Source organism: Maritalea sp. YIW29, from assembly GCF_057219265.1.
This window is the reverse complement of the sequence record NZ_JBXVVF010000001.1, coordinates 57,672-115,342: the sequence shown is the minus strand read 5'-3', so window position 1 is coordinate 115,342 and position 57,671 is coordinate 57,672. Positions and strand designations below refer to the sequence as shown.

52 protein-coding genes (2 of these 52 cut by a window edge) are annotated in these 57,671 nt (G+C 49.6%); 20 read left to right on the top strand and 32 right to left on the bottom strand.

The features are described from left to right. A protein-coding gene (locus tag AC2D8L_RS00535; RefSeq protein WP_484683499.1) for an MFS transporter crosses the window boundary here: on the top strand, positions 1 to 387 show its 3' portion. Its footprint begins 840 nt before the window's first position; only the last 387 of its 1,227 coding nucleotides appear in the window; its start codon lies beyond the left edge, outside the window; the stop codon is at positions 385 to 387. Here AC2D8L_RS00535 and AC2D8L_RS00530 read toward each other — a convergent pair. From AC2D8L_RS00530 to AC2D8L_RS00515, 4 genes are all read right to left on the bottom strand, one after another. Beyond that, positions 384 to 1,157, bottom strand: coding sequence for a pentapeptide repeat-containing protein (locus AC2D8L_RS00530; protein ID WP_484683498.1), 774 nt, complete (start codon positions 1,155 to 1,157; stop codon positions 384 to 386). The genes AC2D8L_RS00535 and AC2D8L_RS00530 overlap by 4 nt on opposite strands. A gap of 78 nt (positions 1,158 to 1,235) precedes the next feature. Then, positions 1,236 to 3,230 carry a vWA domain-containing protein gene (locus AC2D8L_RS00525; RefSeq protein WP_484683497.1) on the bottom strand — a complete coding sequence of 665 codons (1,995 nt, stop codon included), beginning with the start codon at positions 3,228 to 3,230 and terminating at the stop codon, positions 1,236 to 1,238. Positions 3,231 to 3,234: 4 nt separating this feature from the next. After that, positions 3,235 to 3,774, bottom strand: coding sequence for an RNA polymerase sigma factor (locus AC2D8L_RS00520; RefSeq protein ID WP_484683496.1), 540 nt, complete (start codon positions 3,772 to 3,774; stop codon positions 3,235 to 3,237). A gap of 133 nt (positions 3,775 to 3,907) precedes the next feature. Then, entirely contained in the window at positions 3,908 to 4,312 is a 405-nt protein-coding gene (locus tag AC2D8L_RS00515) for a DUF2177 family protein (RefSeq protein WP_484683495.1), read from the bottom strand. A gap of 125 nt (positions 4,313 to 4,437) precedes the next feature. On the opposite strand from AC2D8L_RS00515, the gene AC2D8L_RS00510 reads away from it, so the two are divergent. Both AC2D8L_RS00510 and AC2D8L_RS00505 read left to right on the top strand, forming a co-directional pair. Beyond that, positions 4,438 to 5,766, top strand: coding sequence for an NAD(P)/FAD-dependent oxidoreductase (locus AC2D8L_RS00510; protein WP_484683494.1), 1,329 nt, complete (start codon positions 4,438 to 4,440; stop codon positions 5,764 to 5,766). Next, the gene (locus AC2D8L_RS00505; RefSeq protein ID WP_484683493.1) at positions 5,763 to 6,551 is read left to right on the top strand and encodes a DUF1365 domain-containing protein; all 789 of its coding nucleotides are present in this window, start codon (positions 5,763 to 5,765) and stop codon (positions 6,549 to 6,551) included. The genes AC2D8L_RS00510 and AC2D8L_RS00505 overlap by 4 nt, the downstream gene beginning before the upstream one ends. A 9-nt stretch (positions 6,552 to 6,560) precedes the next feature. Here AC2D8L_RS00505 and AC2D8L_RS00500 read toward each other — a convergent pair whose 3' ends face one another. The 7 genes from AC2D8L_RS00500 to AC2D8L_RS00470 all read right to left on the bottom strand — a co-directional run bounded on the left by AC2D8L_RS00500 (position 6,561) and on the right by AC2D8L_RS00470 (position 12,019). Continuing rightward, positions 6,561 to 7,319, bottom strand: coding sequence for an SDR family NAD(P)-dependent oxidoreductase (locus tag AC2D8L_RS00500; RefSeq protein ID WP_484683492.1), 759 nt, complete (start codon positions 7,317 to 7,319; stop codon positions 6,561 to 6,563). Positions 7,320 to 7,321: 2 nt separating this feature from the next. After that, the gene (locus tag AC2D8L_RS00495) at positions 7,322 to 8,020 is read right to left on the bottom strand and encodes a ChrR family anti-sigma-E factor (protein ID WP_484683491.1); all 699 of its coding nucleotides are present in this window, start codon (positions 8,018 to 8,020) and stop codon (positions 7,322 to 7,324) included. Next, positions 8,017 to 8,616 carry a sigma-70 family RNA polymerase sigma factor gene (locus tag AC2D8L_RS00490; RefSeq protein ID WP_484683490.1) on the bottom strand — a complete coding sequence of 200 codons (600 nt, stop codon included), beginning with the start codon at positions 8,614 to 8,616 and terminating at the stop codon, positions 8,017 to 8,019. Before AC2D8L_RS00490 ends, AC2D8L_RS00495 begins: the two co-directional genes overlap by 4 nt. A 76-nt stretch (positions 8,617 to 8,692) precedes the next feature. Continuing rightward, complete coding sequence (locus tag AC2D8L_RS00485) at positions 8,693 to 9,022, bottom strand: ArsC/Spx/MgsR family protein (RefSeq protein ID WP_484683489.1); 330 nt, start codon at positions 9,020 to 9,022, stop codon at positions 8,693 to 8,695. A 4-nt stretch (positions 9,023 to 9,026) separates the two neighbouring features. Then, on the bottom strand, positions 9,027 to 10,067 hold the full coding sequence (locus tag AC2D8L_RS00480) for a DmpA family aminopeptidase (protein WP_484683488.1): 1,041 nt from the start codon (positions 10,065 to 10,067) through the stop codon (positions 9,027 to 9,029). A gap of 21 nt (positions 10,068 to 10,088) precedes the next feature. Next, complete coding sequence (locus AC2D8L_RS00475) at positions 10,089 to 10,910, bottom strand: M55 family metallopeptidase (protein ID WP_484683487.1); 822 nt, start codon at positions 10,908 to 10,910, stop codon at positions 10,089 to 10,091. 77 nt (positions 10,911 to 10,987) lie between these two features. Continuing rightward, complete coding sequence (locus AC2D8L_RS00470; protein ID WP_484683486.1) at positions 10,988 to 12,019, bottom strand: AbrB family transcriptional regulator; 1,032 nt, start codon at positions 12,017 to 12,019, stop codon at positions 10,988 to 10,990. A 264-nt stretch (positions 12,020 to 12,283) separates the two neighbouring features. Here AC2D8L_RS00470 and ltaE point away from each other — a divergent pair, with 264 nt between their 5' ends. Both ltaE and AC2D8L_RS00460 read left to right on the top strand, forming a co-directional pair. Beyond that, positions 12,284 to 13,327 carry a low-specificity L-threonine aldolase gene (gene ltaE / locus AC2D8L_RS00465; RefSeq protein WP_484683485.1) on the top strand — a complete coding sequence of 348 codons (1,044 nt, stop codon included), beginning with the start codon at positions 12,284 to 12,286 and terminating at the stop codon, positions 13,325 to 13,327. Positions 13,328 to 13,338: 11 nt separating this feature from the next. Further along, complete coding sequence (locus tag AC2D8L_RS00460) at positions 13,339 to 14,637, top strand: NAD(P)/FAD-dependent oxidoreductase (RefSeq protein ID WP_484683484.1); 1,299 nt, start codon at positions 13,339 to 13,341, stop codon at positions 14,635 to 14,637. A gap of 2 nt (positions 14,638 to 14,639) precedes the next feature. Here AC2D8L_RS00460 and cueR read toward each other — a convergent pair whose 3' ends face one another. The 4 genes from cueR to AC2D8L_RS00440 all read right to left on the bottom strand — a co-directional run bounded on the left by cueR (position 14,640) and on the right by AC2D8L_RS00440 (position 21,038). Then, the gene (cueR, locus tag AC2D8L_RS00455) at positions 14,640 to 15,041 is read right to left on the bottom strand and encodes a Cu(I)-responsive transcriptional regulator (RefSeq protein WP_484683483.1); all 402 of its coding nucleotides are present in this window, start codon (positions 15,039 to 15,041) and stop codon (positions 14,640 to 14,642) included. Continuing rightward, positions 15,038 to 15,163 (bottom strand): hypothetical protein, encoded by a 126-nt coding sequence (locus tag AC2D8L_RS00450; protein ID WP_484683482.1) that lies wholly within the window; start codon positions 15,161 to 15,163, stop codon positions 15,038 to 15,040. Before AC2D8L_RS00450 ends, cueR begins: the two co-directional genes overlap by 4 nt. A 25-nt stretch (positions 15,164 to 15,188) precedes the next feature. Then, positions 15,189 to 17,549, bottom strand: a complete 2,361-nt coding sequence (locus AC2D8L_RS00445; protein WP_484683481.1) for a heavy metal translocating P-type ATPase — start codon at positions 17,547 to 17,549, stop codon at positions 15,189 to 15,191. Positions 17,550 to 17,675: 126 nt separating this feature from the next. Further along, the gene (locus AC2D8L_RS00440; RefSeq protein WP_484683480.1) at positions 17,676 to 21,038 is read right to left on the bottom strand and encodes a response regulator; all 3,363 of its coding nucleotides are present in this window, start codon (positions 21,036 to 21,038) and stop codon (positions 17,676 to 17,678) included. Between the two features lie 286 nt (positions 21,039 to 21,324). Between AC2D8L_RS00440 and AC2D8L_RS00435 the strand changes: the two genes are divergently transcribed. From AC2D8L_RS00435 to AC2D8L_RS00390, 10 genes are all read left to right on the top strand, one after another. Continuing rightward, complete coding sequence (locus AC2D8L_RS00435) at positions 21,325 to 22,977, top strand: ABC transporter substrate-binding protein (RefSeq protein WP_484683479.1); 1,653 nt, start codon at positions 21,325 to 21,327, stop codon at positions 22,975 to 22,977. Between the two features lie 77 nt (positions 22,978 to 23,054). After that, positions 23,055 to 24,032 (top strand): ABC transporter permease, encoded by a 978-nt coding sequence (locus AC2D8L_RS00430; protein ID WP_484683478.1) that lies wholly within the window; start codon positions 23,055 to 23,057, stop codon positions 24,030 to 24,032. Positions 24,033 to 24,049: 17 nt separating this feature from the next. After that, on the top strand, positions 24,050 to 24,952 hold the full coding sequence (locus AC2D8L_RS00425; protein WP_484685130.1) for an ABC transporter permease: 903 nt from the start codon (positions 24,050 to 24,052) through the stop codon (positions 24,950 to 24,952). Beyond that, positions 24,949 to 25,773, top strand: a complete 825-nt coding sequence (locus tag AC2D8L_RS00420; RefSeq protein WP_484683477.1) for an ABC transporter ATP-binding protein — start codon at positions 24,949 to 24,951, stop codon at positions 25,771 to 25,773. The genes AC2D8L_RS00425 and AC2D8L_RS00420 overlap by 4 nt, the downstream gene beginning before the upstream one ends. Further along, on the top strand, positions 25,774 to 26,703 hold the full coding sequence (locus AC2D8L_RS00415) for an ABC transporter ATP-binding protein (RefSeq protein WP_484683476.1): 930 nt from the start codon (positions 25,774 to 25,776) through the stop codon (positions 26,701 to 26,703). A 157-nt stretch (positions 26,704 to 26,860) separates the two neighbouring features. Then, on the top strand, positions 26,861 to 29,122 hold the full coding sequence (locus AC2D8L_RS00410) for an autotransporter domain-containing protein (RefSeq protein WP_484683475.1): 2,262 nt from the start codon (positions 26,861 to 26,863) through the stop codon (positions 29,120 to 29,122). A gap of 410 nt (positions 29,123 to 29,532) precedes the next feature. Then, positions 29,533 to 30,600 carry an extracellular solute-binding protein gene (locus AC2D8L_RS00405; RefSeq protein WP_484683474.1) on the top strand — a complete coding sequence of 356 codons (1,068 nt, stop codon included), beginning with the start codon at positions 29,533 to 29,535 and terminating at the stop codon, positions 30,598 to 30,600. Between the two features lie 67 nt (positions 30,601 to 30,667). After that, positions 30,668 to 31,786: an ABC transporter ATP-binding protein gene (locus AC2D8L_RS00400; protein ID WP_484683473.1), complete on the top strand. Its 1,119-nt coding sequence runs from the start codon at positions 30,668 to 30,670 to the stop codon at positions 31,784 to 31,786. A gap of 1 nt (position 31,787) precedes the next feature. Further along, entirely contained in the window at positions 31,788 to 32,651 is an 864-nt protein-coding gene (locus AC2D8L_RS00395; protein WP_484683472.1) for an ABC transporter permease, read from the top strand. 1 nt (position 32,652) lies between these two features. After that, on the top strand, positions 32,653 to 33,510 hold the full coding sequence (locus AC2D8L_RS00390) for an ABC transporter permease (protein WP_484683471.1): 858 nt from the start codon (positions 32,653 to 32,655) through the stop codon (positions 33,508 to 33,510). A 9-nt stretch (positions 33,511 to 33,519) separates the two neighbouring features. On the opposite strand, the gene AC2D8L_RS00385 is transcribed toward AC2D8L_RS00390, so the two are convergent. From AC2D8L_RS00385 to AC2D8L_RS00350, 8 genes are all read right to left on the bottom strand, one after another. Then, positions 33,520 to 34,416 (bottom strand): hypothetical protein, encoded by an 897-nt coding sequence (locus AC2D8L_RS00385; RefSeq protein WP_484683470.1) that lies wholly within the window; start codon positions 34,414 to 34,416, stop codon positions 33,520 to 33,522. Between the two features lie 119 nt (positions 34,417 to 34,535). Further along, entirely contained in the window at positions 34,536 to 35,681 is a 1,146-nt protein-coding gene (locus AC2D8L_RS00380; protein ID WP_484683469.1) for an iron-containing alcohol dehydrogenase, read from the bottom strand. Between the two features lie 6 nt (positions 35,682 to 35,687). Next, complete coding sequence (locus AC2D8L_RS00375) at positions 35,688 to 37,070, bottom strand: aldehyde dehydrogenase family protein (RefSeq protein ID WP_484683468.1); 1,383 nt, start codon at positions 37,068 to 37,070, stop codon at positions 35,688 to 35,690. A 1-nt stretch (position 37,071) separates the two neighbouring features. Further along, positions 37,072 to 38,436: a glutamine synthetase family protein gene (locus AC2D8L_RS00370; RefSeq protein ID WP_484683467.1), complete on the bottom strand. Its 1,365-nt coding sequence runs from the start codon at positions 38,434 to 38,436 to the stop codon at positions 37,072 to 37,074. Positions 38,437 to 38,523: 87 nt separating this feature from the next. Next, a complete protein-coding gene (locus AC2D8L_RS00365) occupies positions 38,524 to 39,558 on the bottom strand; it encodes a TRAP transporter substrate-binding protein (RefSeq protein ID WP_484683466.1) in 1,035 nt (344 codons plus the stop codon). A gap of 55 nt (positions 39,559 to 39,613) precedes the next feature. Then, positions 39,614 to 40,936, bottom strand: coding sequence for a TRAP transporter large permease (locus tag AC2D8L_RS00360; RefSeq protein ID WP_484683465.1), 1,323 nt, complete (start codon positions 40,934 to 40,936; stop codon positions 39,614 to 39,616). Beyond that, the gene (locus AC2D8L_RS00355; protein ID WP_484683464.1) at positions 40,937 to 41,431 is read right to left on the bottom strand and encodes a TRAP transporter small permease subunit; all 495 of its coding nucleotides are present in this window, start codon (positions 41,429 to 41,431) and stop codon (positions 40,937 to 40,939) included. Positions 41,432 to 41,442: 11 nt separating this feature from the next. Beyond that, complete coding sequence (locus AC2D8L_RS00350) at positions 41,443 to 42,237, bottom strand: N-formylglutamate amidohydrolase (RefSeq protein WP_484683463.1); 795 nt, start codon at positions 42,235 to 42,237, stop codon at positions 41,443 to 41,445. 120 nt (positions 42,238 to 42,357) lie between these two features. On the opposite strand from AC2D8L_RS00350, the gene AC2D8L_RS00345 reads away from it, so the two are divergent. Further along, positions 42,358 to 43,230 (top strand): MurR/RpiR family transcriptional regulator, encoded by an 873-nt coding sequence (locus AC2D8L_RS00345; RefSeq protein ID WP_484683462.1) that lies wholly within the window; start codon positions 42,358 to 42,360, stop codon positions 43,228 to 43,230. Here the strand turns inward: AC2D8L_RS00345 and AC2D8L_RS00340 are convergent. Next, positions 43,223 to 44,752, bottom strand: a complete 1,530-nt coding sequence (locus tag AC2D8L_RS00340; protein WP_484683461.1) for a DUF4153 domain-containing protein — start codon at positions 44,750 to 44,752, stop codon at positions 43,223 to 43,225. The two genes, AC2D8L_RS00345 and AC2D8L_RS00340, sit on opposite strands and share 8 nt — an antisense overlap. A 182-nt stretch (positions 44,753 to 44,934) precedes the next feature. On the opposite strand from AC2D8L_RS00340, the gene AC2D8L_RS00335 reads away from it, so the two are divergent. Then, entirely contained in the window at positions 44,935 to 46,152 is a 1,218-nt protein-coding gene (locus AC2D8L_RS00335) for a TIGR03862 family flavoprotein (protein WP_484685129.1), read from the top strand. Between the two features lie 6 nt (positions 46,153 to 46,158). Here AC2D8L_RS00335 and AC2D8L_RS00330 read toward each other — a convergent pair whose 3' ends face one another. From AC2D8L_RS00330 to AC2D8L_RS00320, 3 genes are read right to left on the bottom strand one after another with little or no spacing between them, the layout of a single operon-like run. Next, positions 46,159 to 47,463 carry a TRAP transporter large permease gene (locus AC2D8L_RS00330; protein ID WP_484683460.1) on the bottom strand — a complete coding sequence of 435 codons (1,305 nt, stop codon included), beginning with the start codon at positions 47,461 to 47,463 and terminating at the stop codon, positions 46,159 to 46,161. Continuing rightward, complete coding sequence (locus tag AC2D8L_RS00325) at positions 47,460 to 47,954, bottom strand: TRAP transporter small permease (protein ID WP_484683459.1); 495 nt, start codon at positions 47,952 to 47,954, stop codon at positions 47,460 to 47,462. Before AC2D8L_RS00325 ends, AC2D8L_RS00330 begins: the two co-directional genes overlap by 4 nt. Before the next feature lie 3 nt (positions 47,955 to 47,957). Further along, on the bottom strand, positions 47,958 to 48,974 hold the full coding sequence (locus tag AC2D8L_RS00320) for a TRAP transporter substrate-binding protein (protein WP_484683458.1): 1,017 nt from the start codon (positions 48,972 to 48,974) through the stop codon (positions 47,958 to 47,960). A 111-nt stretch (positions 48,975 to 49,085) separates the two neighbouring features. Between AC2D8L_RS00320 and AC2D8L_RS00315 the strand changes: the two genes are divergently transcribed. Genes AC2D8L_RS00315 through AC2D8L_RS00305 form a run of 3 tightly spaced genes read left to right on the top strand, consistent with a single transcriptional unit; the run spans position 49,086 to position 53,856 of the window. Then, complete coding sequence (locus AC2D8L_RS00315) at positions 49,086 to 49,535, top strand: MarR family winged helix-turn-helix transcriptional regulator (RefSeq protein ID WP_484683457.1); 450 nt, start codon at positions 49,086 to 49,088, stop codon at positions 49,533 to 49,535. Between the two features lie 22 nt (positions 49,536 to 49,557). Next, positions 49,558 to 50,628 carry a threonine aldolase family protein gene (locus AC2D8L_RS00310; RefSeq protein WP_484683456.1) on the top strand — a complete coding sequence of 357 codons (1,071 nt, stop codon included), beginning with the start codon at positions 49,558 to 49,560 and terminating at the stop codon, positions 50,626 to 50,628. Positions 50,629 to 50,640: 12 nt separating this feature from the next. Beyond that, positions 50,641 to 53,856 carry a reductive dehalogenase gene (locus tag AC2D8L_RS00305; RefSeq protein ID WP_484683455.1) on the top strand — a complete coding sequence of 1,072 codons (3,216 nt, stop codon included), beginning with the start codon at positions 50,641 to 50,643 and terminating at the stop codon, positions 53,854 to 53,856. 14 nt (positions 53,857 to 53,870) lie between these two features. On the opposite strand, the gene AC2D8L_RS00300 is transcribed toward AC2D8L_RS00305, so the two are convergent. The 5 genes in view from AC2D8L_RS00300 to AC2D8L_RS00280 are tightly spaced (at most 16 nt apart) and all read right to left on the bottom strand, a layout consistent with a single transcriptional unit that may run on beyond the window. Continuing rightward, a complete protein-coding gene (locus AC2D8L_RS00300) occupies positions 53,871 to 54,725 on the bottom strand; it encodes an amidohydrolase family protein (protein WP_484683454.1) in 855 nt (284 codons plus the stop codon). Positions 54,726 to 54,735: 10 nt separating this feature from the next. After that, positions 54,736 to 55,578 (bottom strand): fumarylacetoacetate hydrolase family protein, encoded by an 843-nt coding sequence (locus tag AC2D8L_RS00295; RefSeq protein ID WP_484683453.1) that lies wholly within the window; start codon positions 55,576 to 55,578, stop codon positions 54,736 to 54,738. A 12-nt stretch (positions 55,579 to 55,590) separates the two neighbouring features. After that, a complete protein-coding gene (locus AC2D8L_RS00290) occupies positions 55,591 to 56,328 on the bottom strand; it encodes an SDR family oxidoreductase (protein ID WP_484683452.1) in 738 nt (245 codons plus the stop codon). 16 nt (positions 56,329 to 56,344) lie between these two features. Next, positions 56,345 to 57,535, bottom strand: a complete 1,191-nt coding sequence (locus AC2D8L_RS00285) for a UxaA family hydrolase (protein ID WP_484683451.1) — start codon at positions 57,533 to 57,535, stop codon at positions 56,345 to 56,347. After that, positions 57,532 to 57,671: the end of a UxaA family hydrolase gene (locus AC2D8L_RS00280; protein WP_484683450.1), read on the bottom strand. Its footprint extends 202 nt past the window's final position; only the last 140 of its 342 coding nucleotides appear in the window; the start codon falls outside the window, past its right edge; its stop codon occupies positions 57,532 to 57,534. Before AC2D8L_RS00280 ends, AC2D8L_RS00285 begins: the two co-directional genes overlap by 4 nt.

Genomic DNA, 57,671 nt, shown 5'->3' with positions numbered 1-57,671 from the left:
CTGCTGGCCCCGAACGCTCAATCCAACAACATAACCTTGTTCGGCGGCTTCTTGCTGCTCGGTGGGTTCACGTTGCCAATCTATTCGATCTGCATGGCGCACATGAACGACCATATCAAACAAAGCCAGATGGTCGCCGCATCGAGCACGCTCGTTTTGGTGTTTGCCACTGGCATGGTTTTGGGGCCGATTGTTGGCTCGTTCGCCCTCGATAACATTGGCGCAAACGGCATGTTCATGATGTATATTTTTGTTGCTGCCATTTTGGCTGGCACTGGCATTCAACGTATCCTCCTCAGCGACAAGAAGGTTGTGGACGGCCGCGATATTGTGCCGATCACCAACGCCTTCACCCCGGAAGCGACGCAAATTCAGATGGACGATTAAGGAAAGACCTGAATGCCAAGATGCGCCAACAACGTGGCTTGCTGGTCTTCGCTAATTTTGATGCCATCATAGCCGGACAGTATGCCGAGCATGAGCCCTTCTAACCGTGCCCCCCGCAAGTCTGCACGGTCAAAATTTGCGCGCCGCAGCTGAGCGTTTGATAGATCGCAACTGCTCATATCTGTGTTCAAAAAAATGCACGAACTTAGATCAGCATTGCAAAAGCTCGATCTGCTCAAGTTGCAATCGCCCATATCGATGCCGGACATATTTGCATCATCAAAAATCGTCGCGATTAAGTTTGCGCGGGTGACGCGCTGCGCCCGCCCATAGGTACGGGTAAATGTGGCCTCACCGAAATCCGCCCCATTGGCTTTACAGTCTTTAATCGAAACATCAAACAGATCTGCGCCAACAAACCGAGCTGACGATAAGTTGCAGTTTGAGAAGTTTGCTTCTCGCATTTCTGCGTAAGAAAAATCAGCGCCCTCACCCATACGCGCGTCAAAAAAGTTACAATGGTCAAATTCCGCATCGCCCAACCGCGAGCGAGAAAAGGAAGATCCAGAAAACTGGCATTCCGAAAAACGTGCACCGCTCAAATCGCAATCGACCCATCGGCAGTTTTTGAAACGCACTTTTTGCGCGACCAGCTCTTCAAGTTGATCCGGGTTAAACTCCAACCCATCAATTTCCACTTCGATAAGCGGCTTTTGATCTTCCAGTAATTTGTCTAATTCAGATTGATCAAGGATGGGGAGTTCAGACATGAGGCGACTCGCGTTTGGATTATGCGCTCACCATAATATTATGCGACGGTGACACAACCACCGCCGCATAAATCTATTCTAATTTTGGCTAAGAGATTTCGCCGCTTCAACAATGCGGATGAACTCTGCACGATAGCCAAAGCGATCAGAACCGCGGCTCGATTTTGCCAATTCGGCAATCTTATCAAAGCCAAAATTGTCAACATGATCATTGCCGCGAAGCTTTTGCCCGAACGCTGCCACCGCGACACTGAACTGAATGTCGTTCGACAAATTGTCTGTTACGTTAGTTTGATCGACAGCAAATTCAATCAACTCGCTTTGATCCGCATTCTGCAATTTGTAGCGCATTTTGAAATAGCCATATTCATCTGCATTGGCAGTCTGGTCAGCGGCGACGTCTTGCCCGTAACGTAATGGATCGACAGGCTGAACTCCGTCTGCTGGCGTTAGTTCATAAATTGCCGTCACCGCATGGCCTGCACCAACATCGCCAGCATCAACCTTGTCATTGTTGAAATCTTCGCGGTTCAATGCGCGGGTTTCATAGCCAATCAATCGATAGGCCGAAACTTGTGCGGGGTTAAACTCCATTTGGATTTTCACGTCCCGTGCGATGGTTTGGAGGGTGGAGCCAACTTCATTTGCCAACACCTTGCGCGCTTCTGTAAAACTATCAATATAGCTCGCATTTCCGTCGCCATTTTGCGCAAGGGCTTGCATCAACCCATCATTGTAATTGCCTTGCCCAAAACCAAGCACAGAAAGAGATATTCCCTTATCCCGCTTTTGCTTGATGAAGTTCTTGAGGTCTTCAGGGTCAGAAATTCCGACATTGAAATCGCCGTCTGTCGCTAAGATAACCCGGTTTACCCCATCGATATTCTTCGCATCATCAGCCAACCGATAAGCGGCTTCAATACCTGCCGCCCCAGCCGTTGAGCCACCTGGCTGCAACCGATCAAGCGCTTCAACAATCTTGCGTTTTTCAGAACCCTTTGTCGGCTCCAAAACAACACCGGCGGCTCCAGCGTAAGTGACGATAGATACCGTATCCTCATCGTCCATTTGATCCACAAGCAGTTTGAAGGCGCGTTTAAGTAACGGCAATTTATCCGCATCCTGCATCGAACCCGACGTATCAATTAGGAACACCAAGTTGGTTGGCTGTTCCAAAACATTCTGTGGCATATATCCTTTGACCGCCACATGCATCAGCTTGTGCTCAGCGTTCCAAGGCGCGGGAAAGACCGTAACTTTAGGCGCGAATGGTTCATTCGAACTTTTTGGCGTCGCATAATCATAAGTGAAGTAATTGATCAGCTCTTCCGTGCGCACCGCATCTTTTGGCGGCAAATAGCCACTTTCAATTGAATTTCGGACATAGGCGTAGGACGCCGTATCCACATCAATTGAGAAGGTGGAAACTGGATTGTCGACCGTCAATTTGATGGTTCTGTCTTCAAACGAGGTGAATTGATCGCCAGCTTTCGGGTCGACAATCATGCCGTCCATTTTGCGGGGCGCACTCGCACCCTGTGCTTCCAGCTTGCCGATGGCCTGTCGCTGCAACATTGGCTGTGCTTCATCCATAGACACTTCCTGTTGAGCAGCCAACAATTGGGTTGGTTCTGGCAGTGGCGCATTCACCTCGTCAGCTAATACCGGCGCTTCTTCAAATTCCGGAGGTAAAATCGGCAGCTCACCGTCGGTCCCTTCGTTCAAAACGATTGCAGGTTCGTTGGTGCTTGTTGGCGTCGTCACCCGACTATCCACCTTAGGTGGCGTCAGCGACGTGTTGTTCATCAATTGCCAGCTTAGGGGCACCACCAACAAAGCAGTGATCGCAGCGGTTGCAGGAATGCGCATATCCATCAATTTAATCCTTCTCAATGGGCTAAAGATGGACATAAGACGTTCCCGCCACGACATTCCTTGGGATTTTGTTGAATTATTTTTTGCTTCATCAAAAGCGTCCATTGCCAACGCCATGGCGCGACGCTTTGCATCATCAGAAGATGGTGGCGTTTCAACAGATTTCAGGTGCTCTAGTTTTTTATCAAAATCACTCATGAGATTACAAAAGCCCCTTCAATGTTTTCTTCGCTTCATGCACATACCAAGAAACGGTTTTTTCCTTACAGCCCATGATCACCGCACATTCTGCGTGGCTCAGCCCTTCGGCGTAAATCATTAACATGGCGTCTCGTTGCTTTTCCGGGAGTTGCCGAACCGCCGTCCAAATCTCATTGGCAGCAGTTTCATCTTCTTGGGTTGAGGGCGTGTGCGAAGCCCCGACCAAACTTAAGGCCTCAACATTGCGCCCCCGCCGAGCGGATTGACGTTGATGATCGCGCACGACATTTAGTGTGACGCGATAAAGCCAACTGGAAAATTTGGATCGCCCGTCAAATTGGCGCACAGCTTTGGCCAGCTTGATGACGACAGATTGCGTGATGTCTTCCGCATCGCCCTGATCGCCTAGCCACTTAACGGCGATGCGAAAAATGAAGTCATATTGCTGGTCAATCAGATCAGCAAATGCCTGCCGATCACCATTGGCGGCAAGCTTTGCCAGCTCTTCCGATGAGCGTATAGGTGTCTGATTTTCAACCAATATCTGTTCCAAACAAGCGCCCAATTGCAGATCCCTTTGGGTATCAAACAACTATTAGACGATTGTGCGGCATCAATCCTTGGAAAAAAAGTAAAAATAATTGCGGCGCCCGGCGGACCCCACAATTGGAGACTTAGTTGAGTATTGCTTTGGTGATGGCAAAACCAGCATAGGCTGATACCATTGAGAGAACACCGCCCCACACAATATCAACCGCCACAACTTCCCAGGACCAGCCTTTAAGCGTCGCGACATTTGTGATGTCGTAGGTTGCATAGGCCAAAAGGCCAAACACGGCAGCATTGATGAGTACTGTTGCGGTTGAACCATCCCTAAGCGCGGGAATAATCGCGAGATGCACAATCCCCATGACGTAAAAGAGATAGAAAATCGCCGCCGCCGCAAAATTGGGCTGTTCAAGTAAAAGCGGCCCTATTCGGTCAAAATAGAATTTTCGCGCAACGAAACTGAGCCAAACAAAGTCAATTCCCAAAAAGACGACCAACGTCGCGACATAGGCGGTGAAATATTGAACCATTCTCAAATCCTCTTGTTGCTACCATAACGAATGCAAACCGGATTTGGTTCACTCATATTTTTTGTGATCCAACTATCACGCTGAACCGTTTAATCTATAATGGGGTTTAGAGCGTAGGTTATTCAATGCAAAAACTGAATATTGCGATTGTTGGTTCGGGCATTTCGGGGCTGAGTGCAGCGTGGCTTTTATCCAAATCGCACAACGTTACGCTTTTTGAAGCGGGCAGCTATTTGGGCGGGCACACCAATACGGTTGATGTTGAAACAAAAGATGGCACAATCCCCGTTGATACGGGCTTCATTGTTTATAACGAACCCAATTACCCCAACCTCACCGCAATGTTTGACCACCTCAATATTGCGACCCACCATACCGATATGAGTTTTGCCTTTAGTGTCGATCAAGGGCGGTATGAATATTCAGGCTCTGGGGCGAATGGCTTTTTTGGCCAGCGCCGCAATGTGGTGAACATCGACCACTGGCAACAACTTAATGATATGATGCGGTTCTTTAAGACCGCCCCTAAGCGCATTGAGGCTTACAACGACAATATCAGCCTTGGCGACTATTTGCTTGCTGAAAAATTCTCGCAATTTTTCATCAACAACCATGTCATCCCCATGGGTGCAGCCATTTGGTCGACAGACGTGGCTGAAATGATGTCGTACCCCGCAAAGACCTTTATCGATTTTTACGCCAACCACGCATTATTGAAAATCAAGCAAAAGCCAGACTGGCGATCTGTCATTGGTGGCGGCCGAAATTATGTTGAGCGGCTGGTTGAAGATGGCGATTTCAATGCAAGGTTGAACAACCCGATTAAGTCTGTCATTCGCCATAAAGATCATGTTGAAATTGTCAGCAATGACGGCATCACACAGACATTCGATCAAGTTGTGATGGCCACCCATGCGGACACAACTCTGGAATTGTTGAACCAACCCGATCCGATGGAAACAAACCTTCTGGGTCACTTCCCCTATCAGCTCAATAAAGCCGTTTTGCATAGCGATGCCAGCTGGATGCCGAAACGCAAGCGCCTATGGTCATGCTGGAATTACCTCAAAGACAGTGCCAGTGAAGAAGACCGCCTATGCGTTACCTATTGGATGAACGAATTGCAGGAGCTGGAAACAGATCACGACCTATTCGTCACCCTAAACCCGACCGGCGAAATTGATAAATCGCTCACCTATGCCGAGTTTGATTATCAGCACCCTGTTTTTGACGCGGCCGCCATTCAGGCTCAAAAATCTCTATGGGCATTGCAAGGTCAAAACCGCACATGGTTCTGCGGTGCTTATTTTGGCTATGGATTCCACGAAGACGGCATTCAGTCTGGGCTTGCAGTAGCAGAAGCCTTGGGCGACGTCCGCCGACCTTGGGATATCAAAAACGAATCTGGTCGTATTCATATTCATTCGCCAAGCGACAAAGTTGCAGCCGAATGAGCGAAATCCCCAATGCCATTTATAAAGGGAACGTTACGCACAAGCGACTGCGCCCGGTGAAACACAGCCTAAATTATGGCGTCTTTAACTTGCTTGTGGATTGCGATCAACTTGATGAATTGGCGGGGAAACTAAAATTCTTTTCCCACAACAAACCAAACCTGGTCAGCATTTACGATAAGGACCATGGGGACAGCCAACATCTCTCCCCCTATCTTCAGACCTTAGCTCAAAAAGCATTGCCGGATACGCCAGTAAGCTCATTCAAAATGCTCGCCTACCCGCGCATATTTGGCTACGCGTTTAACCCTCTCACTGTCTATTTTGGATTGGACGAGACAGGGCAAACTCGCCTCATGATCTATGAGGTCAACAATACATTCGGCCAGCGCCATACCTATGTCATTCCCGCGGAACGACGCGAAGACGGCATGATTTGGCAAAATTGTGAGAAGCAATTTTACGTGTCTCCATTTAATGATGTGAGCGGAAATTACACATTTCACGTCACCCCAATTGAAGAAAAAATCACCGTTGGCGTCGCGTTGCGTGACCAAGAAGGCCCACTTCTCAATGCCTTTTTCGCTGGCAAGCGAGAGCAACTCACTGATGGACGATTGCTAAAAGCAATTATTGGCACTGGTTGGATGACAGTTAAAGTAATGGCGGGCATTCATCTTGAAGCGCTCAAACTATGGATCAAAGGCTTAAAGCTGAAGCCGCGGCCTGACGCACCAAAGCGCGCTGTTGAGTTTGTGAAAAAGAAACCAGACCCTGCCGAATAATCTAGGCGTCTACTGCGCCATCATCCGCTTCATTGCCCAAAAGAATATCCCATTTGGCAAGATGCGCAGCAGTTTCATCGCTGTTGTAAAACGCCAAGGGAACCGTATTTCAAACTTACCAGCATTCAAGCCTTTTTCGATGTCGATCGCTGCCTGATCAGTCGTGATAAGGTCTGGCATTGGAAACGGATTGTCCCGTGTCATGTCCGTGTCAACAAAGCCCGGATTAATAACCGAAACCTGAACGCCAAATTTTTCCAATTCAGGCTTCAGCGTTTCGGCCAAATTAATCAGCGCCGCCTTGGTTGGGCCGTAGGCCAGTGAACGCGGTAGACCGCGATAACCAGCGACCGAGGCGACGATGGCGATGTGCCCCTGCCCACGAGCTTTCATCAATGGCACAAGCTTTTCCAGCGCATAAATCACGCCCATATAATTCACTTCAACGCCTTGCCGGATTTTGGAAACATCCATATCCACGGCGTCCATCAAGGACCACGCCCCAGCGTTTAACACAACTAAATCAATGGGTTGATCATTTTCAATCGCGTCAATAACCGCGCCAACATCTTCTTGCTGCGCCACATCCAACGGAAAGGCCTCAATATTGGCATGCTTGTCAGCGAGTTGCGCCAACTTGTCTTCAGACCGCGCAGAAACAGCAATCTTGTCACCGGACGCAGCCATGCGCTCAGCCAGCGCATAGCCAATGCCAGAACTTGCGCCCGTGATCCAAACGTGGCGCGAATTTTGCGACTGATTTTCCATCGCTAAATCTTGAAGATTGGTTGCAAAATACGCTCAACCAAGCCCTTAAACCGAGTTGGTTTTTCAGTTGCGACCAAGCAAATGCAGGGCGCCCCATCTTCAACAATCGGTTGATGTTCAACATGCTCATCTAAATCCGCAATGTCGCCAGGGCCAAACCGACCAAACCGATCCGTATAGGCACCAGATAGAATGAGAGTCATCTCAACCCCGCCATGGCCGTGCTCTGGCACAGCTTGACCTGATGCAATATTGAGCAGGTAAAGCGAAGAAGCAGATCCTTTGCCCAAATCAATCTCGTGTTTGGCGATGCCAGGTGCTACTTTTTTCCATTCAATGTCGGATGTTTGTGCACCAATAAACCGTTGCAACGGCAAAGGCACATCACCTGATATTTTCACACGCGCTTTAGGGAACTCACGGACATTAGAAGCTTCAACGCCATTTCGTGGCTGAGAATCTTGCTTATCGATCGCCGACATCAGTTTCAAAAACGCGCCGTTATCAACCGCATCAATTTCTTGTTGCTCAAGCAATTGCCCGCCCAATTGTTCAGCATCGCGCGCCGCTTTGCGGCATGTATCGCACATTGCGATATGTGAGGCGACGATAACAGCAAATGCCTCGTCCAAGTCACCGCTGACATATCGAATTAGGGTTGCATCATCCAAATGGTGGGTCAGGTGGTGATTAGCACTCATCGCACTGCCTCCAATTTGCTCTTCAATTTGCCATAGGCAAGTCGCATTCTAGATTTCACTGTGCCAATCGGCAGCGATAGTTTTTTGGCAATTTCGCTTTGGCTGAGATCCGCGATAAAGGCCAACTGGATCACTTCACGTTGATCCTTGGGCAATTCACCAAGTGCAGCGCTGACGCAGGTTTCTCGCTCAAACTGCAAAACCTGTTCGTCGCTTCCTTTGTCATCGGTTGCAATTTCCATCTCGTACACGTCCTCATAGGGGCGAGACGAGGCCTTGCGAAACAAGTCAATTCGCGCATTCCGCGCAATGGTAAAAATCCAAGCACTTACCGTGCCCCGGTCCGGCGAAAACTGAGATGACTTTCGCCACACCGTCATCATAACATCTTGCATCAGATCCTCTGCCTGCATCACGTTGGCCCCGCCTTTAAGCATCATCGCTTTTATCCGGGGCGCGAAATATTCAAATAGAGCCTGAAATGCCTGACGGTCCTGCGCCTCACCCACCAATGCGATGAGTTTGCGGTGCTGGATTGCCAGTTCGGTCGCTGACTTATGGTCTAAATTGCTCACAAGTTTTAATGCCGATCGCATGTTGCAGTCTCCCAATCTATAAGCATTACGCTTGAAGACAAAGAACGGATTACTGCATGTTCAAATTATTCAATTTTTAAGTCGCAAAAATCGCCTGCACGTCCTTGGCCCAACCAAGATGCAATGCGTCTTTTGCTTCAATCACCGGTCTTTTCATCAGTGAAGGATTAGCGGCCAAAAGCGTAAGCGCAGGCAGTACGCGGTCTGTTTCGCTGAGTTGCCGCCAAGTTGTGGATTTTTTGTTGACCAACTTGTCTTCGCCAAACGCTGCCAAGAACTGGCCGAGCTGCTCTTCACCAATAGGGCTTTGTCGCACATCGATAAATTCAACCGCATGACCTTTGCCTTCCAGCGCTTTTTTCGCTTTGCGACAAGTATCGCAGTTTTTTAATCCATATAGTTTCATTGACTTACTCTTTGATGTTCAAAATGGTTTTTCGAAGCTCGGGGAATACCTTACCATCGTATCCTTCTCGGCTTTTGCCATGCCACATGGCAAGGAGGATTGCTTCTTCAACGGCCTCAACAGCGCCCAAAAACAAATGGTCTAGCCGTGTTTCTTCGAGTCGCTCAAATGGAATGGTGCTTGTAATAGCAGCGGATTGCAATTGATTGGCCGTGGAAAACGCCAGTGCGATGTCGCCGCTTCCATGCCCCAGAAAACTCCCCGTCCTGCCAAGCGCAGCACCCGAGCGATTTGCCACTCGTTTAAGCTGCCGCGAACATAGCGGCGCGTCGGTGGCCAGGATGATGATAATCGAACCTTTATCAGCCGTTTCTTGAGCGTCTTCAATTTCTGAAAGCCGTTTGCCGCAAAAACGAAACTCGCTCTGCTTGCCGAAATTCGTAAGAACGAGCGCCCCAATGGTATATTGCTGGCCGCCAGAAACCTCAATAAGCCGCGAGGCACTGCCAATGCCGCCGGCAAAGCCGAAACTCTTCATACCTGTGCCGGCACCCACAGATCCCAATTCAAACCCTGTCGATGCATCGTCCAATGCAGCATTGGCCATTTCTTCACTTACATGCATCGCTTGGATATCGTTCAACTGCCCATCATTACATTCAAAGGCAACCGAGTTCACAGTTGGCAATGTTCGACCAATCTCTGGATTTTGTGCGATGGCACATTTTGTCAAAACGCTCGAACAGATCGGCATGGCAAATGTATTGCTCAACAATATCGGCGTTTCGATCTGACCCAGTTCCTCAACCTGAACCAAGCCAACGCTCTTGCCAAATCCATTCAGCACCGCAACACCCGCCTCAAGTTTGTGTAAAAACATATTGCCGCGGTGAGGCAAAATTGCCGTGACACCAGTGCGCGCCGATCCTTGAAGCTTGCTGGAATGCCCAACACGCACGTCAGCAACATCACTTATCAAATTGGCAGGGCCAGGCGGCAACCGCCACCAGCCAGAAGTCAATCGTTCAAATTCTTGATCGCGCAACGTTCACTCCGCTCAAATTTTCTAAAGCATCCCACTAGCAATAAGGGCCATCGCTGCAATCGAGCTGATGACATCTTCATAATTATCGGCCTCAAAACTGATCCCGTGCGCATCCTTACGCTGCACAAATGGCAACAATGCTGCACCGTCAGCAAAGGCCTGCTTGGCAAATGCTATATCGACTTTTAGCGGTGGCCGCGTTGGCTGGTCCAACTTTGCGCCCTGCGCGTTGCGCACGACCTCAGTTACATTGGCTTCAATGAGTTCTCTTGCATTTTCGGGTGAAAGTGAATTGGTTGCTGCTGCGCCAATTGTCTCTTTCACGATGATTGATTTCGCGTTGGGAAATTGTGCGGCAATTTCGGCACTAAGATATTGGTCACCACTAACAGCCAGCAATGGCACCCCGATCTGAGCCGCATACCCGCCAAAGAGTGTTGGCTCTCCAACCAACTGGCCATTGATTTGAATGCGATGAAACGCTAGCCCGCTAATGGTATGTGCCAACACACCAAAGTTTGATGCCGCAGCGTGGTAGCCGATCAAAATGAGGCCTGAATGTTGCGGCTTAATACCTTCAATCATCGAGAGCGGGCGCAGCACGCCAGAGACAACGCGCGCTCGGGGATCTAATTCTTCAACAATCATATTGCGCATTTTGCCGTGGGAATCGGCAACAGTGACCTCTGTTGCACCGCCAGCAAACGCACCGCGAATGGCAGCATTTGCTTCCTGCGTCATCAAGCGCCGCGCAACTTCATATTCAGAATTACCGGTTTTCCCTTGAATGCTGTCCGCGACGCCAGCAACGCCCTCAATATCTACTGAAATAAAAATGTGCATGAAACGTCCTAAAACCAGCGCAAAAACTACTTTCTATCTCCAACACCAAATCAGGTCGCCACCCCAATTGCAATCGCTCAGTCTTTGCCCCACCACATCAAGGCAATGGGCACAAAAAAGCTGAGATAGAACAGCCGGGCAATATGGTGTGTGGCCACAAATGTTGGGTCAAGATCCAAGGCAAATGCCATCGCGGCCATAACCTCAACACCACCTGGGGCGAACGCAACCAACAGTTGCGCGATCGGCAGGTCGACGAAAAATGATAGCAAAATCGCAAATGCTAGGGCGGCGAACATACCCACGAAGGTAATCGCCATGCCTGCAGAAAACGCCCTCTTGAGTTCCGCAAGTGTCACCCCTGAAAACCGCGTACCGATCATGCTGCCCAATATGGTAAGGGCGGGCAATGTCAGCCATTCAGGCATATGGCCTGAAACCACCCCACTTAGATGGGTCACTAACGATATAAACATACCGGACAAAACGAATGCCGCGGGCACCCGAAACTTCTTAAAGCCAAGGCCTAGCAAGGCTGCGACAGCTAAACTGGCGCCGACATTTGTTAGAGTCATAAAACTTGTCGGGCGCGCAAAACCATTTGCGGCCAATCCAGACCAAACAACGACCATGGGCACGACCAATGTTAGTGCCAGCACGCGGATGCTTTGCACAATCGACACCAAACGAATGTCCGCGCCCGTATCCATGCCAAGCCCAATCACAAAGCTTAGATGCCCCGGAGAAGATCCTAATACCGCCGTTTTCGCGTCATATTTCCAATATTTTTTCAATACAAATTGGCTGATAAAGAACGCAGATGTGACCGTTAAAACAATAGCGGCAAGGCTGAACGGCCATTGTTTTGCTGACTGGTAAACCTCCGGTGTGACGCTGGTGCCCATTGATAGGCCAATTACCAAGAACGAAATGTCCCTTACCCGGGGTTCAAACGCTAGTTTTACCCCTAAAAGCCCTGCTAACGTGACCGCAATGGAAGGGCCAGTAAGGGCTGGGGCCGGCAACTGAATGGCAATTGCCAAAACAGCGCCGATGCTACCAATAACAAGCGCGAGAATTGTTTTTCGCCACAATGCGAAATCTGTCATATTGATCACCACATATCTGTTCGCAACGCCAACCCGTTTGTGCCGAACATTTGTGGGACGATAGGCAAATCTCAAATTCAGAGACTCAACGGGACGAGTATGAAAACAATATGATCACTCGCCCATAATCGCAAGCTCAAACAACTCAAATTCATCTCGAGTAAGTCTGGTTAGTACTTGGCGGATTTGCTTAATTGTGCCAGTCTTGCCCCAACACAAACTGTCCCACCATGCCCCCAAAGAGTTTTCGTCATGTATCAAAATATGAGCAACCTCGTTGCGCAAACTGACTTGCCTGTTCTGGACCTCCGTTCTGATACGGTGACACAACCCTCCGCACAAATGCGTGCCATTATGATGGAGGCCAAAACCGGAGACGATGTTTATGGCGAAGACCCAACCATCAACGCCTTAGAGGAAAAAGTTGCGACAATGTTGGGCAAAGAGGCCGGTTTATTCCTGCCTTCAAGCACCATGTCCAACCTTACGGCAATGCTGATGCATACCAAGCGTGGTGAAGAGATTATCGTTGGCCGCCCCTACCATATCTTCAAGTATGAAGCCGGCGGGTCCTCCGTTGCGGGCGGCACATTCCCCTTCCCGTTGGACGTGGCAGAAGACGGCGGGCTTGAACCCACAGACATTGAAGCTGCGATAAAGCCGGACGATCCACACTTTCCTATTTCGCGCATTCTGTGCTTGGAAAACACCCATTCAGGCCAGGCTGTTTCACTTGCGCGCATCCAATCAGCACTCGACGTCGCGGACAAGCATAACCTAACCAAACATCTGGACGGCGCGCGTTTTTTCAACGCCACCACCAAGCTCGGCATTTCGCCAACCGATCTGGCTGATCGTTTTGATAGCGTCAATATTTGTCTTTCAAAAGGACTTGGTGCCCCTGTGGGTGCTGTTCTGGTGGGAACTAAAAAGAAAATCGCCGCGGCCTTGCGCTGGCGCAAGATGTTGGGCGGCGGCATGCGCCAAGCCGGTATTCTGGCAGCTGCTGGCATCTACGCACTCGACAACAATGTATCGCGCCTGCAGGATGACCATGATCGCGCTGCCACGCTGGCGAAAGAGCTGATTGCACTTGATCGGATGAAAGTGACATTCCAAGACAATCAAACCAACATGGTGTTCATCGAACCCGAGCAAAGCGATATTGACCCATTGCGCCAACATCTGGCGGGGCGCGGCATCAATTTGGCAGGTGGCAACAGCATCCGCATTGTCACGCACTTGGACATAGATGATGATGGCATAGGCCGCATAATTGACGGGTTCAAAAGCTATTTTGGTGCCTAAATGTTAATCCAATGATCAAACCGCAATTCGACAACAATCTATGGGTAAAAACAGCCAACAAGCGGACGGCGTTTCCACGCCTTGCGGGAGATAAAAAGGCTGACCTTCTGATCATCGGTGGTGGGTTTACCGGCTGCGCGGCGGCGCTTGAGGCTGTAAATAACGGTCTTGATGTCATATTGCTGGAAGCGGAAACAATCGGCTTTGGTGGTTCGGGCCGCAATGTCGGATTGGTCAATGCAGGCCTTTGGACACCACCCGACGAAGTCGAAAAAATATTGGGCAAGTTGGCAGGCGCTCGCCTAAATGCCAAGCTCGCGGCTGCTCCGGATTTGGTGTTCTCGCTTATTACGGACCATCAAATCAGCTGCGATGCAATCCGCAACGGCACATTGCATTGTGCGCATTCCACTGCAGGATTGGCGGATTTGCAATCGCGATATGACCAACAAATCGAACGAAATGCACCGGTCGAACTGCTGGATAAACCAACCACGCAAAAACGCACTGGAAGTTCTGCATTTCACGGCGCTCTATTCGATCCCCGTGCAGGCACTATCCAACCCTTGAACTATTGCCTAGGACTTGCAGACGCAGCGCGGAAAAATGGCGCGCAATTATTCGATAACAGCCCAGCTTCCAATATAACCCGCGAGGGGCAAATTTGGTCTGCCAGAACGGAATTCGGGACAGTTTCTGCACCCAACATCCTTATTGCAACAAATGCCTATGCCAGCCAAGAACGAAGCAGCCAACCATCACAATTTACCCCGGTCCACTACTTCCAATTGGCAACAGAGCCTTTGTCGGACATAGAACGCCAATCCATCCTGCCCAATCGAGAAGGATGTTGGGACACAGCGATGGTGATGACGTCGTTCAGGTTTGATCGTGATGGTCGGTTTTTGCTTGGTTCGGTTGGATCATTGGGCCATGCCGCCTCTGCGACACACGAATTTTGGGCGCAGAGGAAACTAGCTGCCCTTTATCCAAACCTAGCTCACAAAAAGCTTGAATATGCATGGCACGGGCGCATTGCCATGACCAAAGATCATTTGCCAAAAATTGTCGAGTTTGGACCAAACGCATTAAGCATATTTGGCTATTCGGGCCGTGGCATTGGGCCGGGCACCGTTTTCGGCACCGAGATTGCACGTGCTATTGCCCAGAACGATCGGTCGAACTTGCCGATTGCTCCGATTAAGCAATATGAGGAGCGAATGACCGGTGCTTCAGGTCTTTTCTATGAGGCCGGCGCAACCTTAAGCCATGGTGCATTTGCCGTTGGACGCAGTTTGGTGGGTCGTTAGATCTAACCGGCGCCTGAATTATGTCCTGCCAAATCGTCCAAAATCGGACAGTCTGGCCGATCATCGCCATTGCAGTTTTTGATCAGCACCGACAATGTTGATTTTAGCGAATTAAGTTCTTTCACCTTTTGCTCAATCAGGGCGATTTTCGTCTTTGCGATCTGCTTGACGTCGGCGCTGGCCCGGTCCTCATCATTATAGAGCGACAAAAGCGTCCTGCACTCTTCAATGGTAAACCCGAGGCTTCGCGACCGCTGCAAAAAGCAAAGTCGGTGCACGTCCTCTTCGCAATAATCACGATAGCCATTGTCTGAGCGGGCTGGCTTTATCAGTTCGATTTCTTCGTAATATCGTATGGTTTTGGCGGGCAGCCCACTTCGCTCGGCCGCTTGCCCGATATTCATCGCTTGCCCTTGTCCCGGCAGCCATAGGTCACCATAAGTTCAGCCAATTCTTCTTCATTAAAGCCTATTTTTTCGGCCAGTTGGATCATACGATCAAACTCTTTTTGTTCAACAGGACACATTTCGTTTCCTTTCAATTGGCGTGAGCTAAAGTTTCAGCCCACGCAGTCTTAAAGCGTTAGAAATAACAGATACAGATGATAGGCTCATGGCCGCAGCCGCCAACATGGGTGACAATAGTGCGCCAGTAAGCGGGAATAAAATGCCAGCGGCAATCGGCACGCCGACAGAGTTATAGGCGAACGCGAAAAACAAGTTTTGCTTGATGTTGTTGATTGTGGCTTTGGACAAAGTGTGTGCACGCACAATGCCAACCAAGTCGCCTTTTAGCAACGTGATGCCTGCACTTTCAACCGCCACATCTGCACCGGTTCCCATGGCCAGACCGACGTCTGCAGCGGCCAAAGCTGGCGCATCGTTTACGCCATCCCCAGCAACAGCGACTTTGAGACCCTTGGCACGAAACGCTTCCACTAGAGCCTTTTTATCTTGTGGCAAAACGTCTGCATGTACTTCATCAATGCCCAATTGGTCGCCAACAGCCTTAGCGGTAATGGCATTGTCACCCGTTGCCATGACCACCTTAAGTCCACGGCGGTGCAACTCATCAATCGCTTCTTTTGTCGTCGCTTTGATCGGGTCAGCAACGGCGATCATACCGGCGAATTTCCCTTCGATTGCGACAAACATCACAGTTTTGCCAACCGCCCGCAGCTTCGTTGCCTCACCATCGTTCATGGTCAGTTCGATCTGAGCATCGTCCATCAATGCCTTGTTACCCAGCAGCACGGTTGTGCCATCTATAGTGCCGGAAACGCCCTTCCCGGTGATGGCCTCAAAATCCTCAACAGCTTTAATCGTTGCGCCTTTTTCTTTTGCCGCCTCAAAAATAGCTTCCGCCAAAGGGTGTTCTGATCCACTCTCCAAGGAGCCAACAATGGACAGTAATTGTTCCTCATCAACACCAGATGCAGGCAGGATATTCGTTAGATTAGGTCGCCCTTCGGTCAATGTCCCGGTTTTATCGACAATCACAACATCGATTTCCGCCATACGTTCCAGCGCTTCCGCTTCACGCACCAAGACACCCGCTTGTGCACCCCGGCCAGTCGCCGTCATCACAGACATTGGCGTCGCCAACCCAAGCGCACATGGGCAGGCAATTATCAAGACAGAAACCCCTGCGATGGTGGCAAAAGCAATTGAAGGTTCAGGTCCAAAAAATAGCCAAATTGCAAATGCCAGCACGGCAACACCAACCACCGTTGGAACAAAATACCCAGCAACCTTGTCTGCTAAACTTTGAATTGGTGCACGGGAGCGCTGTGCCGATGCGACCATGGCCACAATCTTTGACAGCATGGTTTCTTCGCCAACTTTTTGCGCCTCAATAATGACAGAGCCGTTTTTATTAATCGTACCGCCCGTCACCCCAGCGCCTATTGTCTTTTCGACAGGAACAGGCTCGCCAGTAATAAGGCTTTCGTCGATATTCGTTTTGCCTTCAACAACGACACCGTCAACCGGCACGCTTTCGCCGGGGCGAACGCGCAACTTGTCACCCGTTAGAATATTTTCCAACGGCGCATCATATTCGGTGCCATCTTCATTGATCCGACGTGCTTTTTTAGGTGCAAGATCAAGTAATGCACGAATGGCATCGCCAGTGCGCTCGCGCGCCTGCAACTCAAGGACCTGGCCAACAAAAACCAACGCAATAATCACCACTGCCGCTTCAAAATAAACCGGCGCGTGACCGCCCATCAGTATTTCAGGCGGGAATATCTGTGGGGCAATTGTTGCAACCAAACTAAAGCCATATGCTGCCGCGACGCCCAACATAATGAGCGTCCACATGTTGTAATTGCCAGTTTTGATCGACGTCCAACCGCGTTCGAAAAACGGAAATGCAGCCCACAGTACGACGGGCGTTGCGAGCAATAACTCCAACCAGACCGCAATATTTTCACCCATCCAATCGCGGATTGGCAGGCCAACCATTGGCCCCATTGTCAAAATCAACAATGGAACGGCCGCACCAATGCTCACCCAAAGACGGCGGGTAAAGTCGACTAACTCGTGGTTTTCGCCCGTCGGCACACCATCCATCGGTTCCAACGCCATGCCACAAACCGGACAAGTTCCTGGCCCTTCTTGAACGATCTCAGGGTCCATAGGACAGGTATACATCGCATTCTTTGGTGCAGCCTTCGCCTTGCGTTTATTGGCGCCAGATAGATAAAAATATGGATCAGCTTCAAACTTGTCATGGCACTTTGGATTGCAGAAATGATATTCCTGTCCATCGTGCGAAAGGTGTGGTTTCCCAACCCCCAGCTTCACATTCATCCCACACACGGGATCAATGGCGCTGTCAGCCGTTGGCGTGGCATGGCCATGATCGTGCCCACAACCACATGATTGTTCTGCCAGTTTTTTGTCTGTCACTTCTTCGCCCACTGAACTTCCACCATCAAATGTTGAATTTGATACTCTATATAAAGGTTACAGTGAATGGAAGGTCAAGGGCCGCCAGCAATTATGATCAGATTGCCGCCGTGTTGGATTATGAAATTAGGCTTTCTCCGTTTGCTTCGCGGCCCCGTCACGCACAAGCTGAACCAACTTGTCCCTGAGCGCCATCAACTCATTGAGTTCAGATTTTTTCTCTGTCTGCGCGCAGGCGTCTAAAACAAAGTCTGCGGTGCGCATTACATCACGCCAACGTGGGTTTTTCGGCAGCGTTTCGATGTTGAAATACTTATCAAGCGTGCGTGTTTGCAAGGAAGAGCGGTCCAAATGAACACGCCAAACGCCGCTCTCTTCAGCCAGCTCGAACTTGTTGCCCTGCCGCGTTTCTTGCCAAAGCGCGAGCGCGGCTTTCATCGTTGCCACGGTGGTCTGTCGATACTCATCATGCTCAAATAATGACTTAGGCGCGGTGGACAGATCAGCGACAGCTGGCTGGCTGCCATTTTGTGGCAGCTCAATAGCTTCAAGAGCTTTTTGAACGGCTCCAACGTTCGTCGCTTCCCCAATTAATGTCCCGTCATTTCGAGGCAAGAGGATCATGCTAATTCCGCCGCCTGCTTCCTGAACCATCTCAAACGCCGAAATTGCGAATTCACCTTCAGCATTTTTCCAAGAGCTGAAAATCTGATCAGCCGACCCGTTTTCAACGCAATCGGCATAAAGTTGATTAAAAACACCGTCTGGCAACAGTTGGCTCACATTTAGAGCCATGTCTTCCAGGTTAAGCCGATGTTGGGCATATTGATTGGCATAAGTCATCCGACCGGCTTCGTCAGCACAGACCAAACCAACGCTCAACGTATCCAGCAAGCTTGCCATGCGCCCCTGCGACAAGCGCAAGGCATCTTCAACTTGAATTCGCCGGTTCATTTCTTGATGCAATAAGGCATTTTCTTGTGTCGCTTCACGCGCCTTCTGCGCCTCGAGCATTGTACTAATGCGCGCTAACAACTCGTCTTTAACAAACGGTTTGACGACATAGTCATTCGCGCCCGCTTCCAGACCCGCAATGATATCACGGGTCCTACTTCGCGCGGTCACCATGATGATTGGCAAATCAAGCCGATCAAATCGTTCGCGAAGACGTCGGGCGACTTCCAACCCACTCAAATCCGGCATCATGACATCCAAAATGATCAAGTTCGGCTTTGCCTCTTCCACCATTTTTAGGGCGCTTGTACCATTATCCGCAGTGCGCACACCGAAGCCCTGCGGCAGCAACACATTGCGCAACACCTGCAAATTAATCGGTTCATCGTCGACAACCAAAATATCTGGCGCGCCAAGTCGCTTTGGTGCCTCATAGGTAAGTTCGAGATTGTCTGAGCTATTGAGTGTCTCGTGGTAGCCATCAGCAACATCAGCTAATGCCGGCACGCCCTCAATCTCAAAATCTTCCTGCGTCGCCGGTCGTAGTTTAAGCGTAAAGCTAGACCCTTCACCTAGAGCACTTGAAGCGACCAATTCGCCCCCCAACAAGGTCGCCAACTGCCGGGCAATTGTCAGCCCCAATCCAGTGCCGCCGGTCTTTCGGGCGGTGTCGACGCCATCGGCCTGTTCGAGTGGCTGGAACATGCGGCCCAAATCTTGGGCTGATATACCAACTCCGGTATCATGGATCGAAATTTTTACCCATTCGTCGCATGCTTCTGCATAAATGCGGATCGATCCGGCTTCTGTGTACTTGATCGCATTACCCACCAAATTGTGTAAGATTTGCTCCATCCTCACCGGATCAGCCATCACTAATGGGGTGTCATTTGCAATATCAACGCGCAGCGTAACCGGTTCACCGCGCAACAATGGTTCTGAGAGTTGCAGCACATTTCGCACACTTGTCGCGACATCTACCGGATGCATATCAAGCCGCATTCGACCTTGCCGTATGCGATATAAATCCAATAAGTCGTCTACAAGCCGCGACAGTTTTCGCGCACTAAAGGTTATCAATTGCAATTGCGAGCGTTGTCGCTCGCTCAAATCTCCGGCGGCACCCGCAGACAGTGTTTCTGAAATGCCAACAATGCCGTTCAACGGTGTGCGCAATTCATGCGACGTGTTGGCCAGAAATGTATCTTTGATTCGGTCAGCTTCCTCCAATTGCGCATTTTTTTCTTTAATCGCGGCCACATTGGTATTGATTTGAGAAAGCTGCTCGCGCACAGCATCGCGCATTCGGCCAAAACTGTCGGTTAGCCGTTTCAACTCAATTGGGTTTTGGATGGGTGGCATCGATCTGTTTAGATCGCCTGCAGCAATGGCCTCGGCCGTGCTGGTAATCCGTAAGATCGGGCTTGTTGCACTGTGTGCCAATCGAGCCGCGACCCAAAATAAAATCGGTATGGCAAGTACCGCTAGTGTCACAACCGTTTTGATCAGTGTATCGGCTGACGAATAGGCCTCCGATGCAGGCACTTCACTGATGACTTGCCATGATTTGTCAAACACTTTGAGATCGCCAAAGGCGGCGAGTGCTGCGTTGTTGGAAAGTCCCCTATCAACAATCGCAGTCCCAGCGATCGCCGCCAATTTCTGCGAAACAGAAGGTCGTTCGCCAATCGCATAGTCGCCATCAACCGGTTGACTTAGAATTTGCTGGCGCGACGAAAGCAAGAATATCTGCCCGGCCCCATTTGTGTCAGACTGCACAATATGCTCGATGCCATCGGTGGGCAGCCGCAACACCAACACCCCGCTGGGTCGGGAGTAGAAATCCACCTTAACGCCGACATAGGCAGCGAATTCTCCGGTGACCGGGTCGCGGTCGAAATCTCCAAACGCAATCTTTTGTTCTGGGGGCGCTGACAGCAGTGCACGCGCCACATCGGCCAACGGAGATCGAGTGACCGCACCATCAATTTCCGCGGCCAAATAATTGTCCTTCAAAACTGAATAAACAACTCGGCCCTGATTATTGATCAAATACAAATTGTCATATTCCGAAGACGCCAAAAAAGCCTCATATTCAGAATGAAATTGGCTATGCATATTGTCATATATAAGCGCCGAGCTGATCAGTTCATTTCTGTCCGCTTGCGCGCCGTCGGCACCGATTCCAAATGCACCCCGCAGAATGCGTGCCGCCGCATCGGGCTCAGTTGAGATTTCGCGAAACCCGTAGCTAAATCCGTAAAATTCGCCAATGGAATACCGCACAATATTGGTCTGGCTCAACGTGTCCGCTTGGCGCGTGGCAAACTGCAGATATTGCGAGATCTCGCTTCTCTTGGCTTCATTCACAAATTCGAGTTTGGCGAAATTTTCACCCTCAACATTTCTAATGAGCACATAGAAGAATGTCGCACTAACAATAAGCAGCGGAATAAGCGAAATGCCTGCAAACGCTAACAATAGGCGCGCATGCAATCCCTTTGGCGCAAATGAAATTGTGCGCAGAAATGTCACGATCTTCCTCCTGCCACCAAGTTTATGATGGCCCAAATATGTTGGTCACTTTCTATCAAATTGTTGCAGTCCCGCGAAACCAAACATCACGTAAAAAGGCAGTTTTTACGATTTTACAGCGGATTTTGCAGAACCAACGAAGTGACTCTTGGTATTAAATTGGTTTCCAATAAGATTTCCGGTAAACGACGCTAGGTCAAGTTCCAAATCAGCGCCACCGGAACAAGGGATTCGCGGGTGATATAATGGCTCGCGGGTTGGAGGAATATATTTAGGAGGAATTCACATGCGTTCTAGCATGATCTTGCCTGCGCTCGCGTCAGCGTTTTTGTTGACAACAGCCGTCGCAAAAGCCGAAGTCATTTTGACGGCGGTTCCGCACCAAACAACTGCATTCGCTGAAATTTACAACCCGTTCAACCAAACTGGCGACGTACGTTCTGTGCGCGACTTTATGTTTGAACAATTGGTCGTATTCAACCGCATCCAAGGTGGGCGCGCTGAATATCGGCTTGCTGAAAGCTTCGAATACTCTGATGATCTGTCATCTGTCACATTTAAAATTCGCGACGGCGTAAAATGGTCAGACGGAGAAACACTTGATGCAAACGACGTTGTTTTCACGTTCAATCTAATCAAAGAACATCCAGCCCTTGATATTCGAGCAATTTGGGAAAAGCTCGACAGCGTTGAGATGATCGACGACCACCACGTGAAAGTCACATACAAAGAACCAAGCACTGGCCTAATTTATGATGTGGCACGTATCCACACGGTTCCAGAGCATATCTGGTCTTCCGTTGAAGACCCTGTGAGTTTCACCAACCTTAATCCGGTTGGATCAGGTCCATTGACTGAAATTCGTCGGTTCACACCACAGGAATATATCCAATGTCGTAACCCGCACTATTTCCAAGCGGATGATCTAGACATTGACTGCATGCGGTTCCCACAAATCGCAAACAATGACCAAACGCTGACAGCCGCCGCAAAAGGCGAGTTGGACTGGTTTGGCTCGTTCCTTCCTGACATCGAAAAAACTTATGTATCTAAGGATCCAGAGAACCACAAATATTGGTTCCCGGGTGGTTCACTTGTTATCTTTAATCTGAACATCAATTCGTCAGAAGAAGGTAATAAAGAAGCATTCAGCGACGTCAATTTCCGTCGCGCCTTCTCAATGGCAATGGATCGTCAGGCCATGGTTGACATTGCGGGTTATGGATACCCAACAATCAACCAATATCCCTCTGGTTTAGGCCGTGGATATCACGCTTGGAACAATGGTGAAGCAGACGCCCAGTTCGGCCAGTTCACGGAATATGACGTGAAAGGTGCTGCCGCACTGCTTGCTGAAGCAGGCTATAAAGACACCGATGGTGACGGCTTTGTTGAGACACCTTCTGGCAAACCAGTGGCATTTGATCTGATCGTACCAAATGGTTGGACGGATTGGGTGAACACAGTTCAACTTGCTGTTGAAGGTCTACATGAAGCAGGCGTTAATGCCCGCGTTTCAACACCAGAGGCCGCAGCTTGGACCCAACAATTGCTTGATGGATCTTACCAAGGTGCAATTAACGCCCTTGTTGTTGGCGTTACCCCACATATGGCCTTCAACACGTTCCACTCTTCAAAAGTTGGCGCCAGTCGTTTTTCCGTAACAGGCTACACCAATGAAGAGCTTGACGGTTTGCTAGACGGCTTCTTCAAGACCAGCAGCGAAGCGGAGCAACGCGAAATTATGGACAAAGTTCAAATGATTTTGTCCAAGGATATGCCTCATATCCCAGTGTTCAACAATCCATACTGGTATCAGTACAACACAGCTCGATTTGACGGATTCTTCTCTGCCGACAATGACCAGGCCGTGCCAACTGTGCATGATGGAAATCCTGAGCGTATTTTGCATCTGCTTTCAATCAAGCCGAAAAGCTAGTTGCTCCCGATTGAACGTAAGAAAGAGGGGCGGTGCAGTGCGCATCGCCCCTCAACCAAACCCGGTGGATACCATTCATGTCCTTCATCATCCGAAGAATTCTATTCTATATTGTTGCCTTCTTGGTTGCAGCCTCTATCAACTTTTTGCTGCCCCGATTGATGCCGGGAAATCCCGTAGACATCATGTTTGCAAATGCCAGCAACAGCCTGCCACCAGAAGCCAAAAAAGCCTTAGCTGAAACCTTTGGACTGGTTGATCGTCCACTATATGAAGAATACTTCATCTATCTGAAATCTGTTTTTTCTTGGGATTTTGGCGTTTCCATCAAAAAATACCCCCAGACCGTATTAGAAGTGCTTATGCAAGCACTGCCCTGGACTTTGTTCCTAGCTGGCACGTCGGTCATCGTAGCGTTTTGTGTCGGATCGCTTTTGGGTATCTACGCCGCGTGGAAACGGGGCAGTATGTTTGACAGCGTCATCTCCCCTTCCGCCCTTGCCGTTCAATCAGTTCCGGCCTTGGTCATCGCGATCATCACGCTTTACGTATTTGGGTTGATGTTGGAATGGTTACCCACCAGCTATGCCTATAATCCATCACTGGATGCAGGATGGAACTGGGAATACTTTTCGTCAGTTGGCTATCACGCGCTAATGCCCATTTGCACGCTCGCCTTTGTTTCAATCGGCGGGTACCTGATTACCATGCGCAATAACATGATTGGGCAATTGGGTGAGGAACATGTGGTTATGGGCCACGCCAAAGGCCTATCGGACGCCCGAGTGCGATATAACTATGCAGCCCGCAATGCCCTTTTGCCTTCTATGACAGCTTTCGCCCTCAGCCTTGGCTCGGTCATGGGTGGCTCATTGATCATCGAAATCGTTTTCAATTATCCCGGGCTCGGCAATATCCTTTTCCAAGGCATTATCGCCCGAGATTACCCGCTCATTCAGGGCCAATTGATCATCATGACTTTGGCCATGCTAACTGCAAACCTAGCCATAGATTTTGCCTATATCTTCCTTGATCCTCGGCTACGGAAGGCGTAACCAGCATGCTCAAATTTTTGACTATTATTCTTCGCAACAAAAAAGCTGCTGCTGGCATGTTGATTGTGCTCGCCTACATTGGAATAGCACTCGCCGCGCCGCTGATCACCAGCCACGACCCATTGAAGCGCGTTACGCGCCCGCACCAAGAGCCGAGCATTGAACACTCCATGGGCTCAACACGCATGGGACGCGATGTATACACCCAGTTCGTTTGGGGCACACGCACATCGCTGCTCGTCGGATTTGGTGCTGGACTGATTGTAACCGTGCTTGGCACCCTAATCGGAGTTACCGCCGGATACTTCGGTGGCTGGATTGATGAAACGCTGAACTTCATCACCAACATAGCGCTGGTCATACCCCAACTGCCGCTCTTGCTGGTGTTAGCAGCATTCATAGGCCAATCGGATCCCTTTATGATCGCGCTGATTATTGGCTTAACGTCTTGGGCTTGGGGTGCGCGGGTGACCCGCGCGCAAACCCTCACCCTTCGGCGTCGCGATTTCATCGAAGCGTCCGAGCAAATTGGAGAACCCAGTTGGCGCATCATTTGCGTCGAGCTGATGCCCAATTTGCTATCCATCATCGGCTTCAACTTCATTGGTTCGGTCGTTTACACCATCATCACAGAAGCAACATTGGAATTTTTGGGCCTAGGCGATCCACTCGCCGTTTCTTGGGGCACTATGCTCTACAACGCCCAAACGTCTTCAGCCATTGCGGTTGGCGCCTGGTGGGAAGTTTTTGCTCCCTGTATGGCGATCGTAATTATCGGCATCGGTCTATCTCTGCTCAATTTCGGCATCGACGAAATGTCAAACCCACGCCTTCGTACGTTGGGTGCCATCAACAAGGCGGTTAAGGCGCAGAAGAAATTCGACCAAAACTACAAGGACACGAAAGGCGCAACATCATGAGCGAAGAGCGTTTCCTTGATGTCAAAGGACTTGAGGTCGACTATATGACGATCGATGGGCCCTTTCGTGCTGTAAAGACCGTCGACTTGCACATTGGACGTGGCGAGGTTCTCGGCCTTGCTGGAGAGAGTGGTTGCGGCAAATCAACAATTGCCTATGCGCTCATGCGCCTGCATCGACCACCTGCTTTCATCTCCGGAGGCTCCATAAAAGTTGATGGCGATGATGTCCTGGCGTTTGACGAAGAAACGCTATCAAAATGGCGCTGGAGCAAAGTTTCTCTGGTGTTTCAAAGTGCGATGAACGCTCTCAATCCGGTTCTCACAATTTTCGAACAATTCCGAGATGTCTATCACCGGCATACGGGGAAAACGACGGCGGAAGCACGGCAGCGCGCACAAGAATTGATGGAATTGGTAGGCATCGACCCTAAACGTCTTGACGATTATCCACATCAACTATCCGGCGGCATGCGCCAACGGGTGGTGTTGGCCAATGCACTCATTTTAGAGCCTCAACTGATCATCATGGATGAGCCAACAACAGCCCTGGACGTTGTTGTGCAGCGCGAAATTTTACAAGAGATCGCAGGCTTGCAGGAAAAGTTCGGGTTTTCGATTTTGTTCATTACCCACGACCTTGCACTAATGGCGCAATTTGCAGACCGCATTGCCATTATGTTGGAAGGCGAAATTGTTGAAGTAAATGAAACGCGCCAAATCGTGGAAAACCCTCAACACGATTACACGAAGAAATTGTGGGAAGCGATGCCCAGTTTCAATGATGCGAGTATTTCGCAAACCGCATCCGGAGCCCAGTAAATGTCTGCACAAAACCCAACATTTTTGACCTTGGACAAAGTCCACAAAACATACACCCTAAAGACAATGTTTGGCGGTGCGAAATCCGTGAACGCCCTTCAGGATATCTCGTTTTCGCTTCGCAAGGGCGAAGCCTTGGCCTTGGTCGGCGAAAGTGGTTCGGGCAAATCCACTTGTGGGCGAGCAATCGCCGGTATGTTCCAAATTGATAGCGGTGAGATCGTCATCGACGGCAAACCTATTCAAACAGCACATACTTCAAAAGAAAAACGGGACACCGCCCGAAAAGTGCAAATGGTTTTTCAAGATCCGTTTGCATCGCTAAACCCAACCCACACTGTTCGCCATCACCTCGAGCGCCCGCTTAAACTGCATGGCAGAATCCCTGAGGGCAAATCGCTTGAAGATGAGTTGGTTAGCACACTGAACGACGTGGAACTCGACCCTGCGGCTACACTTGATAAGTTCCCCCATGAACTTTCAGGCGGTCAACGACAACGTATCAACTTAGCGCGGGCACTTGCTGTTGGCGCAGAACTCATCATCGCTGACGAGCCTACGTCCATGCTGGATGTGTCGATCAGACGTTCAATTTTGAACCTGATGAAACGCCTTAAAGTCGAACGCGGAATTACATTTTTATACATTACCCACGATCTTGCCACCGCGCATTATCTCACAGAAAACACAGCGGTCATGTTTGGCGGACGCATTGTGGAGTTCGGCCCATCAGACAAAATCGTCCACGATCCGAAACACGCCTATTCAAAGCTGTTATTGTCATCGGTTCCAAATGCCAAAACCAAAATTGATGCCAATTTTGAGCGTGCCAAAGACTTTTCAAACTTCGCCGATGAAGTGCGAAAATCAACTGCGGAAAGCAACGCACCTTTGGCATCAATCGGCGAAGGCCGGATGATGAGGGGATAACCACAATTGTGACGCTTACTCCCTCAAACAACTGGTTTTAGAAAATACAGCACGCTCATATGAGCGAAGCCCACCGCTTCAACCTATAGTTGCTCTGGACTAAATGTTAATCAACCTTTAAGAAATGCAATCTGAGGTGTTGAGTAGGGCCAGATAGTTGAGAACATTTACCACAATATCGGCATTTGCACGAACAAAGTGGATTGGCCTATTCGCTGTTGCTTCAGCAGTAGCGTTCAGTTTTATCGCCATTAATTCATCGACTGCCTTAGCTGCATGCCCTTCGACGATTTCCAGCACAGAAACCCAAACAACTGTTCAGACTTTAGCCGATGGCCAAAACTGCACCATTGAAGCTGGTGGTCAGCTAACGGTTGCAGGCGACGACGGTATTCTCGCCAATCACGACTCAAATATCAGCAATGCCGGAACGATCACCGTAACTGGTACATTTTGGGCCGGCATATTGGCGCACGGCCGAAGTGTGTTGCAAAACACTGGTTCAATCCACTCATCTGGAACAGCACCACTCGGAATGGGTGCATTCCATGACAGTACAATCACAAACGACGGAAACATCGTTGTTACGGGAGACGACGGTGTTGGCATGTTGGGTTATGAAGACAATGTCATCGTCAACAACAAGAACGTTACTGTCACTGGGGAAGATTCCTTCGGAATTCTCTCCGAGGATGACAACCGTGTAACCAACAACGGTGTTGTGACGGTTTCTGGAGACGACACCACGGGCATATCAGCTGAAGATCGCACCACAATCGTCAATAACGGTACAATTACCATGACTGGTTATGGCGGCGAGGCAATTGAAACCTATGGTAGCGGCAACATAATTACAAATAACGGCACGTTGACAACAAATGGATTGCGAGCAGACGCAGTCGACCTAGATGGAGACAATAACAACTTCACCAATAATGGCACTGTTTTAACAAATGGAGATGAGTCTGAAGGCGTAGACGCCAACAGCAACGATATTGTCGTGAATAACGGATCCATCACCACGCTTGGCAACGATTCAGATGGCATGGATGGCGAAGACAACAACAAAATCACCAACAATGGCGTGATTTCAGTTCAAGGCAGTAACGCAAACGGCTTCTTTTTCCGCGACAACAATAAGATCACAAATAAGGGCCGCGTTTCCGCCACCGGCAGCGGCGCGGTGGTAGATTTTTCAGGCGACAATAACAGCCTAACTCTGGGGCCAGGCTCAATCTTAATTGGTGCATTGAAATTCGATATGGCAACCAATACTTACTCCGTCGAAAACGGACTAAGTGCGGTCAACACGTTCACATCAAACTTGCCGCAGTTCATCAATTCCAATGGCGCTCCGCAAGCGACAAATGGCATGCAGGTTGCAGTGTTGGACCCAACAACTCTTAGTTCGTTCGACGACTACTTCTTGAACCTAAATGACGGCATCTCCGCATCGCTGCAACGTCATTTAAACAAAGTTCGGGCAGGAACATCGCAGCCATCCACATTGTCTAGCTACGCGCCGGTCACAAAACCGTCGAGCATTGAGCAACCATTCTCAGAAATGGACAAGAATGAACATCCGGTTGTGTTTGCAGAACTTAATGCTGGCTATGAACATGTCACAGGCACCCAGCCCACTGTTGGCGCCAACTTTTGGAACATCTCAACACTCATAGGCGTCGATAGCCAACTGAGTAGCACCCAAACCGCCACAGGATTTTTGGGCTTTAGTCAGGGCAACGTCTCAAATGCGGACGGCTCACAGTCCACAAATATTTCGTCTTTTGTCGGCGGTTTAGGTACGTCCATCCAAAATGGTTCGGGTCAGTTGGATATTTCGAGCACGGTTGGAGTTTCGCGTCTGAATCGTCAGCGAAATGTCGCAAACAACACTGTTTCAAGTGGTGTAGAAACGGCCACTGCTGCGTATAATAGTGTGTTTTTATCGCCCGAAATTGCATATTCGCAAAAATTTTCCTACCAAGTCGACGCCGCAAGAGCCCGGGCTTCAGTTCGCTATACTGGAATTCATGCTGATGGATTTTCTGAAACAGGTGCAGCCGACAATTTGACGATCAACGCACGCCAAATGCATGTTATTGAAGCTGGGCTTGAATTTGCAAAGCCAATCCATTTACTTCACGTGAACGGTGCGAAAACCGACTTTGAGATTAAAGCAGGGGTGAAAGCACGATCGCTTTTAGGTGGGAGCCAAACAAGCGGTGAATTGCTTGGCACCCCGATAAACTTCGATGTGTTTGGCAATAGAAATGTCGGCATTGCATTTATTGATGCGAATTTTGAGCACACAACCGCTTCGGGAATTGAGTTCAACGCGAATGCACATGTCAGCCAAAACACAAACGGCAACACGTCAATTTCTGGTAAGCTCGGTTTTGAGATCGAATTACGATAGCTTGCTAGTCAATGTGAGAGCCTGAAAGCATCTGAAATTGAGTTCCGTTAGGACCGGAATTGTTTCGGAACGAAGCCGTACTAATCCAAGACATTTTGCCCAACATTTGCCCGGTGGCACCTGGCATGTTTGAAAGTACTTCTTCTATTATTGGTTTGTGGTTAGCATTTTCAAATCCCAACCCACGTAAACTGAAGAAAACCGTTCAGAAAGACTCCTTCTGAAAAAATAATGCATGACAAAATCTTGACAGCAGCATGCCACATGAACGAACATCTTCAAACCGTCACAAAAATGCTATGCATGCAGATTATGTCTCTGCGCGGCGTTATTTTGATGGCGCAACGATAATAAAGGCCGGAACCGCAACAATGCTGGTATCTAAAGGCTTCTTCTAGTGGAGAGAAATCATGAACAAGATTCTATCATCAGGCATCGCGCTCTTGGCAGCGGGCGCAATTACGATGTCAGCAGCACAAGCTGAAACCCTACGTTTGCTAACATGGGGCGGCTACGCACCAGAAAACGTTGTGGAAATGTTTGAAAAGGAAACTGGCCACACCGTTGAAGTGACCAAATCAAACAACGAAGAAATGGTCGCCAAATTGCGCGCCACAAACGGCGGTGGCTTTGATTTGGCACAGCCAAGCCAAGACCGGATCGCCGGCGCACAAGCCGAATTTGACATCTATAAGCCAATAGATCTTTCAAAAGTTGACGCAAGTCAGTTCATCCCATCCATGTTGGAAGCCACTAAAGGCAACACAATGATGGACGGCAAGGTATTTGGTCTTCCGCACGTTTGGGGAACTTCAGGTCTTGTTGTAAACACGGCAATGGCTGGTCAGGTTAAGGACTATACAGATCTTTGTGATCCATCAGTTGCAGGCAAAGTTTCTTACCGCCTAAAACGCCCAACTTTGATCGGCTTTGCATTCTCAATGGGTCTTGATCCATTCGCAGCTTACAATGACGAAGCAGCTTACAAAGACATTTTGGCGCAAGTTGAAGCCAAATTGGTTGAGTGTAAATCAAACGTCAAAACCTATTGGGGTGGCGGCGACGAAATTAAGAACCTTCTTCGCTCTGGTGAAGTAACTGCTGCTATGGCTTGGGATACAGGCGGCTGGTCTTTGAATGCTGACAATGCAGACATTACCTTTGTTGCACCAACATCTGGCGCACTTGGTTGGATCGATACATTCGCGTTGCCTAAACGTGGTCGTGCCGATGAAGCGGCTTACGCTTGGATCAACTTTGTTATGCGTCCAGAAGTAGCTGCCATGATCACAACAGCTGCTGGTAACTTCACCGCGTCTCAAGGTGGCGATGCTGGTGTTGATGATGCTTTGAAAGCCCGCTACCAAGCTAGCTTCCCACAAGCAGATATCGACAACATCAAGTGGTACCCAACGGTTCCTGCTAACCTTGAAACACTTGAAGGTGCAGTTCTTGATCGCGTAAACGCGGCGAACTAAACTCTCAAATCATCAAATATGTGAAGAGGCGCATAATTGCGCCTCTTCTTCTATTGCCGGAGCAAACATGAACCCGTCTCAAGCCCAACCCAAATTTGACCTCGAATGTAAAAGCATCACCAAGAGTTTTGATGATTTCAAGGCTGTAAAAGACGTGAGCTTTAATGTGCCTACCGGCACGTTCTTTTCCATTCTTGGCCCTTCTGGATGCGGCAAAACTACACTTTTGCGCATGATTGCGGGCTTCCAAGAAGCAACGAGCGGGGACCTGCTGATCAAAGGCAAATCAATGATCGGCGTTCCGCCAAACAAACGCCCGGTTTCCATGGTGTTCCAACATCTTGCCCTGTTCCCAATGATGAATATTGAGGCAAATGTAGGCTTTGGTTTGCGTCAGCGTGGCGTGCCGCGCGAAGACATCGCCAAGCGGGTCGAAACAGTCCTTGAACGCGTCGGCCTGCCCGGCGTCGGGACGCGACAAATCAATCAACTTTCTGGTGGCCAAAAACAGCGTGTCGCCATCGCCCGCTGCATGGTGCTTGAACCAGATGTTCTGCTGCTAGACGAGCCGCTAGGCGCACTAGATCTAAAACTGCGCGAACATATGAAAATCGAGCTGAAAAAGCTCCAAACAGAATTCGGCACAACATTTGTTTACATCACCCATGACCAATCTGAGGCGCTTGTGATGAGCGACCAAATTGCTGTGATGAACCAAGGTGAATTTGAACAGGTTGGCACTGCCCGTGAACTCTACCATCAACCCAATACAGCTTTTGTTGCCGGGTTCGTTGGTGAAGCCAACAAATATAGCGCGACTGTGGATGCATCCTTCAACGATGCGGTGACGCTGGTTACCGCTGAAGGCATGGAAATAAAGGGCATCAGCCCCAATTCGAACCTTTCAAAAGGTGACAAGGCCGAAGTCTTCGTTCGGCCAGAAGCAGTGCGTCTTTCTGTTGAGGAAGACAAGTTCGGTGGCATTGAAAACTTAAACACCGGCATTGTTGAAAACATCCTGTTCAATGGCGCCAATAGCCACATCATCTTGCGCGAAGAGAAGTCCGGAGGCGAGATGAACGTCGCCATTCCTCAGACCGGTGAGTTTCGTGACCTAAATCGAGGCGACAAGGTTCATATCGGTTGGGAAGCGGCGCAGACAAGATGTTACGCAGTGGGCGCATAAGATGACGAACACGCAATCAAAACTCGGCCTTTATCTCTTGATGGCGCCTTTGATGCTGTGGCTTTTGCTGCTGATCATCATCCCGCATATTGGCATGTTCTTGGTATCGATCAGCGTAAAAACTGGCGTTCGTGAATATGTGACGGGCCTTGGCAATTATATGGTGTTCTTCACTGAGCCCCTATATTGGAACACATTCGCGCGCACGGCCTTTATGTCGATTTCTGCGACATTCCTCACGCTCATCATCGGGTTTCCGGTTGCCTATTACATTGCAAAATTGACCCGCGGTCGCACAAAAACCACCCTGTTTTTGATGTGCCTTATCCCATTTTGGGTAAGTGAGCTGGTGCGCACATTTGGCTGGATGATTTTGCTGCGCGAAACCGGCATTTTCTCAAGTCTTTTGCAATATTTGGGTATCGTTTCTGGCCCGGTTGAATTCCTGTATAATGACGCCTCAATTATGATCGGGTTGGTCTACACATCCATGCTATTCATGGTCGTACCGCTGGTCACAACGCTTGATAGTTTGGACGACAGTTTGATCGAGGCTGGATATGATTTGGGCGGAAACGGCATTTCTATTCTGCGCGAAATCATCATCCCCCACGCTATGCCCGGCATAGTTTCAGGCTGCATTGTGGTGTTCATGCTTTCGTTGGGCAATTACCTCACGCCAATACTGTTGGGTGGCAAGGATAGCCTCTGGTTCACCGGACTGATTTATAGCCAATTCATTACACGCTTCAACTGGGAGTTGGGCTCCGCCTTCGGCTTCCTTTTGTTGGCATTGTCATCGACCATTGTTTGGGTTGGGCTTAAACTGTCTCGCCAATCTCTAACTGACACAGTGGGGCGTTAAAATGATCGCAACAATCCCGCAATCAAAAGCCTTTGCTTGGACATATCGCGCCTACATCATTTTGTTCTTCGTCTATCTGGCGTTACCGCTAACAGTCGTTTGCGCATTCGCATTCAACGATAGCGTGTTTCCTTCCTTGCCATGGGATGGGTTCACATGGGCATGGTTCTTTGGCAATGAGGCTCCCTACATAGGCGTATTCAACGAACGTCCAATTATCCGTTCTATCGGCACATCACTGTTCGTTGCCTTCTGGGTATCTTTGCTGTCGATCGCGGTCGGCACAACAAACGCATTTTTGTTCGTGCGCTACGACTTTAAGTTCAAAGAACTTCTCTACATTTTGATGCTGCTACCACTCATCATTCCCGGCATCATTTTGGGCATCTCAATTTTGGTGTTTTCAAACACTGTCGCGAACAATTTGGAAAATGCGACAGGTCTTTGGTTTGATGGACTGCGCCCCGGCTTGCCAATGGTGATCCTTGGTCAATTCAGTTTCATCGCTACCTTTGCCACGTTGGTGATTTCAGCACGACTGGAGAAGTTCGACCGTTCATTGGAAGAGGCCGCGCTGAATTTGGGGGCGAGCAAATGGAGTGCCGTGCGTCAGATCACGTTGCCGTTTCTAATGCCAGCCATCGCCGGCGCCGCAGTTGTTGCTGTGCTGATGAGCTTTGAAAACTTCAACACAACATTGATGTTGGTCGGCTCAGACGCACCGCTCACGATCACCATGTTTGACCGGTTGAAGCAGGGTTCGACACCTGTATTGAACGCCGTATCTCTTCTGTTGATCGTAGTTTCAGCGCTGATCGGACTTGGCTCTTTATTGTTCCAAAAGAAGGCCGACGGCTAATCCTTAACCCTATCGGTTGAGCACGACACAATTGCGGGCACCTGCAAGTTTTGGCGTCCGGGTGGTGACTTGGACGCAGGAAGATAACTGGCGGTCCACATGCGGTTCTGCGACACGCTGTGAAAGTTCCAATTTCGACGAGCCACCCAGCACAATAAGGTCATCACTGTCGATAAAACATTGCGCTGCCTCACACGCCCAGCCATCTTCACTCGACTGTTTTAGCACCCTGCTTTCAATCATCACATCACCGACCAAAACGCTGTGGCGCAGTTGCGCGAAAGTTTTGGGCAGCAAATGCGCACCAACAACGCTGATTGAGCAATCGAAGCTTGCAAAGGATCCGTCAGACCGAACATCATTGCAGCTTTGCTTGATGGATAGACTTGCCTCAGGCGCATTCATGGCAACTGATTGACACTTAAGAGCCCGATCAGCGCCGCCCCCGACGATACGGAAACAACTTTGGATATCTCGCGTGTTGTTAGGGTTACGCAGCAAAATCTCAGAATGGAAAACCGTTTCACTATTAGCGGCGTTGAAATCTTCGCTTTTTATGAAGCACCCATGAGCTGGCGGTTGTGGCGCACCTTGAGACACACATTGCCAATCTTGTTCCGACGAAAAATCTGTATCCACCTTCTTCGCATCCGGAATCGTAGCTGGCAAACTAACATCATAGCCGGGGCGAATATGGTATTGCAGCGAGAGCTTTTCACCGGGTGCCATTTGCGGAGCAGAGATCTTCACATCACAGCTGATTAGAGCAAAGCCCTGCTCATCAATAACCGGATTGGCACAATTTTGTTCGGCAACAGGCACTTGCTCGGCAATCGCCATACCTTGAAATTGCAAAGCCCAAATCGCAGCGAACAACGTAACCCAAATAACTGATTTTTGCCGCATGCCGAGCCCCGCTATCCAACTTCCCCATATTTCAGCATCAAGCGAATAGGCATTGCAAACAAAAAAAGCTGGCCCAAAAGAGCCAGCTCAAGTTGAACCGCATTAGGAACGGCTAGGGATTAGAAACAGGCTTTCAAAAGTTCAAGCGTGTTATCGTAATTCATTTCAACCGGATTGCCGCCTGTGCTTGGGTCTTGAAGGGCGGAATTGGTCAGTTTTTGCAGATCAGGGTCCGTCACACCCAACTCGGTAAGGTTTTTTGGAACGCCAAGGCTGTCATTGAGTTCGCCGATATAGGCATAAAAACCTTCATAACCGCCTTCAATGCCAAGATAGTTCGCCGCTTGTGTCAAACGATCTTCAACCGCTGGGCGGTTAAATGTCAGCACAGGCTGCATCACCACCGCATTGGTGGTGCCGTGGTGCGTGTTATGTACGGCGCCGATTGGGTGCGACAGGGCGTGGATTGCCCCTAAGCCCTTTTGGAACGCAGTTGACCCCATTGCAGCGGCTGACATCATATGTGCGCGGGCTTCAATGTCAGACCCATCCGCATAAGCGCGCGGCAAATATTCTTTCACCAACCGCATACCTTCAAGCGCAATACCTTGGCTCATCGGATGATAATGGGGCGAGCAAAAGGCTTCCAAACAATGCGCAAATGCATCCATCCCCGTACCTGACGTGATGAAGGCCGGCATACCCACAGAAAGTTCTGGATCACAAATCACGACTGACGGCAAAATCTTTGGATGGAAGATGATCTTCTTCTCGTGGGTCACCGAGTTGGTAATAATCGAGGCTCGACCAACCTCGGACCCAGTACCCGCGGTGGTTGGCACCGCAACGATCGGCGCAATGCCATCAACATCGGCCCTTGTCCACCAGTCGCCAACATCTTCAAAGTCCCAAAGCGGACGCGTTTGCCCGGACATGAAGGCAATGACTTTACCCAAATCGAGCGCTGACCCGCCGCCAAAGGCAATCACACCATCATGCCCACCTTCGCGATATTGCTTGAGGCCCGCTTCCGCGTTCAACTCGCTTGGATTTGGATCAACTTCAGAGAACATCGCCCCGCCAAGGCCTGCGGCCTCCAGCAGGTCAAGCGTGTTGGTTGTTATGGGCAGTTTAGCTAGCCCTTTGTCGCTCACCAACAACGGCTTCTTAATGCCAACAGCAGCACATGCATCTGCAATCTCTGAGATACGGCCTGCGCCAAATCGAATTGGGGTTGGATAATTCCAATTTCCTTGCAACAACATTACGCGTTACGCCTTCTTTAGATGGTATGATTTTGGACGGGTGAGATTATGATAGCCGATCACAGAAAGGCCACCGCCACGTCCGGTGTTTTTGCAACCTGTCCAGCAAAGAGCCGGATCAAGATAGTCCGCACGGTTCATAAACACCGTTCCGGTTTCGATTGCTTGGCCGACTTGACGCGCACGCTCAATGTCTTTGGTCCATAAAGATGCCGTAAGCCCAAATTCACTATCATTCATCAATTGGATCGCTTCAGCGTCATCCTTGACCTTCATGATGCCAACAACAGGACCAAAGCTCTCGTCCCGCATTACACGCATGGAGTGATCTACATTCACCAAGATTTGCGGCATCAGATATGCGCCGCCATCATCTTCAGGGAACAGAGCTGGATCGATTAAGGGTTTAGCGCCCGCAGTAATCGCCTCGCTTACCTGCGCCCTCACCTCGTCCGCAAACCGCTTATGCGCCATTGGCCCAATGGTGGTTTCTTTATCCAACGGATTACCCAGCTTGTAGCCTGAAACAATTTTCACCGCCTTCTCGACAAACCCGTCAAACAGGCTTTCAGCCACATAAATACGTTCAATTCCACAGCAACATTGGCCCGAGTTAAACATCGCGCCATCAATCAGTGTGTCCACAGCTGCATCAACATCGGCATCGTCCATCACATAGCCCGGATCTTTACCGCCAAGCTCTGTCCCCACACCGGTGAAGGTGCCCGCAGCGGCGCGTTCCATTGCTTGTCCGCCCCCAACAGAGCCCGTAAAATTCACAAAGCCAAATGACTTCGCTGCAATGAGTGAAGACGTTGTGTCGTGACTTAAAAATACATTTTGGAAAACATCTTTTGGAATGCCAATCGCATGGAAAGCCTCAGCCATCCGTTCGCCCACCAACAATGTTTGTGACGCATGTTTAAGCATCACTGTGTTGCCAGCGATCAAAGCTGGGGCCACAGAGTTAATGGCTGTCATAAAGGGATAGTTCCAAGGCGCAACAACCAGCACCACGCCATGGGGCACACGCTCGATATAGCGGTTAAAGCTGCCACTATCCTCAACTTCTATTGGCGCTAAAGCATCAGGTGCAATTTTCGCCATGTGAGAAGCACGCTCGTTAAAGCCACCAAACTCGCCGCCATAACGCACAGGACGGCCCATCTGCCAAGCCAGTTCTTCAACCACTTGGTCATTCATCTCACCGACTTTTTTAACGCCAGCTTGAACAAGGGCAATACGCTCATCCAGTGGACGTGCAGCCCATGTCTTTTGTGCCGCAGATGCGGCGTCAACCGCAGCCTTTGCTTCGCTCTCGCTCAGCAAATCACGCTCAGCATAGATCGACCCATCAATGGGAGAAATACATGTAACATTGTCTGTCATTTTAGGCTCTTTCAAATCCCCGGGCGATCTCATAATCCGTCACCACCCGGTCAAACTCTTCCTGTTCCCATTCCGCTGCGCGCACATAATGGGCCACAACTTCATCGCCAAACGCCTCGCGCAACATCTTAGACCCTTTAAGGGTCACGGCTGCATCGCGAAGTGTTTGTGGAATTTCTCCTGCACCTTCATCAGCATAAACGTCGCCAGCCGTGGGTGGCGCCAGTTCAAGCTTTTCTTCAATGCCCTTTATGCCAGCAGCCAACTGAGCGGCCTGCGCAAGATAAGGGTTGAGATCCGAACCGCCAATTCGACATTCAACACGAATTGCCTTTGTGCCATCACCACATAGTCGGAAACCCGCTGTGCGATTATCCACAGACCACACCGTTTTGGTCGGCGCAAATGTACCTTTTTGGAAACGCTTATAGCTATTGATATAAGGCGCCAGAAAGTAGGTATATTCAGGCGCATACTTAATCAAACCCGCCATGTAATGGCGCATCAAATCAGACATGCCCAATTCAGCATCTGGATCAAAGAACACATTGGCCCCATCTTTCCAAAGCGATTGATGGACATGAGAAGAGCTCCCGACCCGCTCATGATGCCATTTGGGCAAAAAGGTAGCCGCATGCCCTTGCTGCCAAGCAATTTCCTTGATCGCATGTTTGGCGATTGTGTGATGGTCCGCGCAATCAAGTGCTTCACCATAGCGAATATTGAGTTCTTCTTGGCCCGCTTCCGCCTCACCTTTGGAGTTCTCAATCGGAATGCCCGCCGCATAAAGATGATTGCGCAAGGGTCGCATCACCACTTCTTCTTTGGTGGTTTGCAGGATATGATAATCTTCATTGTAACCGCTGATTGGTTTCAAATCACGAAAGCCGGATTTGCGCACCTCATCAAAGCTGTTCTCAAACAAAAAGAACTCAAGCTCTGTTGCCATCATCGCGGATACGCCCAGCTCATTCAGCCGCGAAATTTGCTTTTTGAGCATCGCACGAGGTGAATGAGAAATTTCTTCATGTGTATGATGATCAAGCACATCACACAAAACCATTGCTGTACCTTCAAGCCAAGGAACGGGCCGCAATGTGGAAAGGTCGGGCTTCATCACATAGTCGCCATAACCGGACTGCCAGCTGGTTGCGGCATAGCCTTCAACCGTGAACATCTCCAAGTCAGTTGCCAATAAATAATTGCAACAATGGGTCTCTTCCCAAGCGCTGTTTACAAAATGAGCGCCATGAAATCGCTTGCCCATTAGACGTCCCTGCATGTCAGGAAACATCACCAATACGGTATCAATTTCACCGCTTGCGACTTGGCTTTTTAGTGTTTCAAAAGATAGATTTCCTGGCATATCGACGTCCAATTAGATCGAGTTCATTTAGGAAAGAACTGTAAAGGAAAATGTCTCGGAACCACAATCGGCCCCGAGACGGTATTCTTAGCTGTAACGATACGGACGCCCAGCTTTGGTCATGTCCGCATTGTACTTTTTGAAAATTTCCACAACTTTAGCCTTGGTTGGAGATTCTGCAGCGATCTCATCCCAGAACTTAAGCGCAGCATTTTCAACTGTTGCCCATTCCTCATCAGGAATTGAAGTTAATTCCATCTTTGGACCATTTACCCGCAGCGATGCTTCACCACCCCAGTACCACCATTGACGATAATAGTGTGAGCTATCCATTGCCAATTGCAGCAACTGCTTCAAATGGTCAGGTAGTTCATTGTAGCGATCCATATTTGCAAAGAACGAACCAGCCCACGCACCAGAAATATTGTTGGTGAGGAAGTAGTTTGTTACGTCTGCCCAGCCAACTGTGTAATCTTCTGTGATGCCGGACCATGCGATACCATCAAGCTCGCCGGTTTGCACCGCGACCTCAATATCTTCCCAAGGAAGCGTTACAGGAACAACACCAAACTGGCTTAAGAAACGACCGGCCGTTGGGAACGTAAACACGCGCTTGCCCTTAAGATCGGCAAGGCTGCGGATTGGGTCTTTGGTCGCAAAGTGACATGGGTCCCAAGCGCCAGCAGACAAATGTTTCACGCCAACTTTTGAATATTCTTCATCCCAAATCTCGTTTAAACCATATTGGTTGAACAATACTGGCACGTCGAGCGAATAACGGCTTGCAAACGGGAAATAGCCACCAAACACGGTCACTTCGGTTGGTGATGCCATTGAATCATCGTCTGATTGAACCGCATCGATTGTTCCTTTTTGCATGGCTCGGAACAATTCACCAGTTGGTACCAATTGATCGGCGTAGAACAATTCAATTTCCATCTCATCGCCTGCAACTTTGTTGAAGGCATCAATGGCTGGTTTCACCACATGTTCGCCCAAAGCTGAGCCAGCATAGGTTTGCATCCGCCATCGGATTTTGGATTGCGCTATCGCCGGAGTGGCCAGAGCGGCGGCCGGGGCTGCAAGTGCGGCGCCGGTCAAAAACTTACGTCTAGTCGTCATTTCTTTCTCCTCGTTTATGCAGTTCGAGCCCAATTTTCTTGGGTCTTTTATATCGTTACTTTCCGTAGACTGCGTTGGGTAACCAGAGTGCAATCTGTGGGAACAAAATTATGAGTGTGAGCGCAAAGAGCATCACCAAGACGAATGGCAAAATCGAGCCATAAATGTCTTTCAGTGTAATCTCAGGTGGTGCCATGGCGCGCATCAAAAACAGGTTGTAACCAAACGGCGGTGTCATATAGGCGATTTGAGTGGTGATCGTGTAGAGCACACCGTACCAAATCAGGTCAAAGCCAAGCACTTTGACAAGCGGAACATAAAGCGGCGCAACAATCACCAACATAGCGGTGTCATCAAGGAACGTGCCCATAATCAAGAATGACAGCTGCATCAAAATCAAGATGACCCATGGGTTCAAGCCCAACTGATCAGTGAACAGATTGTCGATGGCCCGCACCGCGCCAAGTCCATCAAACACTGCACCAAACCCAAGCGCCGCTAGGATAATCCACATAAACATGCATGAAATCAGAAGCGTCTGGCGGACCGATACTTCAAATACTTGGCGGTTCATACGCCCTTTCAGGATGGCTGCAACAAAAGCCGTCATCGCGCCGATCGCGGAACTTTCCACAAGGCTTGTCCAACCATTGATAAAGGGCACCATCATCGCCGCAAAAATAGTGAGCGGCAAAAGTCCTGCACCCAGCAGGCGCACCTTTTCACCCATGGGCACTTCGCGTTCTTCCTTGGGCAAAACGGGCCCGAGTTCAGGCTGAATTTTGCACCGTATGTATATGTAAAGAATGAAAAGTGCCGCCATCAATAGGCCAGGAAAAACACCAGCCAACCAAAGCTGGCCAACCGGCTGCCGAGCAATCATTGCATAAAGAACCAGCACAACCGAAGGCGGCACTAAAATGCCGAGGGAGGACCCGGCTTGTATAACTCCAGTGACCATGCGTTTATCGTATCCACGGCGCAGCAATTCGGGCAGCGCAATTGTCGCGCCGATTGCCATTCCAGCAACCGAAAGACCATTCATGGCGGAAACAAGCACCATCAAACCGATCGTACCGATTGCCAGCCCGCCATGTACCGGGCCCATCCAAACATGGAACATCTTATAAAGATCGTCAGCAATCTTACTTTCAGACAGGATGTAGCCCATGAAAATGAACATGGGCAGCGTCAAAAGCGGGTACCATTTCATCAACTTCATCGCAGACGAAAAGGGGATATCAGAACCACCTGTGCCCCACAGGAACAGCGCAGCAATGGCCGCAACCGCGCCAATGGCCGCGAAGACGCGCTGTCCGGTGAACATCATCAACATCATCGATGCGAACATGAAAATGGCGATCATTTCATAAGACATTTACAGGTCCACTCCCTTGAGTGTCGCAATGTCTTTGAACAGTTCAGAGATTGATTGCAGGAGCATCATAAGGATGCCGAAACACATGATGATTTTGATCGGCCAGAGATAGGGGCGCCAAGCCGTTGGACTGCGCTCGCCATATTGGAAGGAATAGCTGGTGCTGTCGTATGCCCCGTACAACATGACGCCAAGATAGAAAATGAGGAACAGCACAGTGATCGCGTCGATCTGCGCCTTCTTTTTGTCAGACCATGCGCCATAGAACAGATCCATGCGCACATGCGAGCCCTGTTGCATTGAGTATGGCCCACCCAACACATAATAGGAAACCATGGCGAACTGTGCCACCTCTAAGGTCCACAATGATGGGAGGAAAAATGTCTTAGAAATTGAAGACCACAGCAAAATGGCGACCATGACGAATATGAAATACATCATTATACGGCCCATTCGGTAGTTCACCGCATCAACAACACGAACATATTTCCCCATGAACGGATACATCAGCTCGCCCCCGCCGCTTCATTGGCTTCAAGCCGCGCCAGAGACGACAGAACCAACTCAGTCAGCATCTTGGCAATGGCTTCTTGCTGGTCCGAGGTCTTGATCAAGTCGTTTCGAACTTCAATCATCACATTGTGCAAGCCGTTCTCAACCCCGTGCTTCTTCAGCGTATAAGTGACCCCATCTTCAGGACCATATGGCTTGTTGAGTGCAAATTTGAACTGATCGTATTTTGATGATTGAGCCATCATTTCTTTCGCAAGCCGTTGATCACTGTCGCAAAGAATGCCGATTTCCGTGTCACGCTTGCCACCTTTGTAAACAGGGGTGAAGCTATGAATGGTCACAATGACCGCATTGTCTTTATGCCAACGGATCGTCTTTGTAACCATGTCAGAAAACGGCACGAAACAACGCTCAACGCGCTCTTGATAGTCTTCGCCTGAAAGCGCAACGTTCCCCGGCACATCAAAAATCTCACTTCTCGCCGGAACGGCATCGATGGCTTCGGGTGGACGATTACAATCATAAATCAGCCGAGATACTTTCCCCAATATGGCTTGAGCATCGAGACGCTCACCCATGTTTAAAGTCACCTCACGCGCGCCAGGGTCCCAAGCAATATGAGAACTCTTGAGATCGTCGCCTAGGCCGAGATCAGAAAACTGGGATGGGATGCGATTGGACGCATGCTCACAGATTAGCAGCACGCGTGACTGTCCGTCTGCGTTTATCAGCTCCACCGCCTCAAACATTTCTTCGCGCATATTTGCTCGTTCTGTAGAAAAATTCACAATCACTCCTCGTTTGTACATTTTTCTTCAAAAACAATTCACTTGTCAATATCGTTTCTGAAAGTTTTTCTTCATATTTGGTCAGATTGTTGATAAACGGGGAGAAATGGAGAATTAACAGTGGCCGAAAGTACCAGCACCGTCGCAGAACTGCTCCAAGGTAAGTTCGACCATTTGACGAGAGCAGAACGTCAACTCTCTCATTATCTCATGGAGAATTATCCAGTTTCAGGCTTGGGTTCGATTACTGCTGTCGCCAAAGGCGCAGGTGTTTCAACACCCACCGTCGCACGGTTGGTGCAAAAACTAGGCTTTAAAGGATTTCCCAGCTTTCAAGCCGCTTTGCGCAAAGAAGTCGAAGCCACCATTTCTGACCCGATTGCCAAGCACGACACTTGGGTTGATCAAGCACCAGACGAGCATATCGTGAATAAATTTGCAGATGCGGTGCTTGAAAATGTGCGCCATTCCCTAGGGCAGTTGGACATTGAGACGTTCGAGAGCGCGTGTGAATTGCTGGCGGATACAGACAAGCCACTTTTTGTAGTGGGTGGCCGTATCACCCGCTCGCTTGCTGACTATTTCTTCTTGCATATGCAAGTTTTGCGCAAAGACGTGACCCATATTCAGGCCATTTCAAATGCTTGGCCGCACTACCTACTCGACATCAAAAAGGACGATGTTGTGGTCATTTTTGATGTACGAAGGTACGAAACATCGACGCTAAAACTCGCAGAAATGGCCGCCGAAGCCGGTGCAAAAATCATACTCTTCACCGATCAATGGCTTTCGCCCATTGCCAAACTGGCAGATCACACATTCAGCCTTAAGATCGTCGTCCCTTCGGCTTGGGACAGCTCGGTCACCACCATGCTGTTGATCGAGACCATCATCGCCGATGTTCAACAACGCACCTGGCCTGAAACCCGTGCGCGGATGGAAGAACTTGAAGTAATGTTCGACAAAACCCGGTTCTTCAGAAAATTCACTTAGTTCGAAGTTTTAACTCAAATGCCTCACCATTTAGCATGACAGCGTGCCTTTGCTGGCGCAAATGCCAACAACGCCAATCTTTACATTCCAAATTGGCTTGCTTACTCAACCGTCGCCTATGACGACCTAGTCGGTTGAACGAAATAATTGAAAACTTGTCGTGAGCCGTCAACGCTTTGTGGATCGCAGGCGCCGCACCCGGCCCAAACCGTTCCAAGTAGGCCACATCCAGCCGCTGCCCTGTGCCGGAAATTTCTAAACTATTTTGGACATTATAGTCAGCGATAACATTGTCAAAATCGGTCATCGCCGCGCCAAAAAACACCACAACAACGACCATCCAATTTATGTTGATCAACCATCGGTTTCCCTTATTTTTCGCAACGCGGAAAACAATCGAACAAAGACCAAAAATGATCATGACCATCCATATGCCAGCGGCAAAACGCAGACCGGTTAGGGAATATTCTTGAACATAAATTTGCAATCGATAGAGCGCGGAGGCTACCAGAAGCATGTTTTGAAGGACCCAAAGGTAGATCAACGCTTTAATCAATGGAGATTTTTCACCTGGCCCATTTTCCCGCATCGCGATGAGGATAAATGCGATGGCCAACAGCGCCGTCGCCAACAATGGATAAGCCCCGCGATGGGCGTACTCGGCAAACGATATGCCGTTTGGCAAAGATTGCTGACCCCAAAGAAAGATCAAATCCGTCGAGGTTTGCACCAGAAACAAGAGATTAAACAGCACCAATGAATTCAGAATGGCCCCGTGTTGAAACACAGAATGCCAACGCGGCGGGGTCTGTGGAGCGGCATCGTCATGTTGCAATTTGTGTTTTGCAACTATGCGCCGTCCCAAGAAAGCAACAACAACCAGCACGGTCGAAATCCAAAAGAGAGGCCGCAATATATCAATACTAAACGTCCCGCTGATGAAGATAGAAATATCAATTGACTGCTGAATAAGCGGGTTGGCTTGCGCAAACAGAAAAAGGAAAATTCCACCAAGCCCAATTGGCACGATCCAATTCAAACTATCCGACATTGATGGCCAGCGCAGCAATAGGAGTGGGAGCCGAACTATCCGTACCAACTCATCAAACATGACCTGGGGCATTTGAACAAAGAAAGGGCTTAAGTCAGCATTGTAAAACTTGCCGGTCACCGGGCCAGAACAACAGGTCGACAAGGTCGCCAACCCATATAGCGCAACGACCATGCCAAAGATGCTTGGCGCTTCCAAAAGCGGCAATGAACAGAGGAAGCAAAACAACCATGCACTGACCCAAAGCACACGATTAACGCGCCAATCCCGCATCACAACAACGGCGATGGAAAGTGCCTGACATACGATAAACAGATTTAGACCTCTGCCATGCCCAAACAGTAAGAAGTCAAACGCCCAGACCAGACACAAAATCAGCGGATACTTGATTATCGCTTTCAGCAGCGACGCCTTTTCCAGCTCACGATCTATTGTTGGTGTCCGAGAAGTAGTAAAATGAGTATCAGTCATAAAATTGCCCCAAACATTAAATATGTGGCGATTATTCATGCAATTCGGTGGAAACTAAGCCCAAATAGGGATTTTTTCTGGTCAAAATATTGGCGAATTCTTGACGGGATCACACCAGCAAGCGTCTCGCTGGAGTTAGAGTGCTGTTGCCTGAGCCAGGAACATGTGCGAACAACCCATCCATGGAAAACAAGAAACAAGTCGCCATTATCGGGGCCGGGCCAGCGGGACTAGCTGCCGCTGAAGTGCTAATAGGCAGCGATTGCGCGGTTACCATTTATGATGCGATGCCGTCGCCGGCGCGAAAGTTTCTTTGGGCAGGAAAGTCTGGGCTCAACTTAACCCACTCGGAGCCGTTTGATGCGTTCAAAAAACGGTTTGGCTTAGCTTCCGCTCATCTCCACGCGGCATTAAACAAGTTCACGCCGACCGATATTCAAAACTGGGCAGATCAGCTGGAGGCACAAACATTTGTCGGGTCGTCGGGTCGCATCTTCCCCAAGGCCATGAAAGCATCGCCGCTTTTGCGCAATTGGCTGCATCGGCTGGATAAAGGGGGCATTACCCTCAAAACGAAACATAAATGGCTCGGATATGAGGGTGAAAAACTGAAATTTGACACCCCAGCTGGTGAGCTACTCATCTCCCCGGACGTCACAATATTGGCCTTGGGCGGCGCATCTTATGCAAAACTAGGTTCCAACGCGAAGTGGGTTGATTGGCTTGAAAGAGCTGGGATTACGGTCGCACCATTCCGCCCATCAAACTGTGGATTTGATGTGAACTGGAGCCAACATTTTGTCGAAAAATTTTCGGGAGAGCCGATCAAAAATGTCGTGGTTTCGTCAAATGTGGGATCGATTGAAGGAGAGTTTGTTGTCAACAAAACCGGCATTGAGGGCAGTCTGATTTATGCACACGCCGCTGCCATTCGAGATCAATTGGAGACCGACGGGCAAGCATCGATTGCCATCGACCTCGTGCCGAACAGGACCAACGAAACGCTCAAGGCAGCGCTTGAAAAGCAAAACCCAAAACAAAGCTTATCCAACCGCCTGCGCAAGGGCGCGCGACTAACCGGTGCAAAAGCTGCATTGGTGCGCGAACTATATCCTGAAGCTGCAAAAGCCGATGCCGAGCAACTAGCTGCGAATATTAAATCACTGAATTTGCGGGTGCTCGCCCCTCGCCCAATTGACGAAGCAATTTCCACGGCAGGCGGCATTGAATGGGCCGAGATCGACGCAGAATATATGCTCAAAAAGCGACCCGGTACGTTCGTTGCTGGCGAAATGATCGATTGGGAAGCACCAACGGGAGGCTATTTGCTCAGTGCCTGTTTAGCGACGGGCAGAGCGGCAGGAATTGGCGCAGCCAATTGGCTGCGCCAAACAAGCTAACGCAAACTAGTTGAACATTGCGTTCGGCAATAAGAGCGCGATTTGTGGAAAGATAACGATTAGTGCCAAAGTCGCGATCATCGCCAACCAGAACGGCATGATACCGGCGAAAATGGTTTCAATTTTCACGTCGGGCACCACGCTTTTCACAATGAACACATTCACCCCAACCGGTGGTGAAATCAGACCCATTTCCAAAACAATCACCATCACCACGCCAAGCCAAATTGGGTCGAAACCCATACCCACGACCAGTGGGAAAACAATTGGCAAGGTGATCACCAAAAGCGACAAGCCTTCAATGAACATGCCCAAAATCACATATCCAAGTAGGATCAACGCTAACGTTCCATAGGTGCCAAGAGCCAAGCCAGTAACCGCGCCAGCAATCGTTGTAGGTAAGTGAGAAAGCGCAACAAACGGCGCAAACACATTCGCCCCGATCAAAATGAAGAACGCCATACCAGTGGTTTTCAACGTTTCTGCGCTGACATTATACAGGTTTTTGACGGTGCATTGCCCACGAACAATCAGCATGATGAAGGCAAAAAACGCCCCCACGCCAGCGGCCTCCACTGGCGTAAAGAACCCGGTGTAAATGCCACCAATTGTGATCAAAATGATCGTGCCAATGCCTGTCGCACGCAGCAAGCTGGTTAGCTTTTCTTTCCGCGTAAACTTAGGGCCACGTGGTCCCTCTTCTGGCCAAAAAAACGTTACAATTGATATGGCAATCAAGAACATCGTGGTCAGCAAAATGCCTGGCAACACACCCGCCATGAATAATCGGCCGATGGATTCTTCAGTCAGCACAGCATAGATAACAAAGCCAGTCGACGGGGGAATGAGAATGCCCAATGTGCCGCCGGCCGCAATTGCCCCGGTCGCCAGCTTCGCACCATAATTGTAACGTCGCATTTCGGGATATGCCACTTTGCCCATCGTAATTGCCGAAGCAATAGACGAGCCAGACAAAGCCGCAAACCCGGCACAGCCAACAATAGTTGCCGCCGCCAGTCCGCCGCGCAAATGACCCACAATTTTGTGTGCAGCCTCGAACAGATCCTTACTTAAGCCTGCTGTAGACGCCAAATTCCCCATCAAGATGAAAAGCGGGATAATGGTTAGTTCGTAAACGGTAACCGTGGCAAAAGCCTGTCCGCTAAGGGTAAAGGCCGCCGCTTGAAATCCTGACAAAAGAATTGTGCCGACAAAGCCCACAATGAGCAAAGCAACAGCAACTGGCATGCCCGACGCCAAAAACCCAAACAGGGCAGCAAACCCGAGGACACCATACATTTCGGGGCTCATGGCAATACCCTTTCTAACAAAAGCATTAGGGCAGAAATGGCGCATCCAATTGCAACCGCGTAATAAGACGGGCCAAATGGTAGCTGCAACAGCAATGTCGCCTCACCAAACAACGCCGCCTCTAACGCGTTGGAAAAAGCACGCCAAGCCAAATAGCTCAACATCACAAACCCGCAAATGCTGATCAGCCAGCCCAGCAATTTTTGCAATGCGGCAGGCGCCATTAGTAACAGCGTATCGATCGCAATCAGACGCCCAGCAAGAACGCATAATGGCAAGCTTATCGACACCAAAAATGACAAAAGAATCTGCGAATAATCATTGGCGCCAAATATTGGCTTGTTGACGAATGAGCGCAACAGCGCATCACTAACGGAAAGGCCCATTAAAGCAAAAACGATTAAAGCACCACTGATAACCAGTGGCACTTCAATCCAGTTGCGCCAACCGGACAATTTATGTCCGGTCGCGCCAAATTTTTCATGTGACATTGATTAGTTGCCAGCCAGTGCGTCGACCAAAGCATGGGCATCAATGTTTTTCTCTTCACCGATCTTATCGATAAAGGTGTTCAGCGCGCCGCGCATTTGCGATCTGAACTCGCTGTCAGCCTCTGCGTCAATTGCAATCAGCTCAACACCTGTTTCCTCCGCAAGATCCAAGCCAGCTTTGCCCGCTTCATAAAATGCTTGTGCACCACGCAAGCTCAGGTGACGACCAACAAGACCGTCAAGAACAGCTTTGTGCTCGTCGCTCAGACCATCCCAGCTAGATTTGTTCATCAACAAGTAAAAGCTATCAAGCGCTGATGGAATGTTGGTGGTTACATATTTTGCGGTTTCGTTAAGCTTATATGACCGGATGCCTGACGGGCCGATCATCACGGCGTCGATGACACCTGTGTTCATGGCGTTGTAAGTATCCGTTGTTGGCATTGATACAGGAATACCGCCCCAAGCTTTGACCAACTCGGCCATCACTGGGTTTGGCGTCCGGATTTTCATGCCCTGCATATCAGCGACGGTGCGTACTGCCTTATCACGTGTAATCAACACGGATGGGTTGTTCGCCCATAGGCCCAACAATTTGGTTTGCGAATACTCGTCTTCAATTAGTCCAATATTATCCCAAAGCGCATTGGTTGCCGCTTCGCCACCAGGAAACAGACCCGGCAAATGAACCATTGCCGTTTTGCTGAACTGCTTTGGCGTATATTCAGGAATACCAAACACAATGTCCGCAACGCCGGTCACAACACGCTTATATTGCTGAACTGGGCCTTTGCCCAACTCACCTGCTGGATAGATTCGGATCGTTAGCTCACCGTTTGTAGCGGCCGACAATTGTTCAGCCAAGGGTGTCATCACGCCCTTATCCATTGGATGTGTCGATGGCATAAAGTGTGCAATTTTTAACTCTGCAGCACCTGCCAACGCAGTGCCAGCAACAATGCTCGCCGCTGAAATTGCTGCAACCGTAATACGTCGCAATTGTCTTGTTTCCTGCCTCATAATATTCCCCCTCCAGGATCAATAAATTTTACTTAACAGTGGTAGTTATCCATGTTAACTACATAAAAGAGTATGCTATAGTGTAAGTCAACTGATTTGTCGGAGACTGCATTGGCTGAAGAATTTACGTTGCACAATCGGGTGGGCTTCAAAGTCACCCGATTGGCTAGAATTATGGAAGCGAGACTTGAAAAACAATTGTCGGATCACGGCGTAACACGGCTGATGTGGTGTGTACTGCGGGGTGTAGGCATGGAAGATGTAAACACGCCATCAGGCCTTGCGGATTATATTTGCATTGCGCGTCCGGCCATTTCCCGTCTGTTGAAAGCGATGGAAAAACGCGGGTTCGTTGAACGCAGCGGCATCCATGACGACAAGCGGTTCACGGACGTCGTGCTGACTGAGCTCGGCGAGGAAAAAATGAAGGCCTGCCATGTGTTGGTGCGGGAGTTGAACGAGCATTTCGCAAACAAGCTCGACACAAAAACATATGACATCTTAATGGATGCAATAGATAAAATGACCGAAGACGAAGATGTAAAACTGATGCGTCTTTAAGCGAACAAAGTTTGGGGGAAACTTGAGCGCAACAGAAAAACCTATTGATCTGCGGTCGGACACTGTTACCAAGCCGTGCGACGCGATGCTTTCAGCGATGATGAACGCTAAGGTTGGCGACGATCAATATCAAGACGATTATGAAACAAATTCGTTGCAAGACGAAGCCGCTGTTCTTCTTGGAAAAGAAAGCGCACTTTGGCTCCCTTCAGGCACAATGGCAAATCAGGTCGCTTTGCGCGTTGCAACCCGCCCGGGCGACGATGTCATCGTTTCTACTCAATCCCATATTGTGTGGCACGAAACAGGCGGAAGCGCCGCCAATTCCGGCGTTCAGCTAACTGAAATCGGCAAAAATGGTCACTTCACTGCTGATCAATTTTCTGCAGCCATCAAACCACGCAATCACCATATCTATCCACCAACAACTATGTTTCAAATTGAAAATACCCACAATCGTTGTGGTGGCACGGTGATGGCCAAAAACCAGATGGACCAAATCTGCGCTTCTGCAAAAGCCGCAGACATATTTTCCTATCTTGATGGCGCACGGTTGTGGAACGCAGCACATGTTCTGAGCGAAAAGCCCGCCTCTCTAGCCGCACCCTTTGACGCAGTTATGGTTTCATTATCGAAGGGCCTTGGCGCGCCGGGCGGTTCAATCTTAGCCGGCAGCAAATCCTTCATTGAAGCCGCAACAAGATATCGACGCATGTTTGGCGGTGCCATGCGCCAAACGGGATATTATGCCGCCGCCGGTCGGTATGCCATCAAAAACAACATGGACCGGCTCGTTGATGATCACGCGAATGCGAAGCAATTTGCCCAAGTCCTTTCCGCATCTCCGTCTGTTCGAATTGATCCCAACGCTGTCGAGACAAACATCGTTGTTTTTGCCATTCAAAACGAGCATGTAAATGCACCCGAACTCGTACGGGCAGCGAAGAACATGAATGTTCTAATCAATGCTCTGAGCTCAAACACCATCCGCATTGTCACCCATTTAGACGTTGATCGCGACGCATGCATCAAAGCAGCCGGCATAATTGTCAGCATCTTAGAAGATCAACCCGAACCAGCTTTGCCAGTCTAAGGAAATTAGAGTTTGAAGTATTTTTCCGACAAAAATCGTCCAGTGCATCTCGGCCCCTATCCACTTGAGCGCCTTTCACGCGCGGATGAAATCGCCAACTTAGACAAGCTGCCAAAGTTCACGCAGATGAAGTTTGAGGATAAAGAAAACCCTCAAAACATCGTCAATTCCATGAGCGAAGCGCAAGCTATGCTCGACGCAATCCGCGATGGATTGATCAATAATGCGCAAGCGAGCCTGCCTGATGATTTGACGGAGCGCCAAAACCACCTCAAAGCATTCGGCTATTTCTCTGACGTCGCAATGGCGGCCACTTGTGCATTTACGCCAGAAATGATGCTCGCGGCTCCGTTTCGAAATCCAGATATTGATCGACTCGCCCATAAACTGCGCACCAACCAAACCAAGTCTTTGGCTTCCGGTGTCGATGTGATCATGGCCGACTTGCGTGACGCAATGAACGCGCCACCAAAGGACATGGATAGCCACAAACATGCACTGATTTTTGTCGTTGAACATCCGCGCGAAGTGCGCGAAGACGAACCCGGCAATACATGGCTAAAGGGCGCAGGACCGGCTCGATCCGCGCTGCGTGCCATGGAAGCATCCGCCGTCCTCGCGCAATATATTCGGCTTCTAGGATATGACGCCCGCGCCCATAGCCATTCGACTTCCGACGTCAATCTTCATCATTTAGCCGCAGCGTCAGGCTTAGCAACGATTGAAGACGGCAAGCTGGTCAATCCATATTTGGGCGAAGGTTTTTCCATCGCTGCCGTAACGACCGAGCTGGATTTTGCCCACGATCTACCATTGGTTCCGCTTGCCGATCAGCCCAAATCCAAAACCCATGGCATCGCATGGCAATTGGGCATGGGCACTGCAAAAAGCGCTCGAAACTTTGACCCTTATGCCAAACGTCGCTTCGTAGATGGCGCGCATCCGTTTGAAACGCTTAAGCGGGTTGATAGCCCCACGACATATATTGACGAAGACCGCGTACCCCGCGTGCCAAAACGCACCGATATGTTTGCGCGTTCTTTGTTCGGCGATATGGGGAAACGCAACCAGCAAGCATCGCGCAATGGCCAGTATGTCAGAAAGTCGGCGCCATCAATGGCCCAACGTCGGGCCCTGGGTGCATTTGTTTTGCTCCAAGATGGCGAAGACAGTGCCACAGTTTCTGCCGAAACAAGCAACGAACAGCGCAATGCTGATAATCTCAAGGCAATGTCATATTTTCTGGGCGTCGATGCTACCGGCATTTCCCGTTGTCCGGAATGGACTTGGTATTCACATGACGCCACTGGCGAACCAATTGTTCCGCCCCACAATCAAGCCATTTCCATGGTTATCGATCAGGGCTACGAAACCATGGAAGGCGCTTCCGGGGACGACTGGATTGCGGTTTCCCAATCCATGCGCGCCTATTTGCGCTTTTCCATTTTGGGCAGCATCGTTGCCAAACAAATCCGACGCCTTGGCTATAAGGCTAAAGCCCATACGGTGATGGACGGCGAAGTGTTGCAACCCCCGCTCCTCCTGCTGTCTGGCCTTGGTGAAGTCAGCCGGATTGGTGAAGTCATCCTCAACCCGTTTTTGGGTCCACGCCTAAAATCCGGCGTCGTGACCACCGACATGCCAATGGCGCACGACAAACCGATATCCTTCGGCTTGCAGGATTTTTGCGAGAGCTGCAACAAATGCGCCCGCGAATGTCCATCTGGCGCGATTACCGCCGGGCCAAAGCTCATGTTTAATGGTTACGAAATTTGGAAATCCGATAGCCAAAAATGCACCACCTATCGCATCACAAATGAAGGCGGTGCAATGTGTGGCCGGTGCATGAAAACATGCCCTTGGAACCTTGAAGGCATATTCGCTGAAGCACCATTTCGTTGGGCCGCTATGAATGTGCCCAAAGCCGCGCCCTTGCTAGCAAAGCTAGACGATGCTGTTGGAAACGGCGAGAGAAACCTTGTCAAAAAATGGTGGTGGGATCTTGAAATCCAGGATGATGGCGCATACCGCCCGACCAAAACCAAACCACATGCCCGTGATCTGCAAAAGGATTTGAACCTGAAATATGAGGATCAAACTTTAGCGGTTTATCCGGCCAACCTTGCACCACACCCATGGCCGTTCCCGTTCCCGATGGACCGAGAAAAAGGCATAGAAGCCTATCAAGCGATGATCACGGCCGATCAATATAAAGCTCGCCTAGCAAAGGGCGACACGAAAGATCTCGCACATGAATATCGGATCGAAGGCGATGCGCCCGTCATTCGGGTTGAAATCACCAAAGCGGAAGAAATGACCAGCGGTGTGACCAAATATGAGTTCTCGACGCTGGACGGCTCGCTGTTCCCAGAATGGCAAGCTGGCGCGCACTTAGATATCGTTGTTGCGCCAGAATTCTTACGTCAATACTCGATGTCTGGTGACCCAGCGGATCGAACCAAATACCAAATCGGTGTGCTACGTGAAGATAAAGGCCGAGGTGGCTCACAATTGTTACATCGGATTTTCACCGAAGGGCGCAAGATCTTCATCTCTAAGCCGATCAATCACTTCCCCTTGGAAGAAGCGGCCAAGAAGACATATCTGATGGGCGGCGGCATCGGCATTACGCCAATGATTGCCATGGCACATCGTCTCCACGCGATCGGCGCTGATTTCGTGATGCATTACTCATGTTCTTTGCGGGCCAACGCTGGTTTCCTCGATGATCTAGCGAAAATGCCGTGGAGCGACAAAGTCCACCTGCACTTCTCCGACGAGGGAACGCGTGCGGATTTGGATGAAGTGCTGGGCGCATACCAAGCCGGGTCACACGTTTATACCTGCGGTCCTGAGCCTTACATGCAATCGGTGATGGAAGCAGCCGAACGACAAGGTTTTGACGACGAAGAACGGCATATTGAATATTTCAACGTGCCCGAATTGCCAGAATACGAGAACCATCCCTTCAAACTAAAGCTGGCTAAATCTGGTCGCGAGTTCGAAATCCCCGCAGACAAATCGGCAACCGACGTTTTGGCCGAAAACGGAGTGCATATTGACGTCAAATGTTCGGACGGGATTTGCGGTGTGTGCAAGTGCGGATTGGTTGACGGAGATGTTGAACACCGCGACTTTGTGCTGTCGAAAAAACAACAAAATGACGCGGTAATCTTGTGTCAGTCCCGGGCAGCAAAGCCCGGTGGAACAATTGAAGTTGACCTCTAAGCCACACTGAAAAGCTAGAGTTTGACACCATAAATGCGTTGGGTGTTCTGGTTGAAAATCTTTGTTTGATTTTCATCTGTTTCACCCGACAATATTTCGCGCGTAATAGTGATCCAGTCCGGCAAGTCCATGGCCAGTTTGACCACTGGCCAATCACCGCCCCAAGCACACCTGTCGGCGCCAAACTGTTCCACCACATGCTCGATATAGGGCCGCACTGCTGCGGTGTGATCCTGATCTGCTCCGCAATAGGCAACAACGCCGGAAATCTTACAGGCAACATTTTCCAATTTAGCAAGTGCGGTCATCTTCTCGCGCCAGACAGTTAGATCACCACCTGCCACATTTGGCACGCCACAATGGTTGAGGATGAGCTGAGTATTGTCACACGCTTTGGCCAGTTCAATGGCAACGTCCAGCTGGCTTTCCAAAAAACACATGTCGAAGGTCTTGCCCGCGGCGCCCATCTTTCTGACATTCTCGCGAAACATCGGCTGTCGTGACACTTCATCATCAACCACATGCAAAATCCGACGATAGCCGACGACAAGCGGATTGCTCGATGTCGCTTCCAGCCACTCATCAAAATCCGTGTTGTCCTCAGGATAAGCGGCGGCAATAACCCCAAGCATTCGGCTGTTGGGATCGGCAGCAAACTCCAGCGCAAACTCTGTTTCGGCGCGGTAGAATTGCTGATCGACCGCTGTCTCCATAAATATGGTGCCCGCAACATCATCGCGCGGCACCATATTTTCGTAAATCGGCACATCATATGCCGTGTTGTTCAAAACCGGGATACCGCCCGCCCACTCATAAGAAAATCGTGTCGGATACATAAGATGTTGATGTGTATCGATAAGCGGTATCATGGGAATTCTCCTATCCTTGGATTACGTTCTGGCGTTGTTGACCAAGCCCTTCAATTTGAAGCTCCACCACATCGCCCGGCTTTAGATATGTCGGTGGTTTCATGCCCAATCCAACACCCGGAGGTGTACCGGTTGAAATAATGTCGCCCGGCTGCAAACTCATGAATTGAGAAACGTACGAGACCAGATGCGCGACGCCATAGACCATGGTTTTGCTGTTACCGGTCTGCATGCGCTTGCCGTTTACATCCAAATGCATGGCCAAATTCTGCGGATCTTCAATTTCATCGCGGGTCACAAGATAAGGGCCCGTCGGGCCAAACGTGTCAGCCGACTTACCCTTAACCCATTGGCCCTCGCGCTCAATTTGGAATTCGCGCTCCGAAAGATCATTGATAACGCAATAACCAGCCACATAGTCTAAGGCGTTTTTTTCATCTACATATTTTGCATCACGGCCAATGACCACACCAAGTTCAACTTCCCAATCTGATTTTTTCGAACCGCGCGGGATCTCAACATCATCATTTGGACCGACAATCGCTGAGGTTGCCTTCATGAACATCACAGGTTCTGAAGGCACATCGTGGCCAGATTCTTCTGCATGATCAGCATAGTTCAAGCCTATGCAAATGAACTTGCCCACACCCGAAACACAGGCACCAATTCTTTGGTCTTTTGACAGCTCCGGTAGTTTTGCGACATCCAATCCACGTAACCGCTGAAGGGTTTGGTCGTCAATGTTTGCGCCATTCACGTCATCAATATGGGCAGACAAATCGTAATACGATCCGTTTGGGCCAACAATTGCTGGTTTTTCGTGACCCACAGGACCAACACGTAAAAGTTTCATTCCAATATTCCTTTAGATAGTCCAACCGCCGTCGATGACATGGGTTTGTCCAGTTGTGTACGCAGCCAAATCACTCGCCAAATAAGCAACAAGCGCCGCAATTTCTTCAGGTTGACCAATGCGTCCCATGGGCTGACGTGCTATGAATTGGGCCTTGGCTTCTTCGTAATTGCCGCCAGCTGAAAGACGATCCTCCAAAGAAGGTGAGTGCACAGTACCCGGACAAATTGCATTGCAGCGAATGCCTTGGGTGACATAGTCGGCTGCAACAGACTTGGTGAGGCCAATAACCGCAGCCTTTGATGCACCATAGGCAAACCGATTTGGCACGCCTGTAACTGAAGACGCAACGGATGCCATATTGATGATCGATCCACCGCCATTTTCAAGCATTTTAGGCAAAAACGCTTTGATCATTTTATACATTGCTGTGACATTCAACGCGAAAGAGAACTCCCAGTCCTTTTCAGCGCATTCAAGCAATGAGCCGTTTGCAACAAACCCAGCGCAGTTGAACAAAACATCCACAGGTTGACTTTCATCGGCGAATTCCTTGATTGCATCATGGTCCAAGACATTTAGCGTTTTGACATTACAACCAACCTCATCTGCCAATGACTGAAGACCTGCTTCATCGATATCCGTCGCAATAACTGTTGCGCCTTCTTCCACCAACCGCTTTACGCTGGCGCGGCCAATGCCTTGTGCAGCTGCTGTGACGAGACAATATTTGCCATCTAATGTATTCATTTCACTTCTCTTTACTTCAGGCGCCCGGCAAACATGCAGGACCAATCGGTTCAAAACTTTTATAGGTAAGGACAAATTCTGTGTGGCCTAGTTCCTCAGAACAGGACATTGCGCCCTCCCCAACATCTTTTACGAGTTGGAAAATTTCATTTCCCACCTCTTCAAGCGAAGCCTCGCCGTCCAGAATTCGCCCGGCATTCACATCCATATCTTCGGAAAGTCGCGAGTATGTCAGCGGGTTCGCACAAACTTTTATCACTGGCGAAATTGCAGAACCAACAACGGACCCGCGCCCAGTGGCAAACAACGTTACATGTGCGCCACAGGCGATCAATTCAACAATTTCCGCGTTGTCGACAATGTTTGGAAAACCAAACCTCACCTCGCCATCTGGCACAACATCCAAAAGGTAAAGCCCACCATTTGGCGGAACATCACCGGGTTTGATCAGGCCAGATATTTGAGAACGTCCACTTTTTGCGTACGCGCCCATGGACTTTTCTTCAATCGTTGAAAGGCCGCCGTCAGCGTTGCCAGGCGCGAAACTTGGATATCCAAGTACCTCATAATAGTTCGCAGCCTTATTGACAGATTGGATCAGTTCTTCGCCCAGTTCTGGCGTAACCGCCCGTTCCGCCATATGGTGCTCGCAACCAATTAACTCGCCAGTTTCTTCAAATATACATGCAGCACCTTGCTCCACAAGCTGATCAAAAGCGCGGCCAATTGCAGGGTTGGCCGTAAGTCCACTTGTGCCATCTGAGCCGCCGCAAATTGTGCCAATCACCAGTTCCGAGATATCCATTGGCACGGTCTGCGCATTATCAAGTTTCTCGCTGACTTCTTTAATCCAGCTCACGCCTTTTTCTGTTGTCGTTCGTGTGCCGCCTTCACCTTGGATTGTTAGAACGCTTACATCACGGCCGCTTTCTGCCACGACATCTTTCAAGCGCAATTTGTTAAATCCCTCACACCCGAGCGAGACCAGTAACACGGCGCCAACATTTGGGTGGGTACACAATCGTTCCATCATCGATTGCGCATAGTCATTCGGATAGCACCCTGGGAAGCCAACAACTTGTACTTTTTGCGGTTCAAATTGTTGGGCCACTTGGCGCGCCACATGATGTGCGCATTCCACAAGGTAAACGACCAATGTTATATTTCTGATGCCTTTTCGACCGTCAGATCGCAAGTAACCATTCATGATTGGGTCTCTCTTGGCTCGCCAGTCTTTACAGTGTTGGCCATATATCGGCTCTGGGTATTATGCACATGAACAAGTTCACCTACCTCGATGTCGGTACTCGCCAATCCGATCACGGCACCATATTTTAGAATGA

What these genes read in the sequence shown, in the direction of transcription:
- AC2D8L_RS00530 (WP_484683498.1), bottom strand. Translation starts at nt 1,157, where the DNA reads ATGTCTGAACTCCCCATCCTTGATCAATCTGAATTAGACAAATTACTG.
- AC2D8L_RS00525 (WP_484683497.1), bottom strand. Translation starts at nt 3,230, where the DNA reads ATGAGTGATTTTGATAAAAAACTAGAGCACCTGAAATCTGTTGAAACG.
- AC2D8L_RS00515 (WP_484683495.1), bottom strand. Translation starts at nt 4,312, where the DNA reads ATGGTTCAATATTTCACCGCCTATGTCGCGACGTTGGTCGTCTTTTTG.
- AC2D8L_RS00510 (WP_484683494.1), top strand. Translation starts at nt 4,438, where the DNA reads ATGCAAAAACTGAATATTGCGATTGTTGGTTCGGGCATTTCGGGGCTG.
- AC2D8L_RS00505 (WP_484683493.1), top strand. Translation starts at nt 5,763, where the DNA reads ATGAGCGAAATCCCCAATGCCATTTATAAAGGGAACGTTACGCACAAG.
- AC2D8L_RS00500 (WP_484683492.1), bottom strand. Translation starts at nt 7,319, where the DNA reads ATGGAAAATCAGTCGCAAAATTCGCGCCACGTTTGGATCACGGGCGCA.
- AC2D8L_RS00495 (WP_484683491.1), bottom strand. Translation starts at nt 8,020, where the DNA reads ATGAGTGCTAATCACCACCTGACCCACCATTTGGATGATGCAACCCTA.
- AC2D8L_RS00490 (WP_484683490.1), bottom strand. Translation starts at nt 8,616, where the DNA reads ATGCGATCGGCATTAAAACTTGTGAGCAATTTAGACCATAAGTCAGCG.
- AC2D8L_RS00485 (WP_484683489.1), bottom strand. Translation starts at nt 9,022, where the DNA reads ATGAAACTATATGGATTAAAAAACTGCGATACTTGTCGCAAAGCGAAA.
- AC2D8L_RS00475 (WP_484683487.1), bottom strand. Translation starts at nt 10,910, where the DNA reads ATGCACATTTTTATTTCAGTAGATATTGAGGGCGTTGCTGGCGTCGCG.
- AC2D8L_RS00470 (WP_484683486.1), bottom strand. Translation starts at nt 12,019, where the DNA reads ATGACAGATTTCGCATTGTGGCGAAAAACAATTCTCGCGCTTGTTATT.
- ltaE (WP_484683485.1), top strand. Translation starts at nt 12,284, where the DNA reads ATGAGCAACCTCGTTGCGCAAACTGACTTGCCTGTTCTGGACCTCCGT.
- AC2D8L_RS00460 (WP_484683484.1), top strand. Translation starts at nt 13,339, where the DNA reads ATGATCAAACCGCAATTCGACAACAATCTATGGGTAAAAACAGCCAAC.
- cueR (WP_484683483.1), bottom strand. Translation starts at nt 15,041, where the DNA reads ATGAATATCGGGCAAGCGGCCGAGCGAAGTGGGCTGCCCGCCAAAACC.
- AC2D8L_RS00450 (WP_484683482.1), bottom strand. Translation starts at nt 15,163, where the DNA reads ATGTGTCCTGTTGAACAAAAAGAGTTTGATCGTATGATCCAACTGGCC.
- AC2D8L_RS00435 (WP_484683479.1), top strand. Translation starts at nt 21,325, where the DNA reads ATGCGTTCTAGCATGATCTTGCCTGCGCTCGCGTCAGCGTTTTTGTTG.
- AC2D8L_RS00430 (WP_484683478.1), top strand. Translation starts at nt 23,055, where the DNA reads ATGTCCTTCATCATCCGAAGAATTCTATTCTATATTGTTGCCTTCTTG.
- AC2D8L_RS00420 (WP_484683477.1), top strand. Translation starts at nt 24,949, where the DNA reads ATGAGCGAAGAGCGTTTCCTTGATGTCAAAGGACTTGAGGTCGACTAT.
- AC2D8L_RS00415 (WP_484683476.1), top strand. Translation starts at nt 25,774, where the DNA reads ATGTCTGCACAAAACCCAACATTTTTGACCTTGGACAAAGTCCACAAA.
- AC2D8L_RS00405 (WP_484683474.1), top strand. Translation starts at nt 29,533, where the DNA reads ATGAACAAGATTCTATCATCAGGCATCGCGCTCTTGGCAGCGGGCGCA.
- AC2D8L_RS00400 (WP_484683473.1), top strand. Translation starts at nt 30,668, where the DNA reads ATGAACCCGTCTCAAGCCCAACCCAAATTTGACCTCGAATGTAAAAGC.
- AC2D8L_RS00395 (WP_484683472.1), top strand. Translation starts at nt 31,788, where the DNA reads ATGACGAACACGCAATCAAAACTCGGCCTTTATCTCTTGATGGCGCCT.
- AC2D8L_RS00390 (WP_484683471.1), top strand. Translation starts at nt 32,653, where the DNA reads ATGATCGCAACAATCCCGCAATCAAAAGCCTTTGCTTGGACATATCGC.
- AC2D8L_RS00385 (WP_484683470.1), bottom strand. Translation starts at nt 34,416, where the DNA reads ATGCGGCAAAAATCAGTTATTTGGGTTACGTTGTTCGCTGCGATTTGG.
- AC2D8L_RS00380 (WP_484683469.1), bottom strand. Translation starts at nt 35,681, where the DNA reads ATGTTGTTGCAAGGAAATTGGAATTATCCAACCCCAATTCGATTTGGC.
- AC2D8L_RS00375 (WP_484683468.1), bottom strand. Translation starts at nt 37,070, where the DNA reads ATGACAGACAATGTTACATGTATTTCTCCCATTGATGGGTCGATCTAT.
- AC2D8L_RS00370 (WP_484683467.1), bottom strand. Translation starts at nt 38,436, where the DNA reads ATGCCAGGAAATCTATCTTTTGAAACACTAAAAAGCCAAGTCGCAAGC.
- AC2D8L_RS00365 (WP_484683466.1), bottom strand. Translation starts at nt 39,558, where the DNA reads ATGACGACTAGACGTAAGTTTTTGACCGGCGCCGCACTTGCAGCCCCG.
- AC2D8L_RS00360 (WP_484683465.1), bottom strand. Translation starts at nt 40,936, where the DNA reads ATGTCTTATGAAATGATCGCCATTTTCATGTTCGCATCGATGATGTTG.
- AC2D8L_RS00355 (WP_484683464.1), bottom strand. Translation starts at nt 41,431, where the DNA reads ATGGGGAAATATGTTCGTGTTGTTGATGCGGTGAACTACCGAATGGGC.
- AC2D8L_RS00340 (WP_484683461.1), bottom strand. Translation starts at nt 44,752, where the DNA reads ATGACTGATACTCATTTTACTACTTCTCGGACACCAACAATAGATCGT.
- AC2D8L_RS00335 (WP_484685129.1), top strand. Translation starts at nt 44,935, where the DNA reads ATGGAAAACAAGAAACAAGTCGCCATTATCGGGGCCGGGCCAGCGGGA.
- AC2D8L_RS00330 (WP_484683460.1), bottom strand. Translation starts at nt 47,463, where the DNA reads ATGAGCCCCGAAATGTATGGTGTCCTCGGGTTTGCTGCCCTGTTTGGG.
- AC2D8L_RS00325 (WP_484683459.1), bottom strand. Translation starts at nt 47,954, where the DNA reads ATGTCACATGAAAAATTTGGCGCGACCGGACATAAATTGTCCGGTTGG.
- AC2D8L_RS00320 (WP_484683458.1), bottom strand. Translation starts at nt 48,974, where the DNA reads ATGAGGCAGGAAACAAGACAATTGCGACGTATTACGGTTGCAGCAATT.
- AC2D8L_RS00300 (WP_484683454.1), bottom strand. Translation starts at nt 54,725, where the DNA reads ATGATACCGCTTATCGATACACATCAACATCTTATGTATCCGACACGA.
- AC2D8L_RS00295 (WP_484683453.1), bottom strand. Translation starts at nt 55,578, where the DNA reads ATGAAACTTTTACGTGTTGGTCCTGTGGGTCACGAAAAACCAGCAATT.
- AC2D8L_RS00290 (WP_484683452.1), bottom strand. Translation starts at nt 56,328, where the DNA reads ATGAATACATTAGATGGCAAATATTGTCTCGTCACAGCAGCTGCACAA.
- AC2D8L_RS00285 (WP_484683451.1), bottom strand. Translation starts at nt 57,535, where the DNA reads ATGAATGGTTACTTGCGATCTGACGGTCGAAAAGGCATCAGAAATATA.